Annotated in this window: 54 protein-coding genes (2 of these 54 only partly in view); 38 read left to right on the forward strand and 16 right to left on the reverse strand. The window is 67.5% G+C overall.

The genetic code is table 11. The features are described from left to right. The 10 genes in view from ftsH to panC are tightly spaced (at most 10 nt apart) and all read left to right on the forward strand, a layout consistent with a single transcriptional unit that may run on beyond the window. Positions 1–1,366 carry the 3' portion of an ATP-dependent zinc metalloprotease FtsH gene (gene ftsH, locus NFU08_RS03755; RefSeq protein ID WP_251420843.1) on the forward strand. It extends 698 nt beyond the left edge of the window, so 1,366 of the gene's 2,064 nt are visible here — the last part of the coding sequence; the start codon falls outside the window, past its left edge; it ends in the stop codon at positions 1,364–1,366. A gap of 9 nt (positions 1,367–1,375) precedes the next feature. Further along, the gene (gene folE / locus NFU08_RS03760; RefSeq protein WP_174178931.1) at positions 1,376–2,020 is read left to right on the forward strand and encodes a GTP cyclohydrolase I FolE; all 645 of its coding nucleotides are present in this window, start codon (positions 1,376–1,378) and stop codon (positions 2,018–2,020) included. A 10-nt stretch (positions 2,021–2,030) separates the two neighbouring features. Beyond that, complete coding sequence (gene folP, locus NFU08_RS03765; protein ID WP_174178929.1) at positions 2,031–2,951, forward strand: dihydropteroate synthase; 921 nt, start codon at positions 2,031–2,033, stop codon at positions 2,949–2,951. Between the two features lie 10 nt (positions 2,952–2,961). Next, on the forward strand, positions 2,962–3,369 hold the full coding sequence (gene folB, locus NFU08_RS03770) for a dihydroneopterin aldolase (protein WP_251420845.1): 408 nt from the start codon (positions 2,962–2,964) through the stop codon (positions 3,367–3,369). After that, complete coding sequence (gene folK, locus NFU08_RS03775) at positions 3,366–3,911, forward strand: 2-amino-4-hydroxy-6-hydroxymethyldihydropteridine diphosphokinase (protein ID WP_251420846.1); 546 nt, start codon at positions 3,366–3,368, stop codon at positions 3,909–3,911. The genes folB and folK overlap by 4 nt, the downstream gene beginning before the upstream one ends. Next, positions 3,908–4,480 (forward strand): DUF3180 domain-containing protein, encoded by a 573-nt coding sequence (locus NFU08_RS03780; RefSeq protein ID WP_251420848.1) that lies wholly within the window; start codon positions 3,908–3,910, stop codon positions 4,478–4,480. The genes folK and NFU08_RS03780 overlap by 4 nt, the downstream gene beginning before the upstream one ends. Further along, complete coding sequence (locus NFU08_RS03785) at positions 4,461–4,973, forward strand: PH domain-containing protein (protein WP_174178253.1); 513 nt, start codon at positions 4,461–4,463, stop codon at positions 4,971–4,973. Before NFU08_RS03780 ends, NFU08_RS03785 begins: the two co-directional genes overlap by 20 nt. Next, positions 4,970–6,616, forward strand: coding sequence for a PH domain-containing protein (locus NFU08_RS03790; RefSeq protein ID WP_397425119.1), 1,647 nt, complete (start codon positions 4,970–4,972; stop codon positions 6,614–6,616). The genes NFU08_RS03785 and NFU08_RS03790 overlap by 4 nt, the downstream gene beginning before the upstream one ends. Next, complete coding sequence (locus NFU08_RS03795; protein WP_251420850.1) at positions 6,609–7,502, forward strand: Rossmann-like and DUF2520 domain-containing protein; 894 nt, start codon at positions 6,609–6,611, stop codon at positions 7,500–7,502. Before NFU08_RS03790 ends, NFU08_RS03795 begins: the two co-directional genes overlap by 8 nt. Before the next feature lie 2 nt (positions 7,503–7,504). Next, complete coding sequence (gene panC / locus NFU08_RS03800; protein WP_251420852.1) at positions 7,505–8,422, forward strand: pantoate--beta-alanine ligase; 918 nt, start codon at positions 7,505–7,507, stop codon at positions 8,420–8,422. 11 nt (positions 8,423–8,433) lie between these two features. Here the strand turns inward: panC and NFU08_RS03805 are convergent, their stop codons facing one another. Continuing rightward, a complete protein-coding gene (locus NFU08_RS03805; protein ID WP_174178261.1) occupies positions 8,434–8,700 on the reverse strand; it encodes a hypothetical protein in 267 nt (88 codons plus the stop codon). Positions 8,701–8,828: 128 nt separating this feature from the next. On the opposite strand from NFU08_RS03805, the gene NFU08_RS03810 reads away from it, so the two are divergent. Further along, positions 8,829–9,446 (forward strand): TetR/AcrR family transcriptional regulator, encoded by a 618-nt coding sequence (locus NFU08_RS03810; protein ID WP_174178263.1) that lies wholly within the window; start codon positions 8,829–8,831, stop codon positions 9,444–9,446. A gap of 45 nt (positions 9,447–9,491) precedes the next feature. Here the strand turns inward: NFU08_RS03810 and NFU08_RS03815 are convergent, their stop codons facing one another. Next, positions 9,492–10,526 carry a LacI family DNA-binding transcriptional regulator gene (locus tag NFU08_RS03815; RefSeq protein WP_251420854.1) on the reverse strand — a complete coding sequence of 345 codons (1,035 nt, stop codon included), beginning with the start codon at positions 10,524–10,526 and terminating at the stop codon, positions 9,492–9,494. Next, a complete protein-coding gene (locus tag NFU08_RS03820) occupies positions 10,505–12,265 on the reverse strand; it encodes a glycoside hydrolase family 13 protein (RefSeq protein ID WP_174178267.1) in 1,761 nt (586 codons plus the stop codon). Before NFU08_RS03820 ends, NFU08_RS03815 begins: the two co-directional genes overlap by 22 nt. A 218-nt stretch (positions 12,266–12,483) precedes the next feature. Between NFU08_RS03820 and NFU08_RS03825 the strand changes: the two genes are divergently transcribed. The 5 genes from NFU08_RS03825 to NFU08_RS03845 all read left to right on the forward strand — a co-directional run bounded on the left by NFU08_RS03825 (position 12,484) and on the right by NFU08_RS03845 (position 18,715). Further along, positions 12,484–13,824: a maltose ABC transporter substrate-binding protein gene (locus NFU08_RS03825; RefSeq protein ID WP_174178269.1), complete on the forward strand. Its 1,341-nt coding sequence runs from the start codon at positions 12,484–12,486 to the stop codon at positions 13,822–13,824. A gap of 7 nt (positions 13,825–13,831) precedes the next feature. Further along, positions 13,832–15,436 carry an ABC transporter permease subunit gene (locus NFU08_RS03830; protein ID WP_251420856.1) on the forward strand — a complete coding sequence of 535 codons (1,605 nt, stop codon included), beginning with the start codon at positions 13,832–13,834 and terminating at the stop codon, positions 15,434–15,436. Continuing rightward, positions 15,433–16,374 (forward strand): sugar ABC transporter permease, encoded by a 942-nt coding sequence (locus tag NFU08_RS03835; protein WP_229675269.1) that lies wholly within the window; start codon positions 15,433–15,435, stop codon positions 16,372–16,374. Before NFU08_RS03830 ends, NFU08_RS03835 begins: the two co-directional genes overlap by 4 nt. Positions 16,375–16,510: 136 nt before the next feature. Beyond that, positions 16,511–17,077 carry a type 1 glutamine amidotransferase domain-containing protein gene (locus NFU08_RS03840; RefSeq protein ID WP_251420859.1) on the forward strand — a complete coding sequence of 189 codons (567 nt, stop codon included), beginning with the start codon at positions 16,511–16,513 and terminating at the stop codon, positions 17,075–17,077. A gap of 162 nt (positions 17,078–17,239) precedes the next feature. Beyond that, entirely contained in the window at positions 17,240–18,715 is a 1,476-nt protein-coding gene (locus NFU08_RS03845; protein ID WP_251420861.1) for a DHA2 family efflux MFS transporter permease subunit, read from the forward strand. A gap of 67 nt (positions 18,716–18,782) precedes the next feature. Here NFU08_RS03845 and NFU08_RS03850 read toward each other — a convergent pair whose 3' ends face one another. Continuing rightward, entirely contained in the window at positions 18,783–19,619 is an 837-nt protein-coding gene (locus NFU08_RS03850; protein WP_104185690.1) for an alpha/beta fold hydrolase, read from the reverse strand. 85 nt (positions 19,620–19,704) lie between these two features. Then, positions 19,705–20,376 (reverse strand): TetR/AcrR family transcriptional regulator, encoded by a 672-nt coding sequence (locus tag NFU08_RS03855; RefSeq protein ID WP_251420862.1) that lies wholly within the window; start codon positions 20,374–20,376, stop codon positions 19,705–19,707. A 236-nt stretch (positions 20,377–20,612) separates the two neighbouring features. Between NFU08_RS03855 and NFU08_RS03860 the strand changes: the two genes are divergently transcribed. The 5 genes from NFU08_RS03860 to atzF all read left to right on the forward strand — a co-directional run bounded on the left by NFU08_RS03860 (position 20,613) and on the right by atzF (position 29,343). Then, positions 20,613–22,115 carry an amino acid permease gene (locus NFU08_RS03860; RefSeq protein ID WP_174178280.1) on the forward strand — a complete coding sequence of 501 codons (1,503 nt, stop codon included), beginning with the start codon at positions 20,613–20,615 and terminating at the stop codon, positions 22,113–22,115. A 76-nt stretch (positions 22,116–22,191) separates the two neighbouring features. Beyond that, complete coding sequence (locus NFU08_RS03865) at positions 22,192–23,073, forward strand: urea amidolyase associated protein UAAP1 (RefSeq protein ID WP_174178281.1); 882 nt, start codon at positions 22,192–22,194, stop codon at positions 23,071–23,073. Further along, positions 23,070–23,738 carry an urea amidolyase associated protein UAAP2 gene (locus NFU08_RS03870; protein ID WP_174178283.1) on the forward strand — a complete coding sequence of 223 codons (669 nt, stop codon included), beginning with the start codon at positions 23,070–23,072 and terminating at the stop codon, positions 23,736–23,738. Before NFU08_RS03865 ends, NFU08_RS03870 begins: the two co-directional genes overlap by 4 nt. 8 nt (positions 23,739–23,746) lie before the next feature. After that, positions 23,747–27,499 (forward strand): urea carboxylase, encoded by a 3,753-nt coding sequence (gene uca, locus NFU08_RS03875; RefSeq protein WP_251420865.1) that lies wholly within the window; start codon positions 23,747–23,749, stop codon positions 27,497–27,499. Continuing rightward, complete coding sequence (gene atzF / locus NFU08_RS03880) at positions 27,496–29,343, forward strand: allophanate hydrolase (RefSeq protein WP_251420867.1); 1,848 nt, start codon at positions 27,496–27,498, stop codon at positions 29,341–29,343. The genes uca and atzF overlap by 4 nt, the downstream gene beginning before the upstream one ends. Here atzF and NFU08_RS03885 read toward each other — a convergent pair. After that, entirely contained in the window at positions 29,340–30,194 is an 855-nt protein-coding gene (locus NFU08_RS03885; protein WP_251420869.1) for an alpha/beta fold hydrolase, read from the reverse strand. The two genes, atzF and NFU08_RS03885, sit on opposite strands and share 4 nt — an antisense overlap. A gap of 104 nt (positions 30,195–30,298) precedes the next feature. Here NFU08_RS03885 and lysS point away from each other — a divergent pair, with 104 nt between their 5' ends. From lysS to NFU08_RS03935, 10 genes are all read left to right on the forward strand, one after another. Next, entirely contained in the window at positions 30,299–31,831 is a 1,533-nt protein-coding gene (lysS, locus tag NFU08_RS03890) for a lysine--tRNA ligase (RefSeq protein WP_251420871.1), read from the forward strand. Positions 31,832–31,833: 2 nt separating this feature from the next. Next, positions 31,834–32,031, forward strand: coding sequence for a hypothetical protein (locus NFU08_RS03895; protein WP_251420873.1), 198 nt, complete (start codon positions 31,834–31,836; stop codon positions 32,029–32,031). 134 nt (positions 32,032–32,165) lie between these two features. Then, positions 32,166–32,498: an Lsr2 family protein gene (locus tag NFU08_RS03900; RefSeq protein ID WP_066273149.1), complete on the forward strand. Its 333-nt coding sequence runs from the start codon at positions 32,166–32,168 to the stop codon at positions 32,496–32,498. A 328-nt stretch (positions 32,499–32,826) separates the two neighbouring features. Continuing rightward, positions 32,827–35,319, forward strand: a complete 2,493-nt coding sequence (locus NFU08_RS03905) for an ATP-dependent Clp protease ATP-binding subunit (protein WP_251420875.1) — start codon at positions 32,827–32,829, stop codon at positions 35,317–35,319. A 404-nt stretch (positions 35,320–35,723) separates the two neighbouring features. Beyond that, complete coding sequence (locus NFU08_RS03910) at positions 35,724–37,847, forward strand: prolyl oligopeptidase family serine peptidase (RefSeq protein ID WP_251420877.1); 2,124 nt, start codon at positions 35,724–35,726, stop codon at positions 37,845–37,847. A gap of 28 nt (positions 37,848–37,875) precedes the next feature. After that, positions 37,876–38,385, forward strand: coding sequence for an amino-acid N-acetyltransferase (locus NFU08_RS03915; protein WP_174178298.1), 510 nt, complete (start codon positions 37,876–37,878; stop codon positions 38,383–38,385). A 232-nt stretch (positions 38,386–38,617) separates the two neighbouring features. Next, on the forward strand, positions 38,618–39,619 hold the full coding sequence (gene dhaK, locus NFU08_RS03920; RefSeq protein ID WP_251420879.1) for a dihydroxyacetone kinase subunit DhaK: 1,002 nt from the start codon (positions 38,618–38,620) through the stop codon (positions 39,617–39,619). Positions 39,620–39,621: 2 nt separating this feature from the next. Next, complete coding sequence (dhaL, locus tag NFU08_RS03925) at positions 39,622–40,254, forward strand: dihydroxyacetone kinase subunit DhaL (RefSeq protein ID WP_174178302.1); 633 nt, start codon at positions 39,622–39,624, stop codon at positions 40,252–40,254. Next, a complete protein-coding gene (dhaM, locus tag NFU08_RS03930) occupies positions 40,251–40,943 on the forward strand; it encodes a dihydroxyacetone kinase phosphoryl donor subunit DhaM (protein WP_174178304.1) in 693 nt (230 codons plus the stop codon). Before dhaL ends, dhaM begins: the two co-directional genes overlap by 4 nt. Before the next feature lie 68 nt (positions 40,944–41,011). Then, a complete protein-coding gene (locus NFU08_RS03935) occupies positions 41,012–41,188 on the forward strand; it encodes a hypothetical protein (protein WP_251420881.1) in 177 nt (58 codons plus the stop codon). Between the two features lie 14 nt (positions 41,189–41,202). Here NFU08_RS03935 and NFU08_RS03940 read toward each other — a convergent pair whose 3' ends face one another. The 4 genes from NFU08_RS03940 to NFU08_RS20955 form a co-directional block, all read right to left on the reverse strand. Beyond that, positions 41,203–41,691, reverse strand: a complete 489-nt coding sequence (locus NFU08_RS03940; protein ID WP_251420883.1) for a hypothetical protein — start codon at positions 41,689–41,691, stop codon at positions 41,203–41,205. Positions 41,692–41,818: 127 nt separating this feature from the next. Continuing rightward, positions 41,819–42,250: a DUF3592 domain-containing protein gene (locus NFU08_RS03945; protein WP_251420885.1), complete on the reverse strand. Its 432-nt coding sequence runs from the start codon at positions 42,248–42,250 to the stop codon at positions 41,819–41,821. 60 nt (positions 42,251–42,310) lie between these two features. Then, complete coding sequence (locus NFU08_RS03950) at positions 42,311–43,129, reverse strand: A/G-specific adenine glycosylase (protein WP_309296826.1); 819 nt, start codon at positions 43,127–43,129, stop codon at positions 42,311–42,313. Between the two features lie 398 nt (positions 43,130–43,527). Next, positions 43,528–43,725 (reverse strand): hypothetical protein, encoded by a 198-nt coding sequence (locus NFU08_RS20955; protein ID WP_397425132.1) that lies wholly within the window; start codon positions 43,723–43,725, stop codon positions 43,528–43,530. 22 nt (positions 43,726–43,747) lie between these two features. On the opposite strand from NFU08_RS20955, the gene NFU08_RS20960 reads away from it, so the two are divergent. Further along, on the forward strand, positions 43,748–44,119 hold the full coding sequence (locus tag NFU08_RS20960) for a hypothetical protein (RefSeq protein WP_397425134.1): 372 nt from the start codon (positions 43,748–43,750) through the stop codon (positions 44,117–44,119). A 65-nt stretch (positions 44,120–44,184) separates the two neighbouring features. Here the strand turns inward: NFU08_RS20960 and disA are convergent, their stop codons facing one another. The 3 genes from disA to NFU08_RS03970 all read right to left on the reverse strand — a co-directional run bounded on the left by disA (position 44,185) and on the right by NFU08_RS03970 (position 46,291). Then, entirely contained in the window at positions 44,185–45,261 is a 1,077-nt protein-coding gene (gene disA / locus NFU08_RS03960) for a DNA integrity scanning diadenylate cyclase DisA (RefSeq protein WP_066280172.1), read from the reverse strand. 260 nt (positions 45,262–45,521) lie between these two features. Further along, the gene (locus NFU08_RS03965) at positions 45,522–46,028 is read right to left on the reverse strand and encodes a 2'-5' RNA ligase family protein (RefSeq protein WP_251420887.1); all 507 of its coding nucleotides are present in this window, start codon (positions 46,026–46,028) and stop codon (positions 45,522–45,524) included. Between the two features lie 56 nt (positions 46,029–46,084). Beyond that, entirely contained in the window at positions 46,085–46,291 is a 207-nt protein-coding gene (locus NFU08_RS03970; protein WP_251420889.1) for a hypothetical protein, read from the reverse strand. Between the two features lie 258 nt (positions 46,292–46,549). Between NFU08_RS03970 and NFU08_RS03975 the strand changes: the two genes are divergently transcribed. Together NFU08_RS03975 and NFU08_RS03980 are read left to right on the forward strand one after the other, a co-directional pair. Then, complete coding sequence (locus NFU08_RS03975; RefSeq protein ID WP_174178318.1) at positions 46,550–48,163, forward strand: peptide chain release factor 3; 1,614 nt, start codon at positions 46,550–46,552, stop codon at positions 48,161–48,163. Between the two features lie 5 nt (positions 48,164–48,168). After that, entirely contained in the window at positions 48,169–49,413 is a 1,245-nt protein-coding gene (locus tag NFU08_RS03980; RefSeq protein WP_251420891.1) for a beta-ketoacyl synthase, read from the forward strand. A gap of 135 nt (positions 49,414–49,548) precedes the next feature. On the opposite strand, the gene NFU08_RS03985 is transcribed toward NFU08_RS03980, so the two are convergent. Continuing rightward, entirely contained in the window at positions 49,549–50,022 is a 474-nt protein-coding gene (locus NFU08_RS03985) for an NUDIX domain-containing protein (RefSeq protein ID WP_174178320.1), read from the reverse strand. Between the two features lie 118 nt (positions 50,023–50,140). On the opposite strand from NFU08_RS03985, the gene NFU08_RS03990 reads away from it, so the two are divergent. Beyond that, on the forward strand, positions 50,141–50,413 hold the full coding sequence (locus NFU08_RS03990; protein WP_174178322.1) for a hypothetical protein: 273 nt from the start codon (positions 50,141–50,143) through the stop codon (positions 50,411–50,413). Here the strand turns inward: NFU08_RS03990 and radA are convergent, their stop codons facing one another. Continuing rightward, entirely contained in the window at positions 50,414–51,787 is a 1,374-nt protein-coding gene (gene radA, locus NFU08_RS03995; protein WP_104185665.1) for a DNA repair protein RadA, read from the reverse strand. It lies immediately after the preceding gene. Positions 51,788–51,982: 195 nt separating this feature from the next. On the opposite strand from radA, the gene NFU08_RS04000 reads away from it, so the two are divergent. From NFU08_RS04000 to NFU08_RS04010, 3 genes are all read left to right on the forward strand, one after another. After that, complete coding sequence (locus NFU08_RS04000) at positions 51,983–53,899, forward strand: beta-glucoside-specific PTS transporter subunit IIABC (protein WP_251420893.1); 1,917 nt, start codon at positions 51,983–51,985, stop codon at positions 53,897–53,899. Between the two features lie 92 nt (positions 53,900–53,991). Further along, on the forward strand, positions 53,992–55,404 hold the full coding sequence (locus tag NFU08_RS04005) for a glycoside hydrolase family 1 protein (protein WP_251420895.1): 1,413 nt from the start codon (positions 53,992–53,994) through the stop codon (positions 55,402–55,404). A gap of 64 nt (positions 55,405–55,468) precedes the next feature. Next, positions 55,469–56,356: a PRD domain-containing protein gene (locus tag NFU08_RS04010; protein ID WP_251420897.1), complete on the forward strand. Its 888-nt coding sequence runs from the start codon at positions 55,469–55,471 to the stop codon at positions 56,354–56,356. Here NFU08_RS04010 and NFU08_RS04015 read toward each other — a convergent pair. After that, positions 56,353–57,054: the 3' portion of an aromatic acid exporter family protein gene (locus NFU08_RS04015; RefSeq protein ID WP_174178337.1), read on the reverse strand. The gene runs 426 nt beyond the window's last position; 702 of the gene's 1,128 nt are visible here — the last part of the coding sequence; its start codon lies off the right edge, out of view; it ends in the stop codon at positions 56,353–56,355. The genes NFU08_RS04010 and NFU08_RS04015 overlap by 4 nt on opposite strands.

The raw sequence follows: 57,054 nt of genomic DNA on the forward strand, positions 1-57,054 counted from the left end.
CGGCTCCGACTTCGTGGAAATGTTCGTGGGTGTGGGTGCCTCACGCGTCCGCGACCTGTTCGAGCAGGCCAAGGCCAACTCCCCGGCCATCATTTTCGTGGACGAGATAGACGCCGTTGGCCGCCACCGCGGTGCCGGCATCGGCGGCGGCAACGACGAACGCGAGCAGACCCTCAACCAGCTCCTGGTGGAGATGGACGGCTTCGACGTCAAGACCAACGTCATCCTCATCGCCGCCACCAACCGCCCGGACGTGCTGGACCCCGCGCTGCTCCGCCCCGGACGTTTCGACCGTCAGATCGGCGTGGAAGCACCGGACCTGATCGGCCGCGACCAGATCCTGCAGGTCCATTCGAAGGGCAAGCCGATGGCGCCCGGAGTGGACCTCAAGGCAGTGGCCAAGAAGACCCCCGGGTACACCGGCGCGGACCTGGCCAACGTCCTGAACGAGGCAGCGCTGCTCACCGCACGCTCCAACGCCAACCTCATCGACGACCGCGCCCTGGATGAGGCCATTGACCGTGTCATGGCCGGCCCCCAGAAGCGCAGCCGCGTGATGAAGGAGCACGAGCGCAAGATCACCGCCTACCACGAAGGCGGCCACGCCCTGGTGGCGGCAGCGCTGCGGAACTCCGCCCCGGTCACCAAGATCACCATCCTGCCCCGCGGCCGCGCCCTGGGCTACACCATGGTGGTCCCGGACAACGACAAGTATTCGGTGACCCGCAACGAACTGCTGGACCAGATGGCCTACGCCATGGGCGGCCGCGTTGCAGAAGAAATCGTGTTCCACGACCCGTCAACCGGCGCGTCCAACGACATCGAAAAGGCCACCGGCACCGCACGCAAGATGGTCACCGAGTACGGCATGAGTGAGCGCGTCGGCGCCGTGCGGCTGGGCCAGGGCGGCGGCGAGCCCTTCCTGGGCCGCGACGCCGGGCACGAGCGGAACTACTCTGACCAGATCGCCTACGTGGTGGACGAGGAAGTGCGCCGGCTCATCGACCAGGCCCACGACGAGGCCTACGCCATCCTCACCGAAAACCGCGACGTCCTGGACCGCCTGGCCCTCGAGCTGCTGGAACGCGAAACCCTGAACCAGTCCGAGATCGCCGACATCTTCCGCGACATCCGCAAACGGGATTTCCGCGAAGTGTGGCTGTCCAAGGAGTCCCGTCCGGTCCAGATGGCGGGTCCGGTGGAGTCCCGCCAGGAGAGGGCGGAACGCGAGGCCCAGGAGGAGGCGAAGCAGGCGCGGTTGGATGAGCCGCTCGACGCCCAGCCGCCGCACCCGCAGGGTGTTCCGGAGGATGCTCCGTTCCAGGGCGGCGTCACCGACGCGGGCCCTGACACCCTTCGCGGCTAAGCTTTCTACGTGACCCACTTCGACGACGACGACGTTCCCGCCTCCGCCGGATACCCGGCGGAGGGCGGCGCCCACCACTCAAAGCACCAGAAGGTGGACCGGCCCCGGATAGAGGCGGCCGTCCGTGAGATTCTCCTTGCCATCGGAGAGGACCCGGACCGCGGCGGCCTCATCGACACCCCCAAGCGCGTGGCCAAGGCCTACGCCGAGGTGTTTGCCGGGCTGCACCACGACCCCGCGGACGTCCTGTCCACCACCTTCGACCTTGACCATGAGGAACTCGTCCTGGTCAAGGACATCCCGTTCTATTCCACCTGCGAGCACCACTTGGTGCCGTTCCACGGGGTGGCCCACGTGGGCTACATCCCGTCGCACGAGGGCAAGGTGACGGGCCTGAGCAAGCTGGCCCGGCTCGTGGACATCTACGCCCGCCGCCCGCAGGTGCAGGAGCGGCTCACCACTGAGATCGTCGAGGCGATGGTCCGCTACCTCAAACCCCGTGGCGCCATCGTCGTTGTTGAATGCGAACACATGTGCATGTCAATGCGCGGTATCCGCAAGCCCGGAGCGAAGACCGTCACCAGCGCGGTCCGCGGGCAGCTTCATGACCCGGCCACCCGTGCCGAAGCCATGAGCCTCATCCTCGGAAGGTAAACCTCAGACCATGGACTCACTAGCTGCAGCGCCGGGAACCGGCCCCGCAACGTCCCCCCTGCCCATCCTTCGCAAACCGCGGCCGGCGGCCCGGTTCGAAGACCTGCCTACGGACCGCACACTGGTCATGGGCATCCTGAACGTCACCCCGGATTCCTTCAGCGACGGCGGCCGCCACGCCACCGCGGACACCGCCATCGCGGCGGGGCTCCGCATGTTCTACGCCGGTGCGGACATCATTGACGTCGGCGGCGAATCCACCCGGCCCGGTGCCGAGGACGTCAGTCCGGAGGAAGAACAGCAGCGCGTCATCCCCGTCATCCAGGCACTGGTGAAGGCCGGGGCGCTCGTCAGCATCGACACCACGCACGCCTCCACCGCCGCCGCCGCGGTGGAAGCCGGCGCTGCCATTGTCAATGACATCTCAGGCCTCAGCATCGAACCGGAAATGGCGGAGTTCGTGGCGGCCGCCAAGGTTCCGTACATCCTCACCCACCGCCGCGGGGACGCGCGCACCATGAATTCGCTGGCCGACTACAAGGACGTGGCGGGGGAAGTGGTGGCCGAACTCGCAGGCGTCCGGGACAAGCTGTACGCCGCCGGCGTCACCGCGGAAAAGATCATCGTGGACCCGGGCCTGGGGTTCGCCAAGAACGACGCCCAGAACTGGGAGCTCCTGCAGAACCTGGACCAGCTGGACAGCCTGGGCCACCGCGTCCTGGTGGGGGCCTCACGCAAGCGGTTCCTCGGAACCCTGCTCACAGTGGCCGGCAAGGCTGCCGCCCCGGAGGAGCGCGACGGCGCCACCGCTGCCATTACCGCCATCAGCGCCTACCGCGGCGCCTGGGCCGTCCGCGTGCACGACGTCGGCCCCAGCCTTGACGCCGTCAAGGTTGCCGCGCGCATGGCCGCACCCCGCGCCGACAGCTAAGCCGCGCGCCATGGACAGGATTACGCTGAGCGGGGTGACCGCCGTCGGCCATCACGGCGTGTTCGATTTTGAACGCCGCGAGGGCCAGCCTTTTGTTGTGGACGCAGTGCTGTACCTGGATTTCGCCAAGGCTGCGGAGTCCGACGACGTCCGGGACACCGCGCACTACGGCGAGGTGGCGCAGCGTATTACCGAGTGGATCTCCGGCGAGCCGCTGAACCTGATCGAAGCCCTGGCAGTCCGGATCGCTGACGGCCTGCTGTCCGAGTTCCGTCTGGAGGCCGTGGATATCACCGTCCACAAGCCGCAGGCGCCCATCGAGGTTCCCTTCGGCGACGTGGCGGTCAGCGTCCACCGCGCCCGGCCCGTTGGGGAAGAACGCGACGGGGACAAGCAATCCCAGGGGGAGGGGCCATGAACAGCGGCTATACCAAGGCGGTCCTGGCGCTCGGCAGCAACCTCGGTGAGCGCAACGACACCCTGTCCGAGGCTGTGGCCGACCTCGTTGATCCGCCGGAGGTGCGGTTGCTCGCCGTCTCGCCGGTTGTGCAGACGAGGGCGGTGGGCGGTCCCCCCAACCAGCCGGACTTCCTCAACATGGTGATCACCGTGGAAACCAGCCTGGCCCCGCACGAGCTGCTGGAACACTGCCAGGCCGTGGAGAACAAGCACCACCGCGTGCGGGAGGTGCGCTGGGGTCCGCGGACGCTCGACGTCGACATCATCACCTACGGCGACGTCCGCAGCGACGACCCCACCCTTACCCTGCCCCACCCCCGCGCCGCCGTCCGCGCCTTTGTCCTCTACCCGTGGTCGCTCATCGAGCCGGCTGCCACCCTCGACGGGGAGCGGATCAGCGCCCTGGCCGCCCGGGCTGACGATTTTGGCGACCTCGCACCCTTTGACGGCTTCGGTGACTTCGACGGCGTACCCACGGCCGGGGCGGTGGAAGAGCGATGAAACCCATCAATCCGCTGCGCCTCCTGCTGATCGGCTTCATCCTGGCCGTGGCGGGCTGGTCCGCCACGGTGGTGACCAGCCGGTTCAGCATGTCCACCCCCGTCCTCCCGGCCACTGCCCTGTCCACCATGGGCGTGATCGTGGCCATCACCCTGATCCTGGGCATCCGGGTGCTGAAGTGGCGCAACAGCCTCAACGGCACCGGTGCCGGGACGGGCACAAAAAACGGAACCAGGAAACGGCCCGTTCTTGATCCGCTCCTCGCCGCGCGGACCCTGGTCCTGGCCCAGGCCTGCGCCTACGCCGGCACCGTGCTGCTGGGCTGGCACGTGGGCATCTTCCTGGACCAGCTCCGCATCTGGAGCCTGCGCAGCAACCAGGGCATCACCTGGCTGGCACTCGCCATGGCCGGCGGGGGACTGGTGATGATCGTGGTGGGCCTGCTCGTGGAGCGGTTCTGCAAGATCCCGCCGGAGGACGGCGACACCAAGGGCATCGAAGGTAAACCCGGCCGCACCGTGCACGGTGAAGCCGCCGGGGAAGGCGAGTATGCATACCGAGGCGATTGACCCTCCCGGCATCACCTGGCAGCGCGTGTCCCCGAAGTACGTCACCGTCAGGATGGTGCAGTGGGCCCTGGCCAACCTGGCCACCGTGCTGGTGTTGTCCCTTCCGCTGGTGCTTGTCCTCGCAGGCGTGTGGGCCTGGCCGCCGCTTTGGCTGGCAGCCACAGTGCCCGCGGTGGCGTTGGTGGCAGCCCTTTGGCGGCTGGCGCTCATCCCGCGGCAGGTCCGTGCCATCGGTTATGCCGAACGCGATGACGACCTCCTGATCAGGACCGGCATCTTCTTCCAGCGCACCATGGCCGTCCCCTACGGGCGCATGCAGTATGTGGACATCGGCGTGGGCCCGGTGGAGCGCGGACTGGGCCTGTGCACGCTCAAGCTCCACACCGCCTCACCCGGCACCAACGCCCAGATCCCGGGCCTGCCCGCCGCAGAAGGTGCACGGCTGCGCGAGCAGCTGGCGGCGCGGGGCGAAGCCAGGCTGGCAGGGCTGTGACTGCGGAGGAACCGCGTCCCGGGCCCGCCGCCCCCGTTTCTGACGCAGGCGGCACCCCGGCTGCAGCGCAGCCGGCCACCGCGCACCCGGCCACCGCGCAGCCAACCGGGCCGTCCGACGGCGAATGGCTGCGCGTGCACCCGGCGTCGCCCTTCATCCGCGGCTGGGTGGCCCTGGCAGCCATAGCTTTCTTCTTCGGCCGTGACGTCTTCGAACGCTCGCTGCAGGGCGGGCCGGTCTTTGAGGAAGAGCTCGCCGGCCGGGCTTCCTGGCTGCTGGCCGGCGGCGGAGCGGTGCTGCTGGTCTCGGTCCTGGGCTTCCTCCTCACCTGGTACTTCACCAAGTACCAGGTGTCCGGCGGCTACGTCAGGGTCAATACCGGGTTCCTTTTCCGGCAGCAGCGCCAGGCGAGGCTGGACCGGGTCCAGGCCATCGACATCGTGCAGCCCCTGCTGGCCCGGATCTTCGGCCTCGCCGAACTCAAGTTCGAGGTGGCCGACGCCGGAGAGTCGGCGGTGCGCCTGGCCTACCTGAAGATCGACGACGCCCGGCAGCTCCGCGCCACCATCCTGGCCCGTGCCGCCGGCGTGGCCGTTGACCCCGCCCACCCGGAGCAGCCCCTACCCGAGGCGCCCGAATTCCAGGTCCTGTCCGTGCCGCCGCAGCGCCTTGTGGGTTCCCTGCTGCTCAGCGAGCAGAGCTTCTTCGTGGTGGCGGGCGGCATAGCTTCCGTGGTGCTCGCAGCCGCTACGGACAGCCAGGCGTTCTACCTCTACCTCATCCCTGCGGGCCTTGGCCTGGCAGCCAGCTACTGGGGACTGTTCAACAAGGGCTACAACTTCACCGCCGCGATCTCCCCGGACGGCATCCGGCTCCGCTACGGCCTGCTGGACACCCAGGCGCAGACCCTGCCGCCAGGGCGCATCCAGGCCCTGAAGGTCACCCAGCCGCCGCTGTGGCGTCCGCTGGGCTGGTACAGGATGCAGGTCAACGTGGCCGGCTACGGTGTGGTGGAGAACGCCGGAGAAGGGTCCGCCCGGACCACCCTCCTGCCCGTCGGCACGCTGGCGGATGTGATGGCCATGCTCGCCCTGGTGCTGCCGGACCCTGGAACCCCGCAGCCCGCCGTCGTCTTCGGCGCCGGGCTGAACGGACTGGATTCCGACGGCGGATTCGTCACCACGCCGCGGAGGGCCCGCTGGCTCGCGCCGCTGGGCTGGCGGCGGAACGGGTTCGCGGCCACGGACACCGCCCTGCTGCTGCGCTCGGGGCGCTGGTGGCGCCAGCTTGTGGTGGTTCCGCACCAGCGCACGCAGTCCATCGCCCTGCACCAGGGCCCGCTGGCACGCCGGTTCCGCGTCGCCGACCTGGTGCTCCACACCACCCCCGGACCCGTGGTGCCGCGGCTGGCCCAAGCCGCTGCGGAGGTGGCCCTGTCGTTGTTCGACGAACAGTCTGCGCGCGCCCGGCTGGCCAGGAAGCGGCAAACCACCGAACAATGGCTCCGGCAGGTGGTGCCCGATGCCGCGGCGGCCGGCACCGGACCAGTGGCCGGGCCCCTGGAAAGCCCAACCCCCCTGGAAAACCTGTCCACCCTGGAAACCCCAGCCCCACAGCAACAGGAAGGCGGTCAGCATGGCTAAGCCGGGACGCCTCGGCGTCGGAATCATCGGCGCTGGCAAAGTGGGGGCGGTCCTTGGCGCCGCCCTGCGCGCCGCGGAACATGCCGTCGTCGGCGTTTCGGCGGTGTCCGAGGCGAGCCGTGAGCGCGCAGAAACGCTGCTCCCCGGCGTGCCCGTCCTGGAAGTGCAGGAGATCGTTGAGCGGGCGGAACTGGTCCTGCTGGCCGTCCCCGACGACGCCCTCCCGGGCCTGGTGGACGGGCTCGCGAAGCTGGGCGCATGGCAGCCGGGCCAGCTGGTTGCGCATACCTCCGGCCGGTTTGGCGTGGGCGTCCTGCACCCGGTCCGGGCTGCCGGAGCCGTCCCGCTGGCGCTGCACCCCGCCATGACGTTCACGGGGATGAGCCTGGACCTCACCCGGCTGCTGGACTGCACCTTCGGCGTCACGGCCGACGCCGCCATGCTTCCCATCGCCCTGGCGCTGGTGGTGGAAATGGGCGCCGAGCCGGTGGCCATTGCCGAGGCGGACCGCACGCTCTACCACGCAGCCCTGGCGCACGGCTCCAACCACCTGGTCACCCTCGTTGCGCAGTCCTCAGAGCTGCTGCGCTCGGTGGGAGTGGAGCTGCCGGAACGCATGCTGGGCCCGCTCCTGCGGGCCACGCTGGAGAATGCCCTGGCGTCAGGGGAGTCCGCCCTGACCGGTCCGGTGGCGCGCGGCGACGTTGGCACCGTCGCGGCGCACGCGGAGGCGCTGCGGGAGTTCGACGGCGGCGGGCATGGCGATGTGCTGGCCGCCTACCTTGCCATGGCACGCGCCACCGCCCTGCGGGCAGAGGGGCGCGGGCTGCTGAAGCCGGACCAGCTGGAGGGGCTGCGCCAGGCCCTCGATCCTGAGGAGGACTGACAATGCCCATCAAACTTGCCACCACGGTGGCCGGCCTTAGAACCGAAGGTGCCCGGCTGCTGGGCTCCGGGCAGGGCAGATCCCAGGGGCTCGTGCCCACCATGGGTGCGCTCCACGAGGGCCATGCCGCCCTGGCGCGCGCCGCCGTCGAACAGAACGACGTTGTGGTGGCCACCATCTTCGTCAACCCGCTGCAGTTCGGCGACGCCGTGGACCTGGACCGCTACCCGCGCACGCTGGACGCCGACCTTGCACTGCTGGAGGAGCAGGGCGTGGACCTGGTTTTCGCGCCGTCGGTTGAGGAGGTCTACCCCGGCGGGGAACCGCTGGTGCGCATCACCTCGGGCCGGTTGGGCGAAAAATGGGAGGGCGCCTCCCGGCCGGGCCACTTTGACGGTGCCCTGACGGTGGTGGCCAAGCTCCTCCACTACGGCCTGCCCGCCGCGGGGCTGCCTGCCGGCGCTGCCGCACCGGGAAGCCTGCCTGCCTACCGGGCCTACTTCGGCCAGAAGGACGCGCAGCAACTGGCCCTGGTCCGGCGCATGGTGGCCGACCTCAATTTCCCGGTGGAGATCGTGGGGGTACCCACGGTGCGCGCGGTCGACGGGCTGGCGCTGTCCAGCCGCAACCGCTTCCTTTCGGAGGAAGAGCGGGAGGCCGCCCTGGTGCTGTCGCGGGCACTCCGGCTGCTGGAGGAACGGGCAGTCGCCCGCGAACCGCTGGACCTTGACTCAGCCCGGGCCCTGGTGGAGTCCCAGCCGCTGGTGGCGCTGGACTACTTCGACGTGGTGGACCCGGAGACCCTGGAGCCGCTCGCGGAGAACTGCCGGGAGACGCCGTTCAGCGGTGACGCGCTTGCGCTCATCGCCGCCAGGGTTGGGCCGGTGCGGCTGATCGACAACGCACCGCTGAGTTCCTGACGCCGGGGCTGCTACATGCACGGATCTTCGCGGTTGGTCATCAGCTGTTCGAGCAATGCGCGTTCCGGCCTGCCGGGGTGCCTGGCGACGCAGCGGCGCAGCCGGGCCCTGGCCAGCTCCTCGCCGGGTTCGCGGCTGCAGAGAACCTCATCAATAATTTCCTGGGCCTGCCATCGGAGGGACTCAATGGCGAACTGCCGGATCTCGGACGGGGTGTCATCGGCCATCCAGGGATCAGGGTCCGAGGGAACGCTCTGGAACATCCGCTCTGCTGACATCGGGGCCTCCTTGCACCTGTCCGGGGCGGCCTGCGTGGGGGCCTCCGCGGCGTCGAAGCACTGCGCTATGGGAAACATTACAGGTGGGAAGACCGGTCTGTCTTCCCCCGGAGTAGACTGACTTTGCGATGAATCCAGAGGCTAAAGTCCCGGCGTTTCCCGAAGCTGCCGCGGTGGCGGAATCCGGTCCTGCCCATTCGGTGGACAGGATCATGGCCGTTGCCTACGAGCTGTTCTCCACCCGCGGCGTGCGGGACGTGGGCGTCAACGAGCTCATTGAGCGGTCCGGGGTTGCCAAAGCCACTTTCTACCGGCATTTTCCGTCCAAGGATTCCCTGGTGTTCGCCTTCCTGGAGCAGCGGGACAAACAGTGGACCATGAACGGAATTCTTTCCGAGGCCCGCCGCCGGGGCAGCACTCCCCAGGAGCAGCTGCTGGCCATCTTCGACGTGTTCGGGGAGTGGTTCCTGCGCGAGGATTTCGAGGCCTGTTCGTTTGTGAGGGTCATGCTGGAGATGGGGCCGGCCCATCCGCTGGGGCAGGCCAGCATCGATTACCTGGCAAAGATCCGCGGCCATGTCCAGGCCGTGGCGGAAGAGGCAGGGCTGGTGCGCCCCGAAGAGTTTGCCCGCTCGCTGCTGATCCTGATGAAGGGTTCCGTCATCCAGGCCGTGGAGGGTGACATGCTGGCCGCCGAACGTGCCCGGCAGATGGCGGTCTGGCTGATCGGGCACCACAGCGGCTGACTGCACGCTGCTGTCACCCAACCGTTGTTCGAAGGCCAACCGCTCTTAGGAGCCGGGCTGCCCGGCGGGGATGCGGGGTGCGGAGGTGCTGGACCGGACCACCAGGCGGGTCTCCATCAGCTCATCCGCTGGTTCCACTGCGTCGCCGTCCCCCTGCACCAGCGCCAGCAGGCGCTCCACAGCCCGCGTGCCCTGGTTCCGCGGAAACTGGTCGATGGTGGTCAGTCCCAGGATTTCGCCCATTTCGTGGCCGTCCACCCCGATGACGGACAGCTCCTCGGGGATCCGCAGCCCAAGGTCGCGGGCCGCCAGCATTGCGCCGATGGCCATTTCGTCGGAGGCGCAGAAGATGGCAGTAGGCCGCTCGGCAGCGTCCGCGAGCAGGTGCTTTGTCTCCCTGTACGCCTCGTTCGCCGAGTAGTCGGAAATAAGGGACCAGGCGGCGCGCAGGGGCAGGCCCGCCTCCGCCATTGCGTCCTCGTAGCCGGCACGGCGGCCGCTGGAGATCTCGAAGTTCCTGCCGTATTCGTGCTCGCCGCCGAGGTGCGCCACCCGTGAATGCCCGAGGCTGATCAGGTGGTTGGTGGCGCGCCGGCCCACCTCCACATCGTCAATCCGGAGGGTGGGGATCCCGGGCAGCGGGCCGCCCACACCGACCACCGGAATCCCGGCCGCGAGGATCTGTTCGGTCTCGTGCGCGTTGAGCTGGAGCGAGACTGCCAGGACGCCGTCGAGCCGCTTGCGCAGGAGGAAGTCCCCCAGCACCGATTCCCGGTACCGGTCGCCCTGGAAGTCGTACAGGGTGAGGTCGTAGCCGGCATCCATCAGCGCGGAATTGGCGCCCTCGAGCAGCGTGGCGAAATACCACCTGTTGACGAAGGGAAGGACCACCCCGATGTTGTGGCTGCGCCCGCTCGCCAGGCTGGAGGCGTGGTAGGACATGACGAAGCCGAGTTCGCTGGCGGCGGCGGTCACGGCCTCCCGGGCCCGGGCGGACACACTGCCCTTGCCGCTCAGAGCCCGCGACGCCGTCGCCTGCGAAACACCCGCCAAACGGGCTACATCCCTGATTCCTGCCACTGACCCTCTGATGTTCCGCTTGGCCCCATGCGCAGCCAGATGCACTGCGCAGGACCCAGTTTACGCTGGGCGGCTGCGTCCCCGTCCGTGCTGAGCAGGATCTCCAGGCCGGGCAGGTCTACCGGCGCGTCCCCCATGTTCATCATCACCAGGACGCCGTTGTTCACGAACGTCACGCAGTCCGGGGCGGAGGACCCTTCGAGCCAGTCCAGGGAGCCGGCTCCGAGCTTCATGGCGCGGCGGAGCCCCAGCGCCCGGCGGTACAGGGACAGGACAGAGGACCCGTCCCGGTCCTGCACGTCCCGTGACAGCGCTGCCCACTCCTCCGGCTGTGGCAGCCAGGACTCCCCGGTGCTGTTGAAACCGAAAGCCGGTGCTGCCGCCTCCCAGGGCAGGGGTACCCGGCACCCGTCGCGGCCGATGCGTTCTCCCGCGGTGCGCTTGAATGACGGGTCCTGGCGGAACGTGTGGTCCATCGTGGTGTGATCGGGCAGTCCCAGTTCTTCGCCCTGGTACAGGTACACGCCGCCCGGCAGCGCGAGCATCAGCATCGAGGCCGCGGCGGCCCGTTGCAGGCCAAGCTCCGCGTCGGGCTGGACATCCTCGGCACCCAGGCCGTCGCCGGGGCGGGCCGCGGGCTCCACGATGCCGAAGCGCGTTGCGTGACGGACGACGTCGTGGTTTGAAAGAACCCAGGTGGTGGGTGCCCCGACCGAATCAAACATCCGCAGCGAGCTTTCGATCACCGCACGCAGCCGGGCAGCGTCCCACGGGGTGCCCAGGTACGCGAAGTTGAACGCCTGGTGCATCTGGTCCGGCAGGACCCAGTTGGTCAGCCGGGACAGTGGATCGATGCTGGCCTCGGCACAAAGGATGCGATCGCCGTCGAACTCGGCCAGGACCTCGCGCCACCTGCGGTAGATGTCATGGATTTCGGGCTGCCCGAACATTGGCGCCAGGTTGCCTGGGAAGTCGTCGGTGCTGATGCCGTCGGGCCGGCCATGCCAGTCCGGCAGGCCTGCGGCCTTGACCAGGGCGTGGGCCACGTCCACGCGGAAGCCTGCAACGCCACGCTGGAGCCAGAAGCGCAGGACGCGTTCGAACTCGGCGTGCACGGCCGGGTTGTCCCAGTTGAAGTCGGGCTGGGAGGAATCGAAAAGGTGCACGTACCACTGGCCGGGCTCGCCGGAGGGCTCGGTGATGCGGGTCCAGGCAGGGCCGCCGAAGTGCGACTGCCAGTTGTTGGGCGGCAGTTCCCCGGATTCCCCGCGGCCGTCCCGGAAGATGAACATGTCCCGTTCGGGGCTTCCGGGCCCTGCCTGGAGTGCAGCCTGGAACAGGGCGTGGTCCGAGGAGCAGTGGTTCGGTACGAGGTCGATGATCACCCGGATGCCCAGTGAGTCTGCCCGGGCCACCAGCGCGTCGAAGTCGGCCAGGGTGCCGAACACGGGATCGACGTCGCAGTAATCGGCGACGTCGTACCCGCCGTCCCGCTGCGGCGAAACGTAGAAGGGTGAGAGCCAGACAGCGTCGACGTCCAGCGCCGCCAGCTGGTGCAGCTCGGCCGTGATGCCGGGCAGGTCGCCCTGGCCGTCACCGTTGAGGTCCCGGAACGAGCGGGGATAGATCTGGTAAATCACCGAGGACCGCCACCATTCCGTGCCGTGGTCGGCGGGGTGGACCGGCACCAGCCGGAGAGCGGATACGTCGGACTCATCGAGGGTGAGTGTGTTGGTCATCCGGTTATGCTAGCGGCATTTGCCCAGAAAATGGAACGGCTTCCATCCAGTATTTAAGCGGGAATCGTTAATTCTCTGATCGTGTGGACGTTCGCAATGGAATCGCTTACAGTTGTGACTTGTCTCACCGCCGGGGTTGGCACCTGACAGCCGAAATCTCCCAAGGCGGGCATTTCTTACACCGGGCAGTTGCCCAATTTCATGAAGGAGGCGCATCGGTGCGCACAGCTCTTACCAAGCCCTTGGCCCGCAAGGCCAGGCTTTCACTCACGACGGCGGCCGCCGTCTCCCTGATGCTTCTCGCCTCAGGCTGCTCCGGCGGACAGGCCCCGGCAGGCGGCGCATCAGGCGCTGCCTCCGAAAGTGCGGCAGCTGCCCCCCAAACCGGAGAAGCAGCCTCCGGCGAGGCACCCGCACGCGGGGACGCCGACCTCGTCATCTGGGCCAACGGCCCCGTGGTCCAGGCACTGCAGCCCATCGCCGACAAGTTCGGCGAAGAGAACGGCATCACGGTGGAAGTCCAGACCGTTGCCACCGAACTGCAGACCAACTTCGTCACGGCCAACGCCTCAGGCAACGGCCCGGACATTGTCATGGGTGCCCACGACTGGATCGGGAACCTGGTCCAGAACGGCGCCATCGATCCCGTCCAGATCACCGCCGAGCAGAAGGCCGACCTCCTGCCCGTGGCCACGGACGCCGTGACCTACAACGGCCAGACCTACGGCATGCCCGCTTCCGTTGAATCCCTGGTCCTCATCCGCAACAAGGCCCTTGCCCCCGAGGCGCCCGCTTCCTTTGAAGACCTGCTGGCGGCCGGCAACGCGGCAGTGGCCGCCGGGACCGCCGAGCGGGCGCTGAACCTGCAGGTGGGCCCCAAGGGAGACGCCTACTTCATGCAGCCCCTCTACTCGTCCGCAGGAGGCTACCTCTTCGGCAAGAAGGCCGACGGCAGCTTCGACACCGCAGACCTCGGTGTTGGCAAGGAAGGCTCCATCGCGGCTGCCGGGAAGATCGCCGAGCTCGGCGAGAAGGGCTCCAAGGTCCTCAGCACGTCCGTCAGTGCCGACAACTCCATCGCCTTGTTCAACCAGGGCAAGACCGCCTTCATGGTGAACGGCCCATGGGCGCTCGGCGACGTGAAGAAAGCCGGGATTGACTACGGCCTGAGCGCCGTTCCGGGCTTCGCGGGCATGGAGCCCGCACAGCCCTTCACCGGCGTGCAGTCGTTCTACGTCGCGTCCAAGGGCAAGAACAAGTCCTTCGCCGAAACCTTCGTCCAGACCGCCGCATCGCAGAAGGAAACCCAGCGCGCGCTGTACGAGGCAGTCCGCATCCCGCCGGCGATCGCATCCCTGGTGGAAGAGGTGGCACAGACCGATCCTGACACCAAGATCGCCGCCGATGCCGCTGCTGCAGGCATCCCCATGCCTTCGCTGCCCCAGATGGCTGCCGTGTGGGCCCCGCTGGGCCAGGCGGAGGCGGCCATCGCCGGCGGCGCGGACCCCGCGGCCACCATGGAGCAGGCCGGCCAGACAATCGCCGGTGCACTGAAGTAACAAGCCGATGACCACCCGAACCAAGAACTCCTCGGGGAAGGCGGTGGGGCCCGGACTTTCGCTGGGCTCCACCGCGTCGGTCCCCGCCCTGCTGGCCAAGATCCTTGGGCTGGGGGCCGTGCTCGGCGCCGCCGTATCCCTGACGCCGCTGCTGCTTGCCGGCGGCGAATGGGCCCTGCTCATCGGACTGTGGGCCGGCGCGGCCGGGCTCCTGGCCGTCTATTCCACCAAGCGCCTGGTGCCGCTGAAGTACCTGCTGCCGGGCACCCTGCTCCTCACCGTCTTTGTCCTCCTGCCGATTCTTTCCACCGTGCAGCTGTCCTTCACCAACTCAGGCGACGGAACCCGCGGATCCAAGGAGGACGCGGTTTCCACCATTGTCCGGAACTCCGTGACCCAGCTTCCGGAGTCCAGGACCTTCAACCTGACAGTAGGTACCACGGGGTCCGTTGCGGACGGGCCCTTCACGTTCTTCCTGGTGGAGGCGCCGGCCAACGGCATCTTCGCCGGCGACGAGCAGGGCCTGCGCCCGCTGGCCGGGGAGGACGTGACGGTCGACGGCGGCTACGTCCGCGGTGCCGACGGCTACCAGATCCTCACGGGCAAGGAAGTCAACGCCGCAGGGCCGAAGATCAGCGGACTGACGGTCCCCACGGACAAGGGCGCGATCCGCGCCCAGGGCATCAACCGCGCCTTCGAAGGCGTCCAGACACTGACCTACGACGCCGGGACGGACAGCATCACCGATTCTGTGTCCGGGAAGGTCTTCACGGTCCAGCAGTTCGGCGACCGGGAGTACTTCGCGGACGCGAACGGCAGCAAGGGGTTCGACCAGAGCTGGGAACGGAATGTCGGCTTCGCCAACTACGTCCGGCTCTTCACCGACCCCCAGGTCCGTGAGGCCCTGCTCGGCTCCTTCGTGTGGACGCTCGTCTTCGCCGTTGGCTCGGTGGCCACCACCTTCGTCGTCGGGCTCCTGCTCGCCACCGCCCTTAACGACCCCCGCATCCGCGGAATCAAGCTTTACCGGGCCGTCATCATCGTTCCCTACGCCATCCCGGTGTTCATCTCCTTCATTGTCTGGCAAAGCTTCTACAACAAGGACTTCGGGCTCATCAACTCAATGCTCGGCGGAGCCAAGATCGACTGGCTGGGCGACCCGTTCCTTGCCAAGGTCGCCGTGCTGCTGACCAACCTCTGGGTGGGCTTCCCCTACATGTTCCTGATTGCCACCGGCGCGCTGCAGGCGCTGCCGCAGGACATCGCGGAGGCCGCCAAAATCGACGGCGCCAGCTCCTGGACCACCTTCACCAAGGTCCAGTTCCCGCTGCTGCTGGTGGCCGTGGCACCGCTTCTGGTGTCCTCGTTCGCGTTCAACTTCAACAACTTCAACGTCATCCAGCTGGTCACCGGCGGCGGTCCCTTCCCGGCCAGCGGCGGACAGATCGGCGCCACGGACATCCTGATCAGCGGCGCCTACCGCATCGCGTTCGGCGGGGCAGGCGCCGAGTTCGGTTTCGCCTCGGCAATTTCCGTAGTCCTGTTCATTGTCACGGCAGTGCTTGCAGGCATCCAGTTCCGCTATACCAAAGCCTTGGAGGATGTGCGATGACCAACCTGCTGACGGAAGCTCCGGCAGAAGAAGGCGCACCGGCGCGGCGGACGAACATGCTGGTCCGCAAGGACGGGCTTGAGCTGCCCCGCGGCAAGCGGTGGTGGCGGGAAGTGGGCTGGCGGCACATGGTGGGCCTGGCCGGCGTCGCTTTCGCAGGTTTCCCTGTCCTTTACATCATTTCCGCGGCGTTCAATCCGCTCGGAAGCGTGGCCACAACGGAACTGATTCCCACCACCTTCAGCCTGGTCAACTTCGAGACCCTGCTGGGCGGTTCCAAGGGCCCATTTGGAACCTGGTACCTGAACACCCTGGTCCTGTGCACTGCGGTTTCCGTGGCCCAGGTCCTGCTGAGCACGCTTGCGGCCTACGCCTTCTCCCGCTTCCGCTTCTACGGGCGGCGCGGCGGGCTGCTGGCGCTGCTCCTGGTCCAGATGTTCCCGCAGTTCCTGGCCGTCGTGGCACTCTTCCTGATGATCGCGAAATTCGGCGAGCTGGTTCCGGCCATCGGACTGAACACCCTGGCAGGCTATGCGCTGGTCCTGATGGGCGGGGCGCTGGGCCAGGTCTGGCTGATCAAGGGGTTCTTCGATTCCATTCCGCACGAGCTGGACGAGGCCGCCCGGATTGACGGGGCGGGACATTTCCGGACGTTCACCAGCGTGATCCTCCCGCTGATCAGGCCGGTGCTGGCCGTGACCGGGCTGCTGGCATTCGTGGCCGTCATCGGCGAGTACATCCTGGCGAGCATCTTCCTGACGGACAACGGCGTCAAGACGCTGGCGGTGGGCATGTTCGGCATCATCGCCGGGGACCGCAGCAACAACCTTGGCGTCTTCGCTGCCGGCTCGGTGATGATCGCGCTTCCCGTGCTCATCCTGTTCCTCTACCTGCAGAAGTTCATTGTGGGCGGGCTGACGGCCGGCTCCGTCAAGTAGGGGAGGGCACCCGGAATAGTCAGCTTGCTTATGACTTTTCTTCTTCCTAGGCTGGAAGCTGTCCGGCAAGCAAACTTTCGAGCGGGAGCCGGCGCCTTTGACCAGGTGCCGGCCCCCGCTTAGCCAGGAGGAAAAAATGTCAGAACACAGCATCGCAGGCAAGAAGGTCGCATTCCTGCTGACGGACGGCGTGGAGCAGGTTGAGCTCACCAGTCCCTGGCAGGCAGTGAAGGAGGCCGGCGGCCAGCCCACCCTGGTGGCACCCAAGAGCGGCAAGCTGCAGGGTTATAACGGGACGGAAAAAGGCGACACCTTCGACGTCGACCTCACCGTCGCAGAGGCGGACGCCTCGGACTACGACGCCCTGGTCCTTCCCGGCGGCGTGGTCAATGCGGACCACCTTCGCGTGGACAAGGACGCCCAAGGCTTCACCCGGAGCTTCTTCGAGCAGCACAAACCCGTGGCCTCCATCTGCCACGGACCATGGCTCCTCATCGAAGCCGGTGTGCTGGCAGGAAGGAACGTCACCTCCTACCACACCCTGCAGACCGACCTGAAGAATGCGGGCGCCAACTGGACTGACGAAGAAGTGGTGGTGGACCAGGGTCTGGTGACCAGCCGCACCCCGGACGACCTCCCTGCCTTCAACAGCAAGCTGGTGGAGGAAATCTCGGAAGGCCGGCACGCAGGCCAGACGGCGTAGCGGACGCGCCGGGCAGGCTGTCCGGCAGCACCGCCCCCAGGTGTTCCCCCAGGGTTTGGGAAAAGTTCCGGTGCCGGGGAATTAGTCCAACCGGTAGAGTGTTGGCATCTGCAGCGGCCACGTTCCGCGCACCCACTCATCGCACTCCCTGAGGGAACACCCATGTCTACCGAAGTCTCTCCGAACGCCAGCGGCCAGTCCGTCCACACCGAAGGAACCACACCCGCCGCGCCGGAGAAGATGTCCCGCGAGTCGGTGACCATCATCAGCACGCTGCTGGTGGCGACCTTCGTGGTGATCCTCAACGAGACCATCATGAACGTCGCCCTGCAGCGGCTCATGGTGGACCTGCAGGTGGACGCGCCCACGGTCCAGTGGCTGTCCACCGGCTTCATGCTCACCATGGCCGTGGTCATCCCCACCACCGGATTCATCCTGCAGAGCCTGTCCACCCGGGCCGTCTTTATGCTCGCCATGGGCCTTTTCGCCGGTGGAACGGCCCTTGCCGCCGTGGCGCCCGGGTTTGAGCTGCTCCTGCTGGCCCGCATCATCCAGGCGGGCGGCACCGCGATCATGCTGCCGCTCCTGATGACCACCATCCTCACCCTGGTCCCGCTGGCCAGGCGCGGCGCCGTGATGGGCAACGTCAGCATCGCCATCTCCGTCGCACCCGCCATGGGACCCACCGTCTCCGGGCTGATCCTCGAGCACTTCACCTGGCGCTTCATGTTCGTGTTCGTGCTCCCGGTCGCCCTCGCGGCACTGGCAATCGGCGCCAAGTACCTGACCAATATCGGCCAGGCTGAGAAAACGAGGCTCGACTTCCTTTCGGTCATCCTCACCGTCCCGGCCTTCGGCGGACTGGTCTATGGCCTCAGCCAGATCGGCGGCGGACACGGCGGCCAGGCCGGCCCCGGAACCACGGCCATCGCGGCCCTGGTGATCGGCGTGGCAAGCCTCGCGGTCTTCGTCCTCCGGCAGGTGCGGCTGCAGAAGGCCGAAGCTCCGCTGCTGGACCTGCGCGCCTTCAACTTCAGGATGTTCACGGTCTCCGTGCTGCTGATGGTGGTGGCCATGATGGCGCTGTTCGGCGGTGTCATCCTGCTCCCGCTCTACCTGCAGGAGGTCCGCGGCCTGGGCTCCCTCGAAACCGGCCTCGCGCTGCTCCCGGGCGGCCTGGCCATGGGCCTGCTGGGTCCGGTCATCGGCCGGCTGTTCGACAAGGTGGGGCCGCTGCCGCTCACCGTCTCCGGGTCCGTCCTGATGGTCCTGTCCCTCTGGCAGTTTTCAATGCTCGACGCCGGCACGTCCGTGGCGTGGATCGTCACCCTGCACGTGGGGCTGAGTTTCGGGCTGGCGCTGCTGTTCACCCCGGCGTTCACCACCGGCCTGAACCCGCTTCCGCCGCACCTGTACTCCCACGGCTCGGCCATCATGAGCACCACCCAGCAGGTGGCCGGCGCCGCCGGCACCGCGCTGCTGGTGTCCATCTTTGCCGTGGTGTCCGCGGCGTCGGGACTTGTCGCGGGGATGAGCGCCGCCTTCCTGACGGCAACCGTGATCTCCCTTGCCGCCGTCGTCCTCTCCGCGATGATGCGCAAGACCCCAGGCGCTGGCCCGGCCCACGCCGCCCACTAGCCCAACTGGGTAGCAGCAGATGTCGGAATGAGCCGTCAAAACGACATCTGCTGCTACCCAGTTGGGGTCAGCCGGCGTAGAAGTCAGCGAGCTCCTTGATCAGCTTGTCCGGGGCCTTGATCACGCCGTCGTGGCCGTAGCCGGGAAGGATGGTGTAGCTGGAGCCCGAGAGGACATCGTGGATCTGGCCGCAGGCAATCCCGAAGTACGCCGGGCTCTTCTCGCCCACCACAATCAGGGTTTCCAGCGGCAGCGCCAGGAACGGTTCGGCCGGCATGTCCGCGGCGATGATTGCCTTGATCTCGCGGACCCCGGTGCGCATCATTTCCCGCTGCTGCTTGCCTTCTGAGGTGCCGGCGGTCAGCTTGTTGGCGAGGGTCAGCATGGAGAGCGGCATCCGGGACGAAAATGCGCCGCCGGCTTCGAGCCCCCGCTGCAGGACGGCCAGGGCGCGGTCATCGTCGCCGGCAGCAGCGGCGCGCTCGTACTCCGCGGTCCAGTCCGCCTTGACGCTGTGGTTCACGGAGACGGCGGGATCGTACACGGCCAGCCGCTCAACGGGCAGCGTCCGGGCCGCGTGCAGCGCAACAGCGCCGCCGAAGCTGTGGCCGAACACGTCCGTGCTGGACGTGTGTTTCATGACGGTATGCAGGTCGCGGATGTCCACGTCCAGCGTGTAATCCTCGGGCTGGGGCGACGACGAGCCGCGGCCCCGCCTGTTGAACGTGTGCACCGGACGGCCCAGGGCCGCGCTAAGCTTTTGCGCGAACTTGGTGTAATCCGCAGCGGTCACCATGGAGGGCGGCACAATAACAACGCCCGAACCGGCGGAAGCGAGTTCGGCACCCGTGGAGAAGAGCTCCAGCGTGCCGCCGTCGGGGGTCCTGATGTTCTCACGCGTCATGTTCCGAGCCTAGCTGAGCAACCTGATTGCAGGCACCATGGACGCTGCGCCCCAGGAAAACAGTGGCTGCGGCCCGCGGCGGCGGTCAGCCGAGGCGTTCGATGAGCGCCGCGCCCTGTTCCCGGATGGCAGGCAGTTCAGCGGCCAGGCCGCACAGGATGAGTCCTGCGTCCGCCGCCTGGAGCGGCGACTCAGAGGTTGCCATGCCGTCCGCGCGCAGGTTGATCAGCGATTCCACCAGGCGGAACGCCAAGTCTCCCGGGCTGGACTGCCACGTGCCGGCCGTGCCGGCAGGAGGCAGTCCGGCGCCCAGCTCCCGGTACAGATTGCGCAGTTCCTGACGGTCGGCCAGGAACCTGGCAAAGCGGCCGCTGCGCGCCTCGGGCAGGTGGTAGAGGATTCCGAGGTTCCAGCGGGCGCTGCACAGCTGCGTTCCGTCGTAAAGCGCGACGGCGTGAAGCCGGCCGGCTGCCTCCCCTTCCGCCGGCGGCAGGGCAGCCACCGCACGCGCAAACTCCAGCCCTGCCAGGACGGTGCCCTCCAGCAGGTGCTCGAGGATGTCGTCCTTGGTCTTGAAGTGGTGGTACAGGGACGACTGCCTGATCCCTACCGCCTCCGCAATGGACCGCGTGGACGTGGTGGCGAACCCCTGCGTGGTGAACAGCTCGGCGGCTGCATCGAGGATTTCGTCCCGTGCCGTGGCCCCTGGCCTGGAGGGTTGTTGGCTGCGAGGTCGTCCCGGTCCGGCTGAAGTCACCGCATCATTCTTGCATTGCCCCACCGCCGATGCGGAGCGGCCTACCGCGCCCGCATCAGCGGTGAGGGAGCGGAAATACTGCCGAAACAAGATGTCTATCCGCCTTTTACAGGGGGGAAACTCCCCGGGGACATCCCGCTGGAAAACTATCAATTGACCGGTATTCCGCAGCTTTCGGCCGAGTGCTGCAGCACCGGCGGCCCCCGCCACGCATCCCAAGCCCCCCGGAGAATCTGATGACCTCAACCGTTCTTCCCACCGTCCATGAGGACGATGCGGACCTGACGTCCCTGGGCTACCAGCCCACCCTCCACCGCAAACTCGGCCGCTACGCCTCCTTCGCGGCCGGCTTTTCCTTCGTGTCCATCCTGACCACCATCTTCCAGCTGTTCGCGTTTGGTTACTCCTTTGCCGGTCCTGCCTTCTTCTGGACGTGGCCGGTGGTCCTGGTGGGCCAGCTGCTCGTGGCCCTGAACTTCGCGGAGCTCGCCGCCCGCTACCCGCTGTCAGGAGCGGTGTACCAGTGGGCGCGCCGGGTCGGCGGGGAAGGCGTGGGCTGGTTCGCAGGCTGGTTCATGGCCATCGCCCAGGTTGTCACCGCCGCAGCCGCAGCCATCGCCCTCCAGGTGGTGCTGCCCCAGCTGTGGGACGGCTTCCAGGTGGTGGGCGGCGATCCTGCCTTGAATACCGTCTCGGGAGCCGCCAACGCAGTGATCCTCGGAGCCGTCCTCCTGGTGGCCACCACCATCATCAACTCGCTCGGCGTCAGGCTCATGGCCCACGTGAACTCGGTCGGCGTGACCTGCGAGATCGTGGGCGTCGTGGCCGTGATCCTTGCCCTCATCAGCGCAGCCCAGCGCGGACCGGACGTGGTGGCGGACACCACCGTGCTCCAGACATCCGACCTCGGCGCGGTGGGAGCCTTCCTGGTCTCGGGCCTGATGGCCGCCTACGTGATGGTGGGCTTCAACTCCGCCGGGGAGCTCTCGGAAGAAACCAAGGACCCCCGCCGCACCGCCCCGCGCACCATCCTTTCCGCCCTGCTCATCTCGGGCATCGGCGGGGCGCTCATGATCATCACGGCCCTGATGGCAGCGCCGAGCCTCGACGACGGCCGGCTCGCCACCGAGGGCCTGCCCTACGTCCTCACCGCAGTCCTGGGCACCTTCTGGGGCAAGGTCCTGCTGGTGGATGTCGCCATCGCCATCTTCGTGTGCACCCTCGCCATCCAGACCGCCGGCTCGCGCCTGGTGTTCTCCATGGCTCGGGACGGCAAGCTCCCCGCGTCCGCCCTGCTGTCCACGGTCCACCCCACCCGGGGCACCCCCATGTGGCCGTCGATCATCATCGGCGCCTTGGCCGTGGGCGTCTTGGCCATCAACGTGGGCAACGCGGCACTGTTCACCACCCTCTGCAGCGTCTGCATCGTGATGGTCTACCTGGCCTACCTCCTGGTCACCGTGCCGCAGCTCATCAACCGCCTTCGCGGCGACTGGAACCGGGTGGGGCAGACCCTGCCCGCCGGCCTCTTCTCCCTGGGCCGCTGGGGACTCCCCGTCAACATCCTCGCCGTCCTCTACGGGGCCGTGATGGTGGTCAACCTCGCCTGGCCGCGGCCCGAGGTCTACGACCCCTCCGGTGAAAACGGGCTCCTCCTCTACTCGGCACCGCTGATGGTCACGGTGGTCCTGCTCCTGGGCATCTGGGTGCGGCGCCGGAACCTCGCGGCCAGCGCCTGAGCCCTTCCAGGACCAGCACATTTCAGAACCAGCACACTTCAGAATCAGCACGCTTCAGAACCAGCACAGGACCGACATGACACAAGTTACCGAAAGCCCGGCAACGGGGACCGCCACCACCGCAGGCGCCCGCGCCCACGCCAGGGAGCAGCACGGCAGGACCGCCGAAACCATGCGCTTCGTGCCCGCCTCCACAGCCCCGGCACGCCTGACGGAAGGACTGCCGGAAGGCGCAGCGGCGAAGCTCTCCTGGGCGGAATCCCTGGCCTTTGGCCGCTACACCACGCTGAACCTGGCCCGCGGAACAAGGATCCGGCTCACCGATACCTCCGGTGACGCCTGCGTCCACACCCTCCTCTACCGCGCGGGAGCCCTTCACGAGCGCCTCAACGTGGCTGACACCGTCAAGGTCCCCTGGCAGGCGTACCCCGGCACGGGCCACCCGCTGCTCTCCGACGCCGGGCGCCTCATGGCCACCATCGTGGCTGATACCTCCTCCCGGCACGACGCCCTGACCGGCGCCACCACCCTGGAAGGAAACACGGCCCGGTACGGGGCCGGAACCGCCCACAGCACATCACCCGCAGCCCGCGAACTGCTCACCCTGGGCGCACTCAAGAGCGGGCTGGGGCCCGCCGACGTGGCGCCGTCGTTGTCCTTCTTCAAGGGCATCAGCGTGGACCCTGCCGGCAGCATCACCTTCACCGGAAGTGCCAGCCCGGGAGCCGCCGTCGAACTCCTGCTCCAGATGGACGCAGTCCTGGTGCTGGCCAACACCGCGCACCCGCTGGACCCCCGCCCGGACTTCACCGGCACGGCAGTGGACATCGCCGCCTGGCACGCACCGCAGGACCTCGCGGCCCTTGCGGCGGGCACCCTCACCGGCGCGCTGCCCCCTGAACACCTGCAGGCACTGCAGAACACCGAACACGACCTGACCGCGAGGAATGCCCGATGAACACCGCCACCTACGCCGCCGACGCCCGTGAAGCAGCCCTCGCCGCCGGAGCCGTTGTCCTTGACGGATACGTCGAGGCACGCGGCCCCTGGTCCGCCGTCGTGGCCGCCGGAGACGTGCTGACCATCGTTGACCTGGAAGGCAACCAGGCAGTGGACTGCCTGCTGTACGCCGCCCGGGACACCACCGTGCGCTACTCGGCAGCCGTCACCATCGCCCGGCAGCAGTCGATCGTCCTCACCACGGGGTCGGTCCTGCGGGCTGAGACCGGCGCGCCGCTCATGACCGTGGTGGCCGACGAGGTGGGTGTGCACGACACCATCGGCGGCGCCTGCTCGCAGGAGTCCAACACCCTCCGCTACGGCCAGCACACCCGGGAACAGCACGCCTGCGTGGAGAACTTCCTGATCGAGGGCTCACGCTGGGGCCTCGGGAAACGGGACCTGGTGTCCAACATCAACTGGTTCATGAACGTGCCCGTGGACCCGGACGGCGCCCTGGGCATTGTGGACGGCCTTTCCGCTCCCGGGAAGCGCGTGGCACTCCGGGCAGAGGTGGACACCCTGGTCCTGGTGTCCAACTGCCCGCAGATCAACAACCCGTGCAACGGCTTCAACCCCACCCCTGTCCGCATGATCGTCACCCGGCCGGAGGCTGCACTGTGAATACGTCCATGACCCAGAACCGTTTCGACACCCTCCTGGTGGCCAACCGCGGCGAAATCGCCTGCCGCATCATCGAATCCGCCCGGAAGCTGGGGCTGCGGACCGTCGCCGTCTTCTCCGAGGCGGACAGGGGAGCAAAGCACGTCCGGCTGGCCGACGAAGCCGTGCTCCTGGGGCCGGCCCCGGCGAAGGAGTCCTACCTTCGCGTGGACGCCCTGCTGGACGCGGCCCGGTCTACCGGGGCCGGCGCCATCCACCCCGGCTACGGCTTCCTCTCCGAGGACGCCGCGTTCGCCGAAGCCGTTGAGGCCGCCGGCCTGGTGTTTGTGGGACCCACCGCTGAACAGCTGCGCATCTTCGGCACCAAGCACACCGCGCGCGATGCCGCCAAAGCCGCGGGGGTGCCCATGATTGCCGGATCCGGCCTGCTGGCGGACGTGGACCAGGCTGTTGCCGCCGGCGCCGCCATCGGTTTCCCGCTGATGCTCAAGGCCACCGGCGGCGGCGGGGGCATCGGCATGACGGTGTGCCGCGACGAGGCCGAACTCGCGGAAAGCTTCCCGCGCGTGGCCCGCCTGGCCGGGGCGAGCTTCGGCACCGCCGGTGTGTTCGCTGAGCGGTACGTCGAAAACGCCCGGCACATCGAGGTGCAGGTCTTTGGCGACGGCGCCGGCCGGGTGGTCAGCCTGGGCGACCGGGACTGCTCACTCCAGCGCCGCCACCAGAAGGTCCTCGAGGAGGCACCCGCGCCGGACCTGCCGGACGGACTGCGTGAAGAACTGCACCGCAGCTCCCGCGCACTGTGTGCCTCCCTTAACTACCGTTCCGCCGGTACCGTCGAGTTCGTCTACGACTCCGCCCGCCGCGAGGCGTCCTTCCTTGAGGTCAACGCCCGCCTCCAGGTGGAGCACCCCGTCACCGAGGCGGTCACCGGCGTGGACCTGGTGGAATGGATGCTCCGCCTGGCCCAGGGCGGCAGTGAAGCGGAAGCGGTCCTGGCGGACCGGCCGGACAGCCTGCCCGTGTCCGGACATGCCGTTGAGGCGCGCGTTTACGCCGAGGATCCGGCCCGCGGTTTCCAGCCCAGCGCCGGCACCGTAACCAACGCCGCCTACCCCTCCGGGGATGTCCGCGTGGACGCCTGGGCCGAAACCGGCACCGAGGTTTCCACCAACTACGATCCCCTCCTGGGCAAGGTCATCACGTCCGGCCGGGAGCGGACCGACGCCTTCGACCGGCTGGCCGCCGCGCTCGCCGGCACCCGGATCGACGGGATCGAGACCAACCTCGGCATGCTCCGCGCGGCCACCGGCCTGGACGTGGTCCGCGCGGTGCAGCACTCCACCAGCACGCTGGACAACGTGGGCGACCCCGAACCCCGGATCACCGTGGGCAGGCCGGGCCTGCAGACCAGCGTCCAGGACTGGCCCGGACGCACCGGCCTGTGGCAGATCGGCGTGCCGCCGAGCGGCCCCATGGACGACCTGTCCTTCAGGCTCGGAAACACCGCGCTGGGCAACCCCGAAGGAGCGCCCGGCCTGGAATTCACCATGACCGGCCCCTCCCTGACCTTCACGCACCCCACCACGGTCTGCGTCACCGGTGCCGAGGTGACCGTCACCGTGGACGGACAAGAGGTGCCCGCGTGGACTCCAGTAACCGTCCCGGCGGGCGGAACGCTCGACGTCGGCACGGCCTCCGGCGCCGGGCTCAGGGGATACATCCTGTTCCAGGGCGGCCTGGACATCCCGCAGTACCTGGGCAGCGCCTCCACCTTCACCCTGGGCCAGTTCGGCGGGCACGCGGGGCGGGTCCTGCGCGCCGGCGACGTCCTCCGCGCAGCAGCGCCTGCCGTTGGCAGCAGCGGCAACCTTGCGGCGGCGGCAGTCCCCGTGGACAGCCGGCCCGCCCTGGCCTCAACCTGGGAGCTGGCCGTGACGGAGGGGCCGCACGGTGCCCCCGAGTTCTTCCGGCGCGAGGATATCGACGAGCTCTACGCGTCCGAGTACGAGGTCCACTTCAACTCCGCCCGCACCGGTGTGCGGCTCATCGGCCCCAAGCCGCGCTGGGCCCGCACCGACGGCGGCGAGGCTGGACTGCACCCGTCCAACATCCACGACACCGCCTATTCGGTTGGCGCGCTGGACTTCACCGGTGACACGCCCATCCTGCTCGGACCGGACGGTCCCAGCCTCGGCGGCTTCGTCTGCCCGGTCACCGTGGTGACGGCCGAGCGCTGGAAACTGGGCCAGCTGCGGCCCGGCGACAAAATCAGGTTTGTTCCCGTCAGCGTCAGCCAGGCGCCGTCGGCCAGTGACCTTGGCCCGGGCCGCCAGCTGGTCCTGCCCGGCGACGCCGGGTGGTCCGGCACTTTCCCGCCAAGCCTTCCAGCGGCTGCACCGGCTGCCGGCCGTCCAAAACGTACGGTAGGCGGTGACGGCGACGACGGCGTGCTGGGCCGGGTGCCGGAAGGCCCCGGAAGGCCTGCGGTCACCTACCGACGTTCCGGTGACGACAACCTGCTGGTGGAATACGGGGAGATGGTCCTGGACCTCGGCCTCCGTGCCAGGGTGCACGCCCTGCACCAGCACATTGAGCAGCTCCGCGTGCCCGGGATCGTGGACCTGACCCCGGGAATCCGCTCCCTTCAGATCAAGGTGGACCCGTCGGTCCTCGCCACGAAGAAACTGCTGGGACTCGTCCGGGAGATCGAGGCAGCCCTGCCGGCGAGCTCGGAGCTCGTGGTTCCGAGCCGCACCGTCCGCCTGCCGCTGTCCTGGGACGACCCCGCCACCCGGGAAGCGATTGAACGCTACATGGCCGGCGTCCGGGACGACGCCCCATGGTGCCCCTGGAACATCGAGTTCATCCGCCGGATCAACGGCCTGGATTCGGTCAACGACGTGTTCGACACCGTCTTCAACGCCGAATACCTGGTCCTCGGGCTGGGTGACGTGTACCTTGGCGCCCCCGTCGCAACCCCGCTGGATCCGCGCCACCGGCTGGTCACCACCAAGTACAACCCCGCCCGCACCTGGACACCCGAGAACGCGGTGGGCATCGGCGGCGCGTACATGTGCATTTACGGCATGGAGGGCCCGGGCGGCTACCAGTTCGTTGGCCGCACCACGCAGGTCTGGTCGCGCTACGCGGACTCCGCCCCCTTCGAGCCGGGTTCGCCGTGGCTGCTGCGCTTCTTCGACCGCATCTCCTGGTACCCGGTCAGCCCGGAGGAACTCCTGGACCTGCGGGCGGACATGGCCGCCGGGAGGGGCCGCGGCGTCGGGATCGAGGACGGCACCTTCTCGCTGGCCGAGCACGAGGTGTTCCTCGAGGAAAACCGCGAATCGATCACCGCCTTCCGGGAAAAGCAGGGTGCGGCGTTCGCGGTTGAACGGCAGGCCTGGGCAGACGCCGGCGAGTTCGACCGCGCGGAGGCTCTTGCCGCCGTCGTGTCGCCGGTTGTGGACGACGTGGCGGTCCCGGACGGCGGATCCCTGGTGGCCGCACCGTTCGCGGCGAGCGTCTGGAAGGTCGACGTGAAGGCCGGGGACCGGGTGGTGCAGGGCCAGCCGCTGGTGTCCCTCGAAGCGATGAAGATGGAAACCGTACTCGAAGCACCCTGCGACGGCGTGGTGCTCCGGGTCCTTCCGGCCGCGGGTTCGCAGGTAGTCGCGGGGGAGGCCGTGGTGGTGCTCGGCGCCTTGGACGCGGAAAAACAGGACGTGGAAGCCCCCGAACTGGAAGAGGCAGCAGTATGACCGGCACAACCTCAGGTAAGGCCGCCGCACGGGTCCGGGCCGCACTCGCCGCAGTGGATGCGGTGGACCGGCCGGAAATCTGGATCACCCTCCGCGGGGCGGATGAGCTGCTCAGCGAAGCCGCTGCCATCGACACCGCCGTTGCCGGGGGTGCGGACCTGCCCCTCGCCGGGCTCCTGCTCGCGGTCAAGAACAACGTTGACGTGGCAGGCATCCCCACCACGGCGGCGTGCCCCGGCTTTGCGTACACGCCGGAACAGGACGCCGAAGCCGTGGCCCGACTCCGTGCCGCCGGAGCCCTGGTGCTGGGCGCCACGAACCTTGACCAGTTCGCCACCGGCCTGGTGGGCACGCGGAGCCCGCACGGCGCGGTCCGCGATTCCCGCCGCCCGGACTTCATCTCCGGGGGCTCCAGCTCCGGCTCCGCGGTTGCCGTGGCACTGGGCCTGGTGGACATCGCCATCGGCACGGACACCGCCGGCTCGGGCCGCGTGCCCGCCGGGCTGCAGGGAATCGTGGGCATCAAACCCACGCTGGACGTCGTGTCCACGGCTGGCGTGGTGCCGGCCTGCCGGTCCTGGGACGCCGTCACCATCTTTGCCCGCCACCTTTCCAGCGCAGAGCTTGCCATGGGCGTCATGGCCGGGGGATCGCGGGCCTGGCCGGCCGGCATCCGCTTGGCCGCACCGGAGAAGCCGCGGGTAGCGTACCCGGCAACCCTGCCGGCGCTGCCTGAATCCTGGGCTGCGGAGTTCCACCGGAACATCGGTCGCCTGCAGGAGCTGGGCGTGGAAGCGGAAGCCATCGACTTCGACGCCTTCCTCGACGCTGCCCGGCTGCTGTACGACGGCGGCCTGGTGGCCGAACGCTACGCCGCCGTCGGCGAATTCATTGAAAAGGCCGACGGCGGCGCCGGCACCCGGGCGGGCCTCGACCCCACGGTGGAGGGAATCATCCGGGCAGCGGGCAGGGTGCCTGCCCACCGGTACGTGTCTGATACGGCCAGGCTGGAGGCCCTGAAGGACACGGCGATGGCGCAGCTGGAAGGGTTTGATGCGCTGCTGATCCCCACCGCCCCGTTCCACCCCACCCTTGCCGAGGTGGCCGCGGACCCGGTGGGAGTGAACTCACTGATGGGGACCTACACCAACTTCTGCAACCTGTTCGACCTGTGCGCGGTGGCGGTGCCCGCCGGGGAAGTGGAGGGTGCCCAGTTCGGCCTGACCGTGGTGGGCCGGACCTTCGACGACGCCGTCGCCGCCGATATTGCGCGCCGGCTCGAATCTACCCCGGACGTTCCGGCGCTCTTTGCCGGCGGCGCGGCACCGGCAGCGGCGGACAAAGCCGCCCACCCGCCGTCGTCCGCTCCCTGGCCGCTGGCCGCAGGCGCTGACGCTGTGCCGCTCGTTGTGGTGGGCGCGCACCGCAAGGGGCAGCCGCTGGCGCCCCAGCTCGAGGAACTGGGCGCCGCCTGGGACGGCCTGGTGCGGACAGCGGAGCGCTACCGCATGGTGTCCCTCGACACCGTGCCGCCCAAGCCGGGGGTATACCGCTCGGACCGCGGCGGCGCGGAGCTGGTGGGTGAACGGTGGCTGGTGTCCCCGGCGGGACTCGGCGCGTTCCTGGCTTCCCTGCCCGAACCCATGCTGCTCGGATCCATCGAACTCGCGGACGGGTCATCCGCCGTCGGCTTCGCGTGCGATGCGGTGGCCGCCGCCGGCGGGGAGGACATCACATCCTGGGGTGACTGGCTGGCAGACCGCAGCGGGGAGCGCCACCCCAGGAGCGTCTGGCAGAACCTGGGGGATGCGGCCCTGGCCGGATTCAGCCGTGGCCGTGACTAGCCCTTAAAGTACTCCGAGATGTCCGCCACCAGTTCATTCACGGCTGCGGGGATGGAGCCGTGGAAACCCTTGGGGGAGAGCTCGAACGTGCTGCCGGGAACGGCGCCGTGCAGCCGCTCCGCCGTGGCCTTGTAGTAGCTGGGGCTCTTGCCGCCGGCCATGAAGTGGGTGTTGGCGGGCAGCACGCTGAAGTCCCTGGCGTGGTCCGCCTCCTTGTACGCGGCACGCAGCTCGCCGACGCCGCTGGGCATGACCTCGCGGAACATCCTGTTGACCTTGGTCCGGGACAGCAGGGCCATGAGTCCGGCAAGGACCGGCTCAGGGATCCGCGCCATCGGCGAACCCGGGCTCGTGGCACGCTTCATGTGGGCCAGGGCGTGCCCCACCCGGCCGTTGTTGACGGCGTCCTCGAATCCGGACAGCCAGGAGGTGTCGATGCTGCCGTCAATGTTCACGGCGGCGTCGTATACCGCGAGCTTGTCCGGCACGTAGGCGGTCCCGGTGAACTCCTGGACGGCGTTCAGGGCCACGGACCCGCCCAGGCTGTGGCCCAGGATGTTCCGTGCACCTGTGGCGTCCAGGACGGTGCGCACGTCTGCGATCTCGGTTGCCATGGAGTAGTCGGCCGGCTGCCCGGACGAGCTGCCGCGGCCCCGGCGGTCGTAGACGTCCACGGCCCAGCCTTCGCCCAGGCCCTTTGCCAGCGCCACGGAAAACGGCCGGTAGATCAGGGCAGTCAGGAAGGCCCCGCCGATCAGCAGCACACGGCGTACTCCCGGCGCATCCTCGGTGCCGTAGCTGTACAAAGCCAGCCGGCCGCCGTCGTGCGTTGGAAGTACCTGTTCTTTCACCACCCCATCCTAGGCAGGACAGCGAAGGTACCCGGGGCACGCCCGGGGCCGGGCGGTTTGCGTCCGAATCCGGGGTCCCCGAAGTCCCGGTAAACTTGGGGATTGTGACTTCCCAAAACACCCCCGCGCCCAAGAACGCCCCAGAGCCGCTCGACGCCAGCGAGCAGATGCGGATCCGCATGGAGAAGCGCGCCAAACTCATCGAGCGCGGCTCCGAGGCGTACCCGGTGGGTGTGGAGCGGACGCACTCCCTCGCCGAGGTCCGCGAAAAGTATGCCCACCTCGAAGCGGACGACACCACCGGCGACACCGTCGGCGTCACCGGACGCGTCGTTTTTGTCCGCAACACCGGAAAGCTGTGCTTCGCCACCCTCCAGGAAGGCGGCACCGACGGCAAGGGCACCCGGCTCCAGGCCATGCTCAGCCTCGCCAACGTGGGCGAGGGAGCGCTCGCCGACTGGAAGGCCCTGGTTGACCTGGGCGACCACGTCTTCATCAAGGGCGAGGTCATCTCCTCCCGCCGCGGCGAACTGTCCGTCATGGCGGACTCGTGGTCCATGGCCTCCAAGGCCCTCCGCCCGCTGCCGGTGCTGCACGCGGAACTGAACGAGGAAACGCGCGTCCGCCAGCGCTACGTTGACCTGATGGTCCGCGATGAAGCCCGCGAAATGGTCTACACCCGTGCAGCCATCACCCGCTCCATCCGCGAAACCCTCTTCCGCCACAGCTATGTGGAGGTGGAAACCCCCATCCTGAACCTGGTCCACGGCGGTGCCCTGGCGCGCCCGTTCGAGACCCACATGAACGCCTTCGACCAGAAGATGACCCTGCGCATCGCCACCGAGCTCTACCTCAAGCGTGCCGTGGTGGGCGGGATCGACCGCGTCTACGACATGGGCCGCGTGTTCCGCAACGAGGGCGTGGACTCCACCCACAGCCCCGAGTTCACCACCCTTGAGTGCTACGAGGCGTGGGCTGACCAGTTCGTCATGGCCGAGCGCATCAAGGAGATCATCCTCGACGCCGCTGACGCCGTGGGTGCCGGACGTGTCCTCCAGACCGAGGCGGGGGAGATCAACCTCGACGGCGACTGGGCCTGGCTTGCGGTGTACCCGGGCCTTTCCGACGCCGTTGGCCAGGAAGTCACGCCGGAGACGCCGCTTGAGGTGCTTCGCGGGATTGCCGAAAAGCACGAGGTCAAGGTGGACCCCAAGTGGGACGCCGAGAAGCTGGCTGTCGAGCTGTTCGGCGAGATCGTGGAACCAACGCTGCTGAACCCCACCTTCGTCTACGACTACCCGCCCTCCGCCCAGCCGCTGGCCCGCCCGCACCGGGAGGACGGCCGGCTGATCGAGGCCTGGGACCTCATCATCGGCGGCATGGAACGCGGCACGGCCTTCTCCGAGCTGATCGACCCCGTCATCCAGCGTGAACGGCTCACCGAGCAGTCGCGCCACGCCGCGGCCGGTGACGACGAGGCCATGCAGCTGGACGAGGACTTCCTGCGCGCGCTCGAGTACGGCGCTCCGCCGATGGGCGGTATCGGGCTGGGCATCGACCGCCTGGTCATGCTGTTCACCGGCGCCGGAATCCGCGAAACCATCCTCTTCCCGCTCCTCAAGCCGGAAGGGCACTGACCATGGAATACGTGGCCGTCCTTCTCCCGTCCATAGTGGTGGGCCTGCTTTTCTGGTTTGCCATGAAATCGATCTTCAACGCGGACAAGGCCGAGCGCCAGGCTGAGGCCCAGGCCCAGGCCCAGGCCCAGGCCCAGGCAGAAGCCGAAAGCCGGACTGCGGCACCCGCTGACCGCCCTGAGCCGGAATCGAATAGATAAACCCCCACACTTTTCCCCCAATATCCACAGGAACCATTCAGTACTTTGACGCGTTGCCATAAAAAGAGTCATACTTTTTAGGAAACATCCTGCTTTTCTGAAAACCGAACCCTTTCCATAAGGAAGTCTTTTAAATGGCACAGAAAGTAAACATCATCCTCGTTGATGATCTGGATGGGGGATCCGCAGACGAGAATGTGAAGTTTGGCCTTGACGGGGTCAACTACGAGATTGACCTTTCGGCGTCAAACGCCGCCGAGCTCCGGTCTTCGCTTGAGCGGTTTGTTGCAGCCGCACGGAAATCCTCCGGTGGCGGCCGGGCCGTCCGAACCAAAGCAGCAGCCAGCGGCCGCAGCCACGATTCTGCCCAAATACGGCAGTGGGCGCGTGAAAACGGCTATACGGTTAACAGCCGCGGCCGAATTCAGGCCGAAATCCAGGAAGCCTACCAAAAGGCAAATTCCTAGTTCCGACCAAGGCTCCGTAAGCCCTGCTTCCCAACAACGGGAAGCGGGGCTTTTTCGGTTCTCGGACTTAACCTCGCTTTGCCTGCGGGTCCGGGCAATTCGGATTTAGCAGCCTCCATGGCACAAACGCGGGCAGTGGCGCCAGTCAAGCGTGCTGTACCCGGCAGCAGGCGCCGGCGGGGGCCGTGCGAAAGCCGGCAGGGGCACCCGCGGAGGCCCCGCCGTCGTATTCCCGAAGCCACTGCGGTTTCCCCTGTGGCGAACACGCTCCACAACCAGAGGCCAGCCACGTAGCATCAAAGTACGTCGTAGCTAGGAGTGTGGCGAAATGTTTGAGCGATTTACGGACCGTGCCCGTCGCGTAGTTGTGCTTGCCCAAGAAGAGGCACGCATGCTGAACCACAATTACATCGGTACCGAACACATCCTCTTGGGTCTGATCCATGAGGGTGAGGGTGTTGCCGCCAAAGCTCTTGAGTCCTTGAGCATTTCGCTCGACGGCGTTCGCGAGCAGGTGCAGGAGATCATCGGGCAGGGCCAGCAGGCGCCGTCCGGCCACATCCCCTTCACCCCCCGTGCCAAGAAGGTGCTGGAGCTCTCGCTGCGCGAAGCCCTCCAGCTGGGCCATAACTACATCGGCACGGAGCACATCTTGCTGGGCCTCATCCGCGAGGGTGAGGGCGTTGCCGCCCAGGTGCTGGTCAAGCTCGGCGCCGACCTGAACAGGGTCCGCCAGCAGGTCATCCAGCTCCTTTCGGGCTACCAGGGCAAGGAGACCGCCGGCGCAGGCGTCGGCTCCGGCCAGCCCGAGGGCGCGCCCGCAGGATCCGTGGTCCTGGACCAGTTTGGCCGCAACCTCACCCAGGCTGCGCGCGAAAACAAGCTGGACCCGGTCATCGGGCGCGAGCAGGAGATGGAGCGCGTCATGCAGGTCCTCTCCCGCCGCACCAAGAACAACCCCGTCCTGATCGGCGAGCCGGGCGTCGGCAAGACGGCCGTCGTCGAGGGCCTTGCCCAGGCGATTGTCCGCGGCGACGTCCCCGAGACCATCAAGGACAAGCAGCTCTACACCCTGGACCTCGGTTCGCTGGTGGCAGGCTCGCGCTACCGCGGTGACTTCGAAGAGCGCCTGAAGAAGGTCCTCAAGGAAATCCGCACCCGCGGCGACATCATCCTCTTCATCGACGAGATCCACACCCTGGTGGGTGCGGGTGCCGCCGAGGGAGCCATCGACGCTGCCTCGATCCTGAAGCCCATGCTGGCCCGTGGCGAGCTGCAGACCATCGGTGCCACCACGCTGGATGAGTACCGCAAGCACATCGAAAAGGATGCCGCCCTGGAGCGCCGCTTCCAGCCGATCCAGGTCAAGGAACCCTCCGTGGCACACGCCATCGAGATCCTCAAGGGCCTGCGTGACCGCTACGAGGCGCACCACCGCGTCACCATCACCGACGGCGCACTGGCCTCTGCTGCCAGCCTCGCCGAGCGCTACATCTCTGACCGCTTCCTGCCGGACAAGGCGATCGACCTGATCGACGAAGCCGGCGCCCGGCTGCGCATCCGCCGCATGACCGCTCCGCCGGAGCTCAAGGCCATGGACGAGCGCATCGCCAAGCTGAAGATGGAAAAGGAGTCCGCGATTGACGCGCAGGACTTCGAAGGTGCAGCCGCGCTCCGTGACAAAGAGCAGAAGATGATCACCGAGCGCGCCGAGAAGGAACGCCACTGGAAGTCCGGCGGCATGGACGACATCTCCGAGGTGGATGAGGACCTCATCGCCGAGGTGCTGGCCAACTCCACCGGCATCCCCGTGTTCAAGCTGACCGAGGAAGAATCCTCGCGACTGCTGAAGATGGAAGACGAACTGCACAAGCGCGTAGTCGGCCAGAACGAGGCCATCAAGGCCCTGTCCCAGGCCATCCGCCGCACCCGTGCAGGGCTCAAGGACCCCAAGCGTCCGGGTGGCTCGTTCATCTTCGCCGGCCCCACCGGCGTCGGCAAGACCGAACTTGCCAAGGCACTCGCGGAGTTCCTGTTCGGTGAAGAGGACGCCCTCATCACGCTGGACATGTCCGAGTACTCCGAGAAGCACACCGTCTCGCGGCTCTTCGGTGCCCCTCCGGGCTACGTGGGCTACGAGGAAGGCGGCCAGCTGACCGAGAAGGTCCGGCGCCGTCCGTTCTCCGTGGTGCTGTTCGACGAAGTGGAGAAGGCCCACGCGGACCTCTTCAACTCACTGCTGCAGATCCTGGAAGACGGCCGCCTGACCGACTCCCAGGGCCGCGTGGTGGACTTCAAGAACACCGTGATCATCATGACCACCAACCTCGGCACCCGGGACATCTCCAAGAGTGTGGCCACCGGCTTCCAGTCCGGCACCGACACGCAGACCGGCTACAACCGCATGCGCGCCCGTGTCACGGAGGAACTCAAGCAGCACTTCCGCCCCGAGTTCCTGAACCGTGTGGATGACGTTGTGGTGTTCCCGCAGCTCACCCAGGACGAGATCATCGAGATCGTGGACCTGTTCGTCACCCGGCTGGAGAAGCGCCTCAAGGACAAGGACATGGGCATCGAGCTCACGCCGGCGGCCAAGGTGCTCCTCGCAACCCGCGGCTACGATCCCGCGATGGGTGCCCGGCCGCTGCGCCGCACCATCCAGCGCGAGATCGAGGACCAGCTCTCCGAGAAGATTCTGTTCGGTGAGATCCACGCCGGCGACATCGTCGTCGTGGACGTGGAAGGCGAAGGCGACGACGCGAAGTTCACGTTCGCCGGCAACGCCAAGCCGCGCATCCCGGAAATCGCCCCGAGCGTCTAAGCACCAAAACCGAAGGCCCCGCCAGCTCCTCGAGCAGGCGGGGCTTTCGCTTTGCCCTCCGTCCCGTCAAAGCGTTGGCATCCGGCGGTCACCCGTGGCTAAGTCGCTGCGGCACCGGAGTCATTTGCCGCTTGCTGCTCCTCCGTCGCTTTGACGCAAGCTACACAAATGACCCCGGCCCCTCCGCTTCACACGAAGGCGCGCCGCCCGCAGGTGGCGGCGGTCAGGCATTTGTGTAGGCGCCGTCAAAGCGAGGAACGAGCAGGCGCCGGCAAATGTCTCGGGCGACGGCGCCAAGCCAGCCAGGCACCCCTCGGCCCACGAAGTGACGAATGTGCCGCCGTCGTTCCGCCGGTAGTGAAGTGGTTGTGACGGGGGGGCACAACTCGGGTTGAATCGGGGGCATGGCTAACTTGGAACCGGCGATCCCGGATGAGCAACCTTTGACCCCTTTTCATGATCTGGACCATTACCTGTCCATCCCGCGGGTAAGCGGGCTGGCTATGAGCCCCGACGGCCGGCGGCTGGTCACTACCGTGGCCACCCTGAACGGCAAGGGCACCGAATTCGCCACGGCGCTGTGGGAGCTTGACCCCGCCGGGCAGAAGCAGGCGCGCCGGATCACCCGCAGTGCCAAGGGCGAGGCCGGGGCGGCGTTCGCAGCCAATGGCGATGTCTACTTCACCTCCGCCCGGCCGGACCCGGACAGTCCGGACGGCGACCCCGTGAACGCCCTGTGGCTGCTTCCCGCGGATGGCGGCGAGGCCCGGGTGGTGCTGAACCGGCCCGGCGGGGTGGGCGCCGTGATAACGGCCAAAGCGGCGGACGCCACGTTTGTTGTCGCGGAGGTCCTGGCAGGCTCGGCCGATGAAGAGGACGACGCCGAACGCCGCAAAGCCCGCAAGGACAACAAGGTCTCCGCCATCCTGCACAGCGAATACCCGGTCCGTTACTGGGACGCGGACCTGGGCCCCGGCCAGCCACGTATTTTCGCTGTCGAGCAGGGCCCCGACAAGGAGCACGGCAAGCCGGGCACCGTGGATGCCGCGGCGCCGCTGGTCCTGCGGAACCTCACCCCGGACGCGGGGCCCAGGCTCCGCGAGGCGGAAACCGCCGTCAGTCCCGATGGCAGGACCATCTACGCGAGCTACACGAGGCCGCTGGCAAGGGCGGACAGCCGGTCCATCCTGGTGGCCGTGGACGTGGCGTCCGGCAGCACAAAGGTGCTCCTGGATGAGGAAGGCATGAGCTACTTCCCCGGGCCCGTCAGCCCGGACGGCAGCACCCTGGCAGTGGTCAGCGAAAGCGACACCACGCCGCACCAGGCACCGCAGGTCAAGCTCCACCTGCTGGATGTCTCCGGGGCGCACGGCGACACTCCGGGCAGCCTCACCGCCGTAGCGCATGACTGGGACCGGTGGCCCAGGCCCGCCGCCTGGCTTCCCGACGGGTCCGCCCTCCTGGCCACCGCGGACGACGACGGCGCGTCGCCGGTTTTCCGGATCAGTGTCCCCGCAGCTTCGGCTGAAGTTGGCGTCACCCGGGTGACAGAGGATGCCGCGGCCTATACCGACGTCGTGGTTTCTCCGGACGGACGAAGCGCCTACGCGCTCCGGAGCTCGTATGAGTTCCCGCCCGAACCGGTCCGCATCGACCTCCAGACCGGCGAGACCACCCGCCTGCCCGCCCCGGCGGAGCGTCCCGTCCGCCCCGGCAGGCTGGAACGCATCGCGGCGACGGCGGCTGACGGGTCCCGTGTCCCGGCCTACCTGGCGCTGCCGGAGGGCGCATCAGCGGAATCCCCGGCGCCGATGCTGCTGTGGATCCACGGCGGGCCGCTGGGCTCGTGGAACGCCTGGACCTGGCGCTGGAACCCCTGGCTGCTGACGGCCAGGGGCTACGCGGTGCTGCTCCCCGACCCGGCCCTCTCCACCGGCTACGGCCAGGCCCACATCCAGCGCGGCTGGGGAACATGGGGCAGGGCTCCGTTCACCGACCTCATGGCGGTGACCGACGCCGCCGTCGAACGCCCTGACATTGACGCGGGCCGCACAGCTGCCATGGGCGGCTCCTTTGGCGGCTACATGGCCAACTGGGTGGCAGGACAGGCAGACCGGTTCAGGGCAATCGTGACCCACGCCAGCCTGTGGGCCCTGGACCAGTTCGGCCCCACGACGGATGCCTCGCAGTACTGGCTGAAGGAAATGACCGAAGAGATGGCGCTGGAGAACTCGCCGCACCGCCATGTGCAAAACATCAGCACGCCCATGCTGGTGATCCACGGGGACAAGGACTACCGGGTACCCATTGGTGAGGGATTGCGCCTCTGGTACGAGCTGCTGTCCAAATCGAAACTGGCCGCGGACCAGGACGGGCAGACGCCGCACCGGTTCCTGTACTTCCCGGACGAGAACCACTGGGTGCTCCAGCCGCAGCATGCAAAAGTCTGGTACCAGGTGGTGGAGCAGTTCCTGGCAAAGAATGTCCTGGACCAGGAGCTGCCCCTGCCGGCCGAACTGGGACTCTGAGCTCCTGGCCACCTCGTAGGATGGCTCTGTGACTGAGTCCTTCCATATCCGCCCTGCCCGCACCAGCGATGTCTCCGCCATCAAGAAACTGGTGGCGCCGCTGGCGGACCAGCGGATATTGATGGCCAAGGAAACTGTGGCCTACTACGAAAGCCTGCAGGAATTCCGCATCGCAGAGTCCAGCGACGGCGAGGTCATCGGCTGTGGAGCGCTGCATGTGATGTGGGAGGACCTCGCGGAGGTCCGCACCCTTGCCGCGTCCGAGGACTGGCGCGGCAAGGGCGTGGGGCACGTGCTGGTGGAGAGCCTCCTTGAGGAAGCGCGTGCCCTGGGTGTGGCCCGCGTCTTCTGCCTGACGTTCGAGGTGGACTTTTTCAGGCGCCACGGCTTCGAAGTGATGGCTGACCAGTCCGCAGTGGACCCCGTGGTGTACTCCGAGCTCCTGCGTTCGCACGACGAGGGCGTTGCCGAATTCCTGGATCTTGCCAGGGTCAAGCCCAACACCCTTGGCAACACCCGGATGATCCGGGTGCTCTAGCACCGTCCCCAAGACCTCCTGCAGCCGCCTGACCTGCGCATACTTGTTTTATTCGAATTGATGGATAAACTAGGTGTGGCCGGGTTGGGGGGCCCAGGGGAAGGGACAGTCATTGGGGGCTGTCCCTTTTCTGTGTCCCGGGCGGGCGGCCGCAAGGAACCTACCGCTGCCGGCCCTGCCGGTAGTAGGGTCAAGGTGACATTCTCCAGGAAGCAGAGCCAGGAGCACCGCCATGAAAAAACTCATCAATGACCCCCGGGCCGTAGTCGAAGAATCAGTACAGGGCTTCGGCCTGGCCTACCCCAATCTGGTTACCGTCAGCACAGACCCCACCTTCATCACCCGCAAGGACGCGCCGGTGGGCGGCAAGGTGGGCCTGGTCTCCGGAGGAGGCAGCGGGCATGAACCGCTGCACGCCGGCTTCGTGGGGCTGGGAATGCTCGACGCCGCTGTGCCGGGGGCGGTGTTCACCTCACCGACGCCGGACCAGATCCTTCCGGCGACCCTCGCGGCCAACTCAGGAGCCGGCGTCGTCCACATCGTGAAAAACTACACCGGTGACGTCCTGAACTTTGAAACGGCGGCCGAACTCGCGGAGGCGGAAGGCGTCAGCGTCCGCACCGTCCTGGTCAACGACGACGTCGCCGTTGAGGACTCGCTGTACACGGCCGGGCGCCGCGGCGTTGGCGGAACCGTGCTGGTGGAGAAGATTGCCGGCGCCGCCGCGGAGAGAGGCGATGACCTGGACGCCGTGGCGGCGGTCGGTGAACGCGTCAACGCCAACGTCCGCACCATGGGAGTGGCGCTGTCCGCATGCACCGTCCCGCACGCGGGCACCCCCAGCTTCGACCTGGCCGAAGACGAGATCGAGATCGGCATCGGCATCCACGGCGAGCCCGGCCGGCACCGGATCCCCATGGAGAACGCCGACGGCATCACGGACCGCCTGCTGGAACCTGTCCTGACCGATCTGGGAATCACGTCGGGGGACAAGGTCCTCCTGTTCGTCAACGGCATGGGCGGCACGCCGCTGAGCGAGCTGTACATTGTCTACCGGCGGGCGGCCCAAGTCCTCGCGGACCGTGGTGCCACGGTGGACCGTTCACTGGTGGGCAACTACATCACCGCCCTGGAAATGCAGGGGTGCTCCATCTCTGTCCTGAGGCTGGACGATGAGCTCACCGGACTGTGGGACGCGCCGGTGCACACGGCCGCGCTCCGCTGGGGCGTGTAGCGGTGGCGCTTGATGTCACCTGGGCGGTGAAGTGGCTGACCCTGTCCGCCCAGGCTATGGCCGAACACCGGGTGGAGCTGATCGAACTGGACCGGGCCATCGGGGATTCGGACCACGGGGAAAACATGGACCGGGGCTTCCAGGCCGTCCTGGACAAGCTGGCTGAGGCCCCGCCGCAGACCCCCGGCGCCGCCCTGAAGCTGACAGCCATGACCCTGATGTCAAAGGTCGGCGGGGCAGCCGGGCCGCTCTATGGCACTGCTTTCCTCCGGGCGGCAACATCGCTGGGGGACACCGCCGAAATCGACCCCGCGGCCTGGGCTGGCGCCCTTGCCGCTGCCCGCGACGGCATCGTGGCACGCGGGAAGGCCGAGTCCGGGGACAAGACGATGGTGGATGCGTGGACGCCGGCCGTGGAAGCCGCCCGGAAAGCCGCGCTGGACGGCAACGGGGATGTCCTCGCCGTCCTGGTGGCGGCGGCCGAGGCTGCCGAAGCGGGCGCCGTTGCCACCGACCCCATGGTGGCGCGGAAAGGCCGCGCAAGCTACCTCGGGGAACGAAGCGCAGGGCACAGGGACCCGGGTGCAGCGTCTTCCGCCCTGATCCTCCGCGCAGCCGTGGGGGCCGCTGCGTGACCGTCAGCCTCGTGGTGGTATCCCATAGCGAAAAAATTGCCGACGGCGCCGCGGAGCTTGCCGCGCAGATGGCGCCTGACGTCCAGGTCCTGACAGCCGGAGGCACCACTGACGGAAGGATCGGCACCAGCCTGGAGAAAGTCCTGGCTGCCCTGGACAAGGCGGGCAGCGGCGGCACCGTGATCCTCGCGGACCTGGGGTCGGCCGTGATGACCGCCGAATCCGCGCTCGAGTTCGCCGAGAACCCGGAGGAGATCGTGCTTGCGGACGCACCGCTGGTGGAGGGCCTCGTGGCAGCCGCAGTCGCAGCGCAGGGCGGCGCGGACATGCAGGCGGTGAAGCGGGCAGCCGAGTCTGTGGGCGGTCCCGCCCGCCATCCGGATGACTTCCCGCCGGGGATTGTTGGCGAAGGGCCGGCCACCGGAAAGGGGCCGGACTTCACGGGCGACTTTGAACTGGTCAACCAGGCCGGGATGCACGCCCGGCCGGCTGCGAAGATAGCCGGCGGGCTGTCCGCGCTGGACGCGGAAGTGACGGTCAACGGGGTGGACGGCGCGTCCATGACGGGACTCATGACGCTCGCCGCCGGCAAAGGGTCCGTGCTGCATGTGGAAGCCTGGGGTGCCGACGCGGAACGGGCAGTGAACTACGTGGGCGGGCTGGTGCAGGCAGGATTCGGGGAGCCGTAGCCTCCGTTCGGTGTCCGGCCGGTGTGTTCCCGCAGGCAGCGGCCCATCCTGCGAATAAGCTCGATGCCATGGAACGGCCCCAGCTCGAAGACAGCCCCGCAGAAATTGAAGTACTGGAAGGTCAAACATCCGTGGAGGAGCTGCTGGCTGATCTTGGGTTCGAATGGCGGCACAGTACTCCGGCACACGATGCGGCACCCGCGACCGCCGACGACGACGCTTTCGGGCAGCCTGCGCTGTTCTGAACCCGCACCGCGGCTCAGCCCTGCTGGCGCAGCCCTTCGGCGTCGAGTACCACCGCAGCGGTGATGAACCGGCCGCACTGTTCGCCAAACGGATAGTCCCCCCGAGGACGGAATTCGACGCTGCGGACGGGCAGTGCCGTTCCGTCCGGTGCGGTTCCCGACGCCGTGACCGTCATGGGGGATTCGGTGAGCGCCTGCAGCATCAGCACCGCGTCCTTGCTGCCGTTCGGAGATGCGGTGGCTGAGCAGACGCCGTTGGTGCAGCCCTGGTCGATGGACGAGCTTCCCGGCCGGAGTTCCACATCGTCCTCCGTGCATTCACCGTCCTGGCAGGCCTTAAGGTGCAGGCCGGCGACCTGCTGTGCGTAGCCGGCAGGAACCGTTACCGAGACGGCGGTGGCCTGGGCGATGGCGGGGCAGGGGACCGCGCCGGGGCCGGGACCGCAAGCGGTGGCGAGTCCCGCCGTCGTCATCAACGCCAAAAGCAGCCCGTGCCTGCGCATACTTCAGCGTAGGACGCCGTGGCCGGAGCGTCCCGGGCCCTGCCCAACTGATGCCCGCATTGTTATGGCCGGGGCGGCTGTGACGGCCAAACGGAGACCGGTGTGAAAGCAGGCAGGGGCGCCCGCGTCAGTCCACAGGGAAAATGCTGATGAACCACAGGGAAGCGAGGGCGAAAACGGCGAAGAAGGGGACAACGCACCCCAGCGTGGACCGGGGCTTGGAGGAAACCTGCCGCGACTCGTTGGGATTGGCGGGGTTGTAGGCCACCTCGATCGGCGCACCCGGCACGGGCTGGCTGGCAACGGGGACCTCCGATTCGCCCGCAAACAGTGTTCCCTGCGGGTCCGTGAACTGGTACATCGGAAAGAAGCGCCGGCTCCGGCTGGATCCGCCGCCGCCATTGGTCCAGCCCGCCACGCTGCCGGTAACGGTGGCCTGCACCTTCGTCCATGAAGCTGCCTGCGCCTCGTCCCGCTTCGTGGTGCGCACGGCCCGGAGCAGCGCGAACACCGCCGCGATGACGAACAGCACCCACACGATGTACAGGATCATCTTCATGGCGTCCCCCTGGTTCCCGTCACCAGAAAAGTATGCCAGCCCGCGCATACTTTCCTGTACTCACGCGGGAAGCCGGTAGCCGCCGTCGTGCATCTCCGCCAAGCCGTCGGCGATGAGGCCGGCCAGCGCCCGCTCCAGCTGTTCCGGCGCCGAGTTGAGCCGGTGCAGGGCGGCCAGCGGCACGCCGATCCCCGCCGGCGCGAATCCCAGGTCGGCCGGCTCGCGGAAGAACATGTCCGGCGGCACCGGAGTTTCGGCCAGCCGCAGCACGGCGACCACGGCGCCGCGGACCTGGCGGTCCGTGCCGTGCCACGCCTGCCCCTTGGGGACGTACGACGGCGGCGGCTCACCTGCAGCGCGCCAGGCACAAAGGTCGTTGACCGGGCAGGCCGTGCACTTGGGGGCACGGGCAGTGCACACGAGAGCGCCCAGTTCCATGACCGCAGCGTTCCACCGCACGGAACTACCGTCGTCGGCCGGAAGGAGGGAGGCGGCCAGCCGCATCTCCGCCGCGGTCAGGGCAGGGGCCGGCAGCGCAGTACCGGAAACCAGGCGGGCATGGACCCGCCTGATGTTGGTGTCCACTACGGTCTCCCGCCGGCCGTAGGCGAAGGCAGCCACAGCCGCCGCCGTGTAGCCGCCCACGCCGGGCAGCGCCAGCAGTTCAGGGTACGTGTCCGGGACCTTGCCGTTGTGGTCTTGGGTAATGGCCACGGCCGCAGCGTGCAGCCTCAGTGCCCGGCGCGGATATCCCAGCCGGCCCCAGGCGCGCACTGCTTCCCCTGCGGGTTCTCCGGCCAAGGCCGCGGGGGTGGGCCAGCGTTTCAGCCATTCGTGCCACACCGGCAGCACCCGGACAACGGGCGTTTGCTGCAGCATGATCTCGCTGACCAGGATGCCCCAGGGCGGACAGGCGGGCTCGCGCCACGGCAGGTCGCGGGCGGTTTCGCTGAACCAGCCGTTGATTCGCTCGTGCAGGCGGTTTAGGTTGGCTGCGGTCCCGGCAGCATCTGCAGGACCCGCAGGATCGGCGGGACCCGCAGGGCGCGGGGAAACGGCGGTGGCGGATTCAGTGTCGATGCCAACACTGTAATGGATGTGTTTGGGAGGGCTGAAACGGGATGTGACCAGAGCGTCGGCGGCACGGCGGCGTGGTGGGTGAACAGAAACGGGCCGGTTCTCTAGCCTAGGAGGATGGGCAGGCAAGGCGAATCATCTCCACATGGCAGGGCACCGGCATCCGGTTCCACTGCCGTCCGCAAGCCGAGCGCGGCAGTCTACCGCCGCCGTCGGCTGTTCCTGGGTGGGGCGGTCCTGTTGATCATTGCGCTGGTCAGCAGCTTCGCCGTCGCCGGCGCCTTCAGCGGCAGGTCGGAGCAGGCCTCGTCCACGGCGGCTACGGCATCTGCAGAACCTACGGCAGCGGCTTCACCGTCGACGTCCGAACCTGCCCCGACGCCCACACCGTCAGCCACTCCAGGCTGCAACCAGAACCTGGTGACCGTTTCCGCGTCCACTGACAAGGCGGCCTACGGGCCTGGCGAGAACCCCATGCTGACGCTCAAGGTGACCAACGGCGGCACCATGCCCTGCGAAGTCAACATCGGCACTTCGCAGATGGAGTTCCTGGTGACCAGCGGCGCGGACCGGATCTTCTCCTCGCGGGACTGCCAGGCCAAGAGCGAGGACCTGGTGAAGGTCATTGCGCCCGGAGCCAGCGAGACCGCAAACTTCCCGTGGTCCCGCACCCGGAGCGTGGAAGGCTGCCAGCCCATCGAAGCCAAGCCGGGCGGTGGCGGTGCGTACTACATTTTCACGGCGAAGCTCGGGTCCAAGGCCAGCCCGAAGGCTGTCTTCCAGCTGAATTAGCATCGATTGCTCCGTAATTGCCGTTTTCAGCCTCGATAACGATGATTTCGGAGCAATCGATGGGGCTACAGGAAGCGGTCCAGCAGGCTTGCTTCCGCCATCCGGCTCAGGCCCTCACGGACGGTGCGGGCGCGCTGGTCACCGATCCCGTCAACCGTCATCAGGTCATCGATGGTGGCGGCCATCAGGAACTGCAGCCCGCCAAAGTGGTCCACCAGGCGGTCCGCAACTGCCTTGGGGACTGCCTTCAGCCCGGACAGCAGGCGGTAGCCGCGCGGCTGCACCACGGCGTCGAGGTTGGCCTCCCCGCCCGCGAACCCGACAATTCCGGAAATCTTTCCGAGGTCGATCAGCTCCGTGGGGCCAAGGCTGACCAGTGCGCTGACGGCGTTCTCGATGTCCTCCGGGGTGGCATCCGGAGCGCCGTAATCGCGGATGATGACGTCGCTGCCGGGACCCCGGCCGACGGTGAGCTCATCGAGCTGGAGGGAGAGGAGGCGGCCGTCCTCACCGAGTTCCAGGACATACTGGGCTATTTCCTCGGAGATCCGGCGGACCATTTCCTGCCGCTGCAGGGTCACGGCCACGTCCCGCACGGTCACCATGGCCTCGATTTCCAGGGCCGAGAGTGAACTGGTGACCTGGTCCAGGCGCGAGCGGTACCGCTCCAGCGTTGCGAGGGCCTGGTTGGCGCGGGCCAAAACTTTCTCAGAGCCCTCCAGGACGTGCCGGAGGCCGTTGACGTACAGGGCGATGATCTGCATGGACTGGCTGACTGAAATGACCGGCACCCCGGTCTGGATGGCAACGCGCTCGGCGGTGCGGTGCCGGGTGCCGGACTCCTGCGTTTCAATGCTGGAATCCGGGACAAGCTGGACGGCCGCGCGGAGGATGTTGCCGGCGTCCTTGTCGCAGATGATGGCGCCGTCCATCTTGGCGAGTTCGCGGAGCCGGGTGGGGGAGAAGTCGATGCCGATGTCGAAGCCGCCCGAGCAGATGGAGTCGATGGTCCGGTCCGAGCCGAGGACGATCAGCGCGCCGGTACGGCCCCGTAGGATCCGCTCCAGGCCGTCGCGAAGGGGGGTTCCGGGAGCCACTCTGCCCAAGGTAGCCCTGAGTGATTCTTCGGGGCTCCGCGCCATAGTGTTCCCTTCAAAGGTGCGGACCGCCGCCCGCAGGATTGCCGGCTTCAGCAGGTTGCCGGCAGGACCAGAAAATGCTCTGTTTCCCGCAAGCTCAATGATAGGGGCAAGAAACAGCGTCTTCCGCACGGGCAAGCCCTAAAGTGCCTCATTAGGGAGTGTGGGAAAGGCGGTCCGGAACGCGTCCGACGGCGGACGGCAGGGTGGGTATTTCGGCCCGCCTGCCGGCAGGCTGATACAGCGGTTTGATCCTGGCTGCCCTAGGCCGGGTTCGACAGCGAAGCCAGCGTCCTGGTGTTGCTGTCCCAGAGGCGGGCTTCCGTGCAGCGGCCCGCCAAACGCAGGTCCAGCAGGTCCATGGCCGTCCCGAGCTGGTGCGCGGGGACGCGCCGGGCAAGGGTGACATGGGGCGTCCAGGCATCCGGCAGGGTAAGCGGCAGGGCCCCGGATATGCCTGCGTGGAGGAGGCCGTGCAGTTCAAGGAGCCGGCGGGTCACCACCACGGAGCGGGCCAGGACGTACGTTCCCGTCCGCGCGGGGAAGATGTGGACGCCGGAAAAGCTGATGTCCAGGGGCAGCCGCTGCCACAGGTTCCGGAGGGTGTCCGGCAGCTGCATGTCCGCGCCGGCCGCAAGGGTGATGTGGGGGCTGTTGCTGGGCGAGGTGTGGCCTGCCAGGCTGGGGATCCCGGCTTTCGCGAGCCTCGCCCAGTCAGCCCTGATAGCGGAATCAGTGGAATCCTCGAAGGTCAGCTCAATGCTCTGCATCCACCCATCATGCCGCCCACCACGGCCCAGGCTGCGCCCGGACGGCGGGAGCGGGGTCAGCGCATCCGCTCCCGCAGCATCCGTTCCAGGTCCCTGCTGACTTTCGTCAGAGACACCGCCCTGAGCGCTTTCTGCTCGGCAGGTGTCTGGGTTCCCCGGCGGTTGTGCTCGGCCGGACGGGACTGGTCACGGTCCCCGGCTGCAGCCAGTCCCGTGGCCAGGGGATCGAAGAAGAGGTTGCCGGAAAAGGAGATGCCCTGCACCGTTCAGGTCCTTTCCGGGCGCGGGCAGAAGCCGTCCCGCGCCGGGTTGTCTTTGGTCGTCATGCGGCCACGCTAACGGGAGGTCGTTTCACGGCCTTGAACGTCCGGTTTCGCGGGTGTTAAGCGGGTGCCGCAGCCGGTTTGCCGCCCTGCGATAAACTGGAACTTGGCCGTTTGCCAGCCCGTTTCCCCGGCCCCACCGCCGCAGTGCCTCACAGGCAGCGCCCGGGTAGTCCCAACCGCAGCGAAAGTAGCACCGTGTCCCAAGATGTCCTGACCCCCGCCCGGATCTCCGGTATTCACAAAGAGGCGGGCCGGCGTCGGACCTTTGCTGTCATTTCACACCCTGACGCTGGCAAGTCCACCCTGACCGAAGCGCTCGCCCTGCACGCCAAGGTGATCGGCACTGCCGGTGCCTCCAGCGGCAAGGCCAACCGCAAGGAAACCGTGTCCGACTGGATGCAGATGGAGAAGGACCGCGGCATTTCCATCAGCTCCGCGGCGCTCCAGTTCTCCTACCGGGACACCGTCATCAACCTGCTGGACACACCAGGCCACGCCGACTTCTCCGAGGACACCTACCGGGTGCTGGCCGCCGTCGACTGCGCCGTGATGCTGGTGGACGCCGCCAAGGGCCTGGAAACCCAGACCATGAAGCTGTTCGAGGTCTGCAAGCAGCGCAACCTGCCCATCATCACCGTCATCAACAAGTGGGACCGTCCCGGCCTGGACGCACTGGCCCTGATGGACGAAATCACCGAACGCACCGGCCTGCAGCCCATGCCCCTGACCTGGGCCGTGGGCATCTCCGGCGATTTCCGCGGCGTCTGGGACCTCCGCAACGACCGTTTCGCCCGGTTCCAGCGCAACAACGCCGGCGCGCAGATCGCCCTCACGGAGTACTTCACGCCCGAGGAAGCAGCCGAGAGCCAGGGCAGCAACTGGACGGACGCCGTGGACGAGGCGGGACTGGTGATCGAATCGAACCTGGAGTTCGACGTCGAGGCGTTTCATGCAGGCAAGGCCACCCCCATTCTCTTCAGCTCCGCCGCGCTCAACTTCGGCGTCAAGGAACTGCTGGACGCACTGGTGGATTTCGCTCCGCCGGCAGCCCCGCGCCCCGACGTGGACGGCAACCCACGACCGGTGGAATCGCCGTTCTCCGGTTTCGTGTTCAAGGTGCAGGCCGGCATGAACAAGGCCCACCGCGACCATGTGGCCTTCATCCGGGTGTGTTCCGGCGTCTTTGAGCGCGGAATGGTGGTCACGCAGACCCGGACCGGGAAATCCTTCGCCACCAAGTACGCGCAGCAGGTGTTCGGCCGGGAACGCGAAGTGATCGACGAGGCCTACCCCGGTGACGTCGTGGGCCTGGTTAACGCGTCCTCGCTGCGCGTGGGTGACAGCCTCTTCCTTGAGGGGCCGGTGGAATATCCCGCCATTCCGCTGTTCGCCCCCGAGCACTTCCAGGTGGCCCGCTCCAAGGACCCCAGCAAGTTCAAGCAGTTCCGCCGGGGCATCGAACAGCTCGAACACGAGGGCGTCATCCAGGTGCTCCGCTCCGACGTCCGCGGCGACCAGGCGCCGGTGCTTGCCGCCGTCGGGCCCATGCAGTTCGAGGTGGTGGAGGACCGCATGGCGCATGACTTCAGCGCCCCCATGCGGCTGGAACGCCTGCCCTACTCCCTCGCCAGGATTTCGACGGCGGACGCCATGCCGGCGCTCGCCAACGTCATCGGCGCCGAGGTTCTTTTGCGGTCCGACGGCGAGTACCTCGCCCTGTTTAACGACGTCTGGGCCCTGCGCCGCATTGAGAAGAACCACCCGGACCTCACCCTCGTGCCCATCGGCACCCACAACCCCGCAAAGTAGGAACCGTGAACGCAGGCCACAACAGCGCAGTTCAGCCCCGCGCCATCATCACCGGCGCCGGAACCATCAATCCGGTGGGTTCCACGGTCTCCGAGACCTGGGCCGGGCTGGTCGCGGGGAAATCCGGCATCGCCGCCCTTGGGGATGCCTGGACCGAACAGCTGCCCGTGAAGATCGCCGGGCAGGTCACCGCGGATCTCTCGGAGCACCTGAGCACCCGCGAGATGAAGCGGATGGACCGGTGCGGGCAGCTGGCGCTTATTGCTGCCCGGGAGGCGTGGGCCCAGGCCGGCGCCCCGGACGTGGACCCGGAGCGTTTCGCCGTGGTGATCGGATCAGCCTACGGAGGGCTGGGCTCCACTCTGGAGCAGGACCGGACCCTCGCCGCCTCGGGCCCCCGCAAGGTCTCGCCGCACACGCTGACCAGGCTGATGGTCAACGGCCCCGCGGCCTGGGTGTCCATCGACCTCGGCGCCCGCGGCGGTGCGCGCACTCCGGTCAGCGCGTGCGCCTCAGGGGCTGAGGCGATTGTCCAGGCAGCCGAGATGATCCGCTCAGGAGCGGCCGACGTCGTTATTGCCGGCGGCGTTGACGCCTCCGTGAATGACCTGGTCATCACGGGTTTCTCCCAAATCCGCGCGCTGTCCACCCGCAACGATGACCCGCAGCGCGCATCACGTCCGTTCGACGGCGGCCGCGACGGCTTTGTCCTCGCCGAAGGCGCTGCCGTGGTGGTGCTGGAGAGCGAAGAGCACGCCCGCGCCCGCGGCGCCGGGATGCTCGGGGCAGTTGCCGGCGGAGCGGTAACGTCAGACGCCAACGACATCGTGGCAGCCGACCCCGCCATGCAGCGGCGGGTCATGCAGAAGGCCCTCGAGTCCGCGGGCCTGGCTGCGGAAGACATCGGTTTTATCCACGCCCACGCCACCTCCACTCCGGTGGGGGACAAACTTGAGGGCCAGGCCATCAACGCGATTTTTGGTGCGGAGGTGCCGGTCACGTCCACCAAGGGCCACACCGGCCACCTCCTCGGCGGTGCCGGCTCCCTGGCCGCCGTGGTGGTTGTCGAGGCGCTGCGGACCGGGCTGCTTCCCGGGACCTTGAACGTCCAGGAACTGGACCCCGAAGTGGACCTCAACGTTGTTACCGAAGACGCCCACCGGCTCCAGCCGGGCTACAGCCCGGCCGGGCTGGTGAACGCCTTCGGCTTCGGCGGGCACAGTGTTGCCCTGGTGATCACCGGCGCCTAGGCCCTGCGAATCGGCCGATCACCCCGTCGCGCCCTACATCGCACCCGCATGTGGACAACGCACCCCGGCGTGCGGGGGTGCACTGACCATTGACGGGTGCCCGGCGCCCGGCCAGTGGGAGACGCAGGACGAGCCCTAGGATTCCGCGCGGACGAGTTGCACCAGCGCATCGAGAACCGGCAGTTGCCCCTTCACCAGCTTGAGACGGGCTTCCGGTTCGGGGAACCAGCGGGCATCGTCGATTTCCGGGTAGTCCTGGATCCGGCCTGACCCTTTGGGCCACTCCAGCGGGAACGTGTTGCTGGCGATCCGTTCCGGCTGGAAGTCCTGCTCCGCGGTAAAGACGGTGATGACCTTGCCGGAGGGCTGCCTGAAGGCCCCGAGCAGCCGGTAGTCCGCAGCCGGAGCCGGAGTCCCCATTTCCTCGGCAAACTCGCGCAGGGCAGCGGCCAGGGGATCCTCGTCCTCCCCGTATTCACCCTTGGGGATGGACCAGGCATGGGCGTCCTTGCGGGCCCAGAAGGGACCGCCCATGTGGGCTATCCACACCTCGAAGCCGCCTGGAGCCACCCTCCGGTACAGCAGGATTCCTGCGCTCAGAACGGGCATGTTTCCTCCGGTGGGTGGCTGTTTGAAAACTGTCGGTAGTTGCCGTCCAACGTTAACCCGCAGTTCACGGTGCTGCTTTAGGTTATTCCTTCAGGCACTCTGCTCGAAGGGACCAGTCATGGCCAGTATTGCCGAGGTGTTGGGACGTCTGACGCCGGAAGAACTAGATGAGCTCCACAGCCTTGGTCCACAGGGCCACCTGCCGCGGCACCTGGTTGACGCCCTGGACCGGGCGGCCGGCGGTCCCGGCTCCGGCCGCGGCTACTACGTGCCCACCGGCAACGTGAACAGCACCGGCGGCCCGCTGCTGGTGCTCCGCAGCGACGTGTCCGGCTGGCTGCTCAACTCCCGGCGTGACGACCCCGATTCGCTGCCACGCCACAACGGCTAACTAACCAATCAGCAGGCTCAACGCCTCGGTGAGGTGCTCCACTTCCCGTACGGAAAAACCGGCCGGGATGGGCCCCGGCCCTGCATGGCTGGCTGGAACAACGGCATGCGTAAACCCGAGCCGGTGCGCTTCCTGGATGCGCTGGTTGATGCCGGGCACCGGCCGGACTTCGCCGGCGAGGCCCACCTCGCCGAAGGCAATCAGCCGGATGGGGAGGGGCTTGCGGGCCTTTGCCGATGCTACGGCCAGGGCAACTGCAAGGTCCGTCGCCGGCTCGCTGAGCTTCACCCCGCCCACGGTGGCCACGTAGGAATCATCCTTGTGCAGCAGCGTTCCCGCGCGCTGCTGCAGGACAGCCAGCAGCATGGAAACCCGCGAGGAGTCCAGGCCGCTGGTGGCGCGCCGCGGCTGGGAATTTGGGCTCTCCGCCAGCAGGGACTGCACCTCGGCCAGCAGAGGGCGGCGGCCTTCCATGGTGACGGTGATGCAGGTGCCGGACACGGGTTCCTTGGTGCGGCTGACAAAGAGCCCGCTGGGGTCAGCCAGGCCCTGGATGCCGTCCTCGTTCAGGTCGAAGCAGCCAACATCGTCCGTGGGCCCGTAGCGGTTCTTGACGGCACGGAGCAGCCGGAGCCGCGAATGCCGCTCGCCCTCGAACTGGCACACCACGTCCACCAGGTGCTCCAGCAGCCGCGGCCCCGCAATGGAGCCGTCCTTTGTCACGTGTCCCACCAGGAGGGTGGTCATGTTCCGCCTCTTGGCCGCGGCGATTATGGACGCTGCCACTTCGCGGACCTGCGAAACGCCGCCGGCGCTGCCGTCGACATCCGCGCTGCTGAGGGTCTGCACCGAGTCCACGATCAGCAGCCGCGGCTCAATCTTCTCCACCTGCCCCAGGGCCTGGCCCAGGTCCGTTTCCGCAGAGAGGTACAGCGATTCGGCCACGGCGTCGATCCGCTCGGCGCGGAGCTTCACCTGGGCCGCGGATTCCTCACCGGTCACGTACAACACGTCCTGTGCGGTCCGGGCGAACTTCGCCGCAACGTCCAGCAGCAGGGTGGACTTGCCCACCCCGGGCTCACCGGCCAGCAGGATCACGGCGCCCGGAACCAGGCCGCCGCCCAGCACCCGGTCCAGCTCATCAACGCCCGTGGGCAGGAAGGCGGCCGTGGTGGCGTCCACCTCGGCAATGCGGCGGGCCGGCTCCAGGACTGTAGTGGCCGCCGTCGTCCGCGCAACAGCGGCGCCGGTCTCCTCAACGGTGCCCCACGCCTGGCACTCGCCGCACCGGCCCACCCACTTGACCGTGGTCCAGCCGCACTCAGCACATTTGTAGGCGGGCGCCTTGGAGGCCCGGGAAGTCTTCGTTGCCATGGATTCCACCCTAGTGGCGGGCACTGACAATCACCGGCACCGCACTTGCCTGTGATCCATGCCATCTGTATAGTCGAACCCCGAAGGCAATTTCGCCTACAGGATTGTTACCCGTGAATGGGGCAAGACCTGAGAAGCACACTCTGTGCGTCTCGGGTCTTTTTTTGTGCCCAAAAATAGACAGAGAGGTCTGACATGGCAACTGTGGACTACCGGTCGCTGGCCGGAGATATCCTCCAGGGGGTGGGCGGCGAGAGCAACATCGCCAGCGCCACCCACTGCGCAACGAGGCTCCGGCTCAAGCTGCGCGACGACAGCAAGGCGGACCAGGCCGCAATCGAGAAACTGCCCGGCGTGATCACCGTGATGAAGGCCGGCGGACAGTTCCAGGTTGTCATTGGCAACAACGTTCCCTCGGTCTACGCCGAGCTCGGCAAGATCACCAAGCTCACCGACGACGACGCAGAAGCCGGCGACGAGCCGGTTTCCCACGGCAACCTCTTCAACCGCTTCATCGACCTGATCGCCTCAATCTTCTCGCCGGTCATCTGGCCGCTGGCCGCAGCCGGCCTGCTCAAGGCGTTCCTGAGCATGGCCACCCAGTTCGGCTGGCTTGACCCCGCATCGCAGACCAACGTGATCCTGGCAGCCACCGCGGACGCCATCTTCTACTTCCTGCCGGTGTTCCTGGCAGTCACCGCTGCGAAACGGTTTAAAACGAACCAGTTCACCTCCATGGCCATCGCCGGTGCTCTGGTCTACCCGAGCATCGTGGCGCTCGCGGCGCAGGCCGAACCCGTCAACTTCGCCGGTATTCCCATGGTGATGATGAACTACACCAGTTCGGTCCTGCCCATCATTGTGGCGGTCTGGCTGCAGGGCTACGCGGAGCGCTTCCTGACGCGTGTGCTGCCTTCCGCCATCCGGAACTTCACCACGCCGCTGCTGACGCTCCTGGTCATGGTGCCGCTGGTCCTCCTGACCGTTGGCCCCGTCACCACCTTCGCTGCGCAGGGCTTGTCCGCGGGCATCAACGCGGCCTTCACGTTCGCGCCGTGGCTGGCCGGTGCCGTCATGGGCGGCTTCTGGCAGGTCTTCGTTCTCTTCGGCCTGCACTGGGGACTGGTTCCGGGCATGCTCAATGAAATTTCCACCCAGGGTTATTCCCTGCTCATGGGTCCGCTGCTCGCCGCCGTATTGAGCCAGGCCGCCGCGACGCTCGCCGTTTTGTTCCGCACCCGCAACAAGGCCCGCCGCGCGGTCGCCGGCCCCGCGGCCCTCTCCGGCTTCCTTGCCGGCATCACCGAGCCCGCCATCTACGGTGTCAACCTGCCCCTGAAGAAGCCGTTCTACTTCGGCATTGCGGGCGGCGTGATCGGCGGCGCCATCGCAGCGGCCGGCGGCAGCGGTGCCACGGCGTTCGTTTTCCCGTCCCTCCTCGGCCTCCCCGCCTTCAGCCAGGTGGGCAACTTTGGCCTGCAACTGCTGGGCACCGGTGCCGCCGTCGTCGTCGCCTTCACTCTGACGTTCTTCTTCGGCCCGCGTGAGGAGGCGGTGGCAGCAGCGCCCGACGCCGGCACTCCGGTTCCCGAGGCAGTTTCCGGTGCGCCGGCATCAGCTTCCTCCGGGCCCACCACAGCAGCAGCTACCGCGGCCGGCACCGTTGACATCGTTGCCCCCGTCGCGGGAAGGGCCGTGGCGCTTGCCGATGTCCAGGACAAGGTGTTCGCTTCCGGTGCCATGGGCAGGGGCCTGGGCATCATCCCGGCGGACGGGCACATCTACTCACCCATCACCGGAACCATCAAGGCCGCAATGAAGACCGGCCACGCGTTCGGCATCAAGTCCGAGGACGGTGTGGAGGTCCTCGTCCACATCGGCATCGACACTGTCCAGCTGCAGGGGCGGGGTTTCGAAGCCGCTGTCACGCGGGGCCAGCAGGTCCGGGCCGGTGACCTGCTCGCCGTCGTGGATCTCGCACTGGTGGCCGAGGCCGGTTACGACACCACCACCCTGGTGATGGTCACCAACACCGCCCAGCTCGGCAGCGTGGACCCGGTGGACGGCGGCACGCTCGCCCAAGGCGACACCGCCATCACCGTCCGCCTCTAAGCCCCCTTAACACTGGGCCTCCATTAGCCCTTGCACCGCACTTCCAGCCCCGCTGGCATTTTCCAGTCCAACTGACAAAGGAACGATCAACCGTGACCACCACTTTCCCCGAAGGATTCCTCTGGGGCGGCGCGACTGCCGCCAACCAGATTGAAGGCGCTTACAACGAGGGCGGCAAAGGCCTGTCCATCCAGGACGTGATGCCCAGGGGCATCACGGAGATCCCCACCGAGGGGCCGACGCCGGAGAACCTCAAGCAGGTGGCGATTGATTTCTACCACCGCTATGCCGAGGACATTGCCCTTTTCGCGGACATGGGGTTCAAAGTGTTCCGGTTCTCCATCGCCTGGAGCCGGATCTTCCCGCTGGGCGACGAAGAGACACCCAACGCCGAAGGCGTGGCCTTCTACTCCCGCGTCCTGGATGAACTGGAGAAGCACGGCATTGAGCCGCTGGTAACCATCAGCCACTACGAGACCCCGCTGCACCTGGCCAGGAAGTACAACGGCTGGACCAACCGGGAGCTGATCGGCTTCTATGAGCGGTACTGCCGCGCCCTGTTCGAGCACTTCGGTGGGCGGGTGAAGTACTGGCTCACGTTCAATGAGATCAATTCCGTGATCCATGAGCCGTTTATGTCCGGCGGCATTCCCACCCCCAAGGACCAGCTCACCAAGCAGGACCTCTACCAGGCAATCCACCACGAACTGGTGGCCTCCGCGCGGGCCACGAAACTTGCGCGCGAGCTGATGCCCGGCGCGCAGGTAGGCTGCATGATCCTTGCGCTGCCCACCTACCCGCTCACCCCGGACCCCTCGGACGTGGTGGCGGCCATGCTCACTGCCCAGGACAGCTACGCGTTCGGTGACATCCACTGCCGCGGCGAGTATCCCGGTTACCTGCTGCGGTACTTCCGGGACAACGGGATCGAGCTGGAGATCACGGCGCAGGACCGTGAGGACCTGAAAAACACCGTGGATTTCGTCTCGTTCAGCTACTACATGAGCATCTGCGAGACCGCCGATCCCGCCAAGAAGACCAAGGGGCCCGGCAACATCATGGGCGGCGTTCCCAACCCCACCCTCAAGGCGTCCGAGTGGGGCTGGCAGATCGACCCGCAGGGGCTGCGGGTGGCACTGAACGATTACTGGGACCGCTGGCAGAAGCCGCTGTTCATCGTGGAGAACGGGCTGGGTGCGGTGGACCAGCTGGTGGAGGTCGACGGCGAAAAGACCGTCGTTGACGATTACCGCATCGGCTACCTCAACGACCACCTGGTCCAGGCCCGTGAGGCGGTTGAAGACGGCGTCCAGCTCATGGGTTACACCTCCTGGGGCTGCATCGACCTGGTCAGTGCCTCCACCGCCCAGATGAGCAAGCGCTACGGTTTCATCTACGTGGACAGGAACGACGACGGCACGGGCTCCATGGAGCGCTTCCCCAAAAAGTCCTACGGTTGGTACAAGGAAGTCATCGCCACCAACGGTGCCAGCCTGAAAGACTAGCGCCAGCCCGAACGACAAACACCACCAGGGGAGTATCCCGCTTCAACGATGAAAGGAGGACGGCGTGGAGGTGCTGCGCGTTTTCAACAACAACGTCGTCCTCGCCCGGGCCGCGGACAGGGGAGAGGTCATCCTCACCGGCCGCGGCCTGGGCTTCCAGGCAAAGCCCGGCCAGCAGGTGGATGAGGCCAAGGTGGTCCGCGTCTTCGTTCCCGAGGACGGCCGCAACGCGGACAACTTCGGCGCGCTGGTGGCGGCCATCCCGCCCGAACACCTGGCACTGGCGGACCAGGCTCTGGACATTGCCCGTGGCGGACTGCGCGGGCCGCTGAACTCCACCACAGTGGTGGCCCTGGCGGACCACCTGAGCTTCGCCATCAAACGCCTGCGGCAGGGCCTGAACATCGAATACCCGCTCAGGGCCGAGGTTGCCCACCTCTATCCTGACGAGCTGCGCATGGCACAGCAGATCGTGGACTTCGCCAACGCCCGGCTCGAGGAATCACTGCCCCGCGACGAGGCCGTTGCCGTGGCACTGCACCTGGTCAACGCCGGGTTCGCCAGCGGCGACCTCTCGTACACCTACCAGATGACCGGCGTCTTCGCGCAGCTGTTCGAAGTCCTGGAACAGGCCTACGGACGCTCCTTCGACCGGGAGACCGTCAACGCCGCACGGTTCATCACCCATCTGCGGTACTTTTTCGTCCGCGCCCACACCGGACGGCAGCTCGCCGAAGGGGCAACAGGGCTGGGCTCCGCCATCCGGGAGGCGTACCCGGAGGCATTCGGCACCGCATTGAAACTGCAGGCCGTCCTGGAACTCCGGCTCGGCCAGCCCCTCACCGACGATGAGGTCACGTACCTCACCCTGCACGTCGCCCGCATGGCCGATGACCTCCGGCTCCTGGACAGGACGGAGCAAACCGGAGCCGAAGCAACCCCCCAGGCCTAGAGCGCGGGCAGCACGTCCCGGGCTTCGCGGGCATCCATCCCGGTGGCCTCCAACAGGTCCACCATCAGCGGCCGGTACAGCATCACCACCGTCTCACCCTCAAGCCGCTGCACCTCCAGCAGCTTGGGATGCAGGCGCAGGGCGATCTCGCTCAGGTCCTGGCGGGCGCTGCGCAGGTGGGCGCGGCGGACGCCGTCGTGCGTTTCCGCCAGCCCCAGCGAAAGCTCGTCAATGGCGGCAGCGGTCTCCTGCAGCACCTCGGCGATGTTTTCTGTCGCCTCATCCGACAACGCCGCGTGGTTGATGGCGCTGGTCAGCCTGCGGGCGAACACCCGGCTGTTCCGCAGCGCCAGGTCGATGAAGTCCAGCGACTGTTTGAGCCGGTCCAGCTCGTCCCGGTGCCTCCTGTAGGCGGGCGCCAGGGTGGCCACCTCCCCGGAAGCACGCAGGGACTGGCGCATCCCGTCCACCAGCGGCTGGCAGTTCCTGCCCCGAATGAGGGCGTGCCACGCCTGGGTGGAGTCGCTGTTGACCAGTGCGCCGGCGCACTCGCGCAGCACCTCGGCCAGCTCATGCAGCAGCTTCTGGACGTCCTTGCGCGGCTCGCGGCGGGGGTCCTTGGGGGCCAGGATGGTCACCAGCAAAGCGAAGAGTCCGCCCACCACGGCATCGATGCTCCTCGTAAACGGACCACCGGA

Origin of the sequence: Pseudarthrobacter sp. NCCP-2145 (assembly GCF_023708005.1) — a bacterium.
GTDB classification, from domain to species: domain Bacteria; phylum Actinomycetota; class Actinomycetes; order Actinomycetales; family Micrococcaceae; genus Arthrobacter; species Arthrobacter oxydans.

Bases quoted from the DNA above. Each gene is read 5' to 3' on its own strand.
- NFU08_RS03945 (WP_251420885.1), bottom strand. From the start codon at position 42,250: ATGAAGATGATCCTGTACATCGTGTGGGTGCTGTTCGTCATCGCGGCG.
- NFU08_RS03850 (WP_104185690.1), bottom strand. From the start codon at position 19,619: ATGACGCGTGAGAACATCAGGACCCCCGACGGCGGCACGCTGGAGCTC.
- NFU08_RS03870 (WP_174178283.1), top strand. From the start codon at position 23,070: ATGAACACCGCCACCTACGCCGCCGACGCCCGTGAAGCAGCCCTCGCC.
- NFU08_RS03805 (WP_174178261.1), bottom strand. From the start codon at position 8,700: ATGTCAGCAGAGCGGATGTTCCAGAGCGTTCCCTCGGACCCTGATCCC.
- NFU08_RS03830 (WP_251420856.1), top strand. From the start codon at position 13,832: ATGACCACCCGAACCAAGAACTCCTCGGGGAAGGCGGTGGGGCCCGGA.
- folK (WP_251420846.1), top strand. From the start codon at position 3,366: ATGAACAGCGGCTATACCAAGGCGGTCCTGGCGCTCGGCAGCAACCTC.
- NFU08_RS03780 (WP_251420848.1), top strand. From the start codon at position 3,908: ATGAAACCCATCAATCCGCTGCGCCTCCTGCTGATCGGCTTCATCCTG.
- NFU08_RS03935 (WP_251420881.1), top strand. From the start codon at position 41,012: ATGGAACGGCCCCAGCTCGAAGACAGCCCCGCAGAAATTGAAGTACTG.
- NFU08_RS03985 (WP_174178320.1), bottom strand. From the start codon at position 50,022: ATGCCCGTTCTGAGCGCAGGAATCCTGCTGTACCGGAGGGTGGCTCCA.
- uca (WP_251420865.1), top strand. From the start codon at position 23,747: ATGACCCAGAACCGTTTCGACACCCTCCTGGTGGCCAACCGCGGCGAA.
- NFU08_RS03820 (WP_174178267.1), bottom strand. From the start codon at position 12,265: ATGACCAACACACTCACCCTCGATGAGTCCGACGTATCCGCTCTCCGG.
- NFU08_RS03845 (WP_251420861.1), top strand. From the start codon at position 17,240: ATGTCTACCGAAGTCTCTCCGAACGCCAGCGGCCAGTCCGTCCACACC.
- NFU08_RS03835 (WP_229675269.1), top strand. From the start codon at position 15,433: ATGACCAACCTGCTGACGGAAGCTCCGGCAGAAGAAGGCGCACCGGCG.
- NFU08_RS03840 (WP_251420859.1), top strand. From the start codon at position 16,511: ATGTCAGAACACAGCATCGCAGGCAAGAAGGTCGCATTCCTGCTGACG.
- radA (WP_104185665.1), bottom strand. From the start codon at position 51,787: ATGGCAACGAAGACTTCCCGGGCCTCCAAGGCGCCCGCCTACAAATGT.
- NFU08_RS03950 (WP_309296826.1), bottom strand. From the start codon at position 43,129: ATGCTGCAGCAAACGCCCGTTGTCCGGGTGCTGCCGGTGTGGCACGAA.
- panC (WP_251420852.1), top strand. From the start codon at position 7,505: ATGCCCATCAAACTTGCCACCACGGTGGCCGGCCTTAGAACCGAAGGT.
- folP (WP_174178929.1), top strand. From the start codon at position 2,031: ATGGACTCACTAGCTGCAGCGCCGGGAACCGGCCCCGCAACGTCCCCC.
- dhaK (WP_251420879.1), top strand. From the start codon at position 38,618: ATGAAAAAACTCATCAATGACCCCCGGGCCGTAGTCGAAGAATCAGTA.
- NFU08_RS03810 (WP_174178263.1), top strand. From the start codon at position 8,829: ATGAATCCAGAGGCTAAAGTCCCGGCGTTTCCCGAAGCTGCCGCGGTG.
- NFU08_RS03785 (WP_174178253.1), top strand. From the start codon at position 4,461: ATGCATACCGAGGCGATTGACCCTCCCGGCATCACCTGGCAGCGCGTG.
- folB (WP_251420845.1), top strand. From the start codon at position 2,962: ATGGACAGGATTACGCTGAGCGGGGTGACCGCCGTCGGCCATCACGGC.
- atzF (WP_251420867.1), top strand. From the start codon at position 27,496: ATGACCGGCACAACCTCAGGTAAGGCCGCCGCACGGGTCCGGGCCGCA.
- NFU08_RS03895 (WP_251420873.1), top strand. From the start codon at position 31,834: ATGGAATACGTGGCCGTCCTTCTCCCGTCCATAGTGGTGGGCCTGCTT.
- NFU08_RS03860 (WP_174178280.1), top strand. From the start codon at position 20,613: ATGACCTCAACCGTTCTTCCCACCGTCCATGAGGACGATGCGGACCTG.
- NFU08_RS03865 (WP_174178281.1), top strand. From the start codon at position 22,192: ATGACACAAGTTACCGAAAGCCCGGCAACGGGGACCGCCACCACCGCA.
- NFU08_RS03990 (WP_174178322.1), top strand. From the start codon at position 50,141: ATGGCCAGTATTGCCGAGGTGTTGGGACGTCTGACGCCGGAAGAACTA.
- disA (WP_066280172.1), bottom strand. From the start codon at position 45,261: ATGGCGCGGAGCCCCGAAGAATCACTCAGGGCTACCTTGGGCAGAGTG.
- NFU08_RS03910 (WP_251420877.1), top strand. From the start codon at position 35,724: ATGGCTAACTTGGAACCGGCGATCCCGGATGAGCAACCTTTGACCCCT.
- NFU08_RS04000 (WP_251420893.1), top strand. From the start codon at position 51,983: ATGGCAACTGTGGACTACCGGTCGCTGGCCGGAGATATCCTCCAGGGG.
- NFU08_RS03795 (WP_251420850.1), top strand. From the start codon at position 6,609: ATGGCTAAGCCGGGACGCCTCGGCGTCGGAATCATCGGCGCTGGCAAA.
- NFU08_RS03900 (WP_066273149.1), top strand. From the start codon at position 32,166: ATGGCACAGAAAGTAAACATCATCCTCGTTGATGATCTGGATGGGGGA.
- NFU08_RS03940 (WP_251420883.1), bottom strand. From the start codon at position 41,691: ATGCGCAGGCACGGGCTGCTTTTGGCGTTGATGACGACGGCGGGACTC.
- NFU08_RS03965 (WP_251420887.1), bottom strand. From the start codon at position 46,028: ATGCAGAGCATTGAGCTGACCTTCGAGGATTCCACTGATTCCGCTATC.
- NFU08_RS03905 (WP_251420875.1), top strand. From the start codon at position 32,827: ATGTTTGAGCGATTTACGGACCGTGCCCGTCGCGTAGTTGTGCTTGCC.